Source organism: Gemmatimonadaceae bacterium, assembly GCA_020852815.1.
GTDB lineage: Bacteria > Gemmatimonadota > Gemmatimonadetes > Gemmatimonadales > Gemmatimonadaceae > SCN-70-22.
Window position 1 is genome coordinate 1 of sequence record JADZAN010000023.1, and the last position, 57,671, is coordinate 57,671.

General features: G+C 68.4%; 42 protein-coding genes (1 of these 42 running past the window's edge). 24 read left to right on the top strand and 18 right to left on the bottom strand.

The window, feature by feature from the left end; genetic code table 11:
- Nucleotides 1–355: 355 nt before the first annotated feature.
- From IT359_12805 to IT359_12820, 4 genes are all read right to left on the bottom strand, one after another.
- Nucleotides 356–613: a hypothetical protein gene (locus IT359_12805; protein MCC6929853.1), complete on the bottom strand. Its 258-nt coding sequence runs from the start codon at nt 611–613 to the stop codon at nt 356–358.
- A gap of 609 nt (nt 614–1,222) precedes the next feature.
- Nucleotides 1,223–1,828: a nuclear transport factor 2 family protein gene (locus IT359_12810; GenBank protein MCC6929854.1), complete on the bottom strand. Its 606-nt coding sequence runs from the start codon at nt 1,826–1,828 to the stop codon at nt 1,223–1,225.
- Nucleotides 1,825–2,421 carry a hypothetical protein gene (locus IT359_12815; protein MCC6929855.1) on the bottom strand — a complete coding sequence of 199 codons (597 nt, stop codon included), beginning with the start codon at nt 2,419–2,421 and terminating at the stop codon, nt 1,825–1,827. The genes IT359_12810 and IT359_12815 overlap by 4 nt, the downstream gene beginning before the upstream one ends.
- Nucleotides 2,418–3,236: an SIR2 family protein gene (locus IT359_12820; GenBank protein ID MCC6929856.1), complete on the bottom strand. Its 819-nt coding sequence runs from the start codon at nt 3,234–3,236 to the stop codon at nt 2,418–2,420. Before IT359_12820 ends, IT359_12815 begins: the two co-directional genes overlap by 4 nt.
- A 163-nt stretch (nt 3,237–3,399) precedes the next feature.
- Here IT359_12820 and IT359_12825 point away from each other — a divergent pair, with 163 nt between their 5' ends.
- From IT359_12825 to IT359_12840, 4 genes are read left to right on the top strand one after another with little or no spacing between them, the layout of a single operon-like run.
- Entirely contained in the window at nt 3,400–3,876 is a 477-nt protein-coding gene (locus tag IT359_12825) for an RNA polymerase sigma factor (GenBank protein ID MCC6929857.1), read from the top strand.
- Nucleotides 3,873–4,403, top strand: a complete 531-nt coding sequence (locus IT359_12830; protein ID MCC6929858.1) for a hypothetical protein — start codon at nt 3,873–3,875, stop codon at nt 4,401–4,403. Before IT359_12825 ends, IT359_12830 begins: the two co-directional genes overlap by 4 nt.
- A gap of 1 nt (nt 4,404) precedes the next feature.
- Nucleotides 4,405–4,902, top strand: coding sequence for a hypothetical protein (locus tag IT359_12835; protein ID MCC6929859.1), 498 nt, complete (start codon nt 4,405–4,407; stop codon nt 4,900–4,902).
- An 18-nt stretch (nt 4,903–4,920) separates the two neighbouring features.
- Complete coding sequence (locus IT359_12840; GenBank protein MCC6929860.1) at nt 4,921–6,009, top strand: hypothetical protein; 1,089 nt, start codon at nt 4,921–4,923, stop codon at nt 6,007–6,009.
- A 36-nt stretch (nt 6,010–6,045) separates the two neighbouring features.
- Here IT359_12840 and IT359_12845 read toward each other — a convergent pair whose 3' ends face one another.
- Nucleotides 6,046–8,046: a DUF2207 domain-containing protein gene (locus IT359_12845; GenBank protein MCC6929861.1), complete on the bottom strand. Its 2,001-nt coding sequence runs from the start codon at nt 8,044–8,046 to the stop codon at nt 6,046–6,048.
- 221 nt (nt 8,047–8,267) lie between these two features.
- On the opposite strand from IT359_12845, the gene IT359_12850 reads away from it, so the two are divergent.
- The 9 genes from IT359_12850 to IT359_12890 all read left to right on the top strand — a co-directional run bounded on the left by IT359_12850 (nt 8,268) and on the right by IT359_12890 (nt 19,087).
- A complete protein-coding gene (locus IT359_12850; protein ID MCC6929862.1) occupies nt 8,268–9,674 on the top strand; it encodes an aminopeptidase P family protein in 1,407 nt (468 codons plus the stop codon).
- Between the two features lie 162 nt (nt 9,675–9,836).
- Nucleotides 9,837–10,211, top strand: coding sequence for a helix-turn-helix transcriptional regulator (locus IT359_12855; GenBank protein ID MCC6929863.1), 375 nt, complete (start codon nt 9,837–9,839; stop codon nt 10,209–10,211).
- Nucleotides 10,208–12,946, top strand: a complete 2,739-nt coding sequence (locus IT359_12860) for an ABC transporter permease (GenBank protein MCC6929864.1) — start codon at nt 10,208–10,210, stop codon at nt 12,944–12,946. The genes IT359_12855 and IT359_12860 overlap by 4 nt, the downstream gene beginning before the upstream one ends.
- 165 nt (nt 12,947–13,111) lie before the next feature.
- Nucleotides 13,112–14,578 carry a 4-alpha-glucanotransferase gene (gene malQ, locus IT359_12865; protein MCC6929865.1) on the top strand — a complete coding sequence of 489 codons (1,467 nt, stop codon included), beginning with the start codon at nt 13,112–13,114 and terminating at the stop codon, nt 14,576–14,578.
- Between the two features lie 36 nt (nt 14,579–14,614).
- Complete coding sequence (locus tag IT359_12870) at nt 14,615–15,976, top strand: MFS transporter (protein ID MCC6929866.1); 1,362 nt, start codon at nt 14,615–14,617, stop codon at nt 15,974–15,976.
- 151 nt (nt 15,977–16,127) lie between these two features.
- Nucleotides 16,128–17,939: a cyclomaltodextrinase N-terminal domain-containing protein gene (locus IT359_12875; GenBank protein MCC6929867.1), complete on the top strand. Its 1,812-nt coding sequence runs from the start codon at nt 16,128–16,130 to the stop codon at nt 17,937–17,939.
- A 4-nt stretch (nt 17,940–17,943) separates the two neighbouring features.
- Nucleotides 17,944–18,330 (top strand): VOC family protein, encoded by a 387-nt coding sequence (locus tag IT359_12880; protein MCC6929868.1) that lies wholly within the window; start codon nt 17,944–17,946, stop codon nt 18,328–18,330.
- A gap of 139 nt (nt 18,331–18,469) precedes the next feature.
- Nucleotides 18,470–18,721, top strand: coding sequence for a hypothetical protein (locus tag IT359_12885; GenBank protein ID MCC6929869.1), 252 nt, complete (start codon nt 18,470–18,472; stop codon nt 18,719–18,721).
- A 30-nt stretch (nt 18,722–18,751) separates the two neighbouring features.
- Nucleotides 18,752–19,087, top strand: coding sequence for a hypothetical protein (locus IT359_12890; GenBank protein MCC6929870.1), 336 nt, complete (start codon nt 18,752–18,754; stop codon nt 19,085–19,087).
- Nucleotides 19,088–19,236: 149 nt separating this feature from the next.
- Here the strand turns inward: IT359_12890 and IT359_12895 are convergent, their stop codons facing one another.
- The gene (locus tag IT359_12895) at nt 19,237–20,466 is read right to left on the bottom strand and encodes a DUF3179 domain-containing protein (GenBank protein ID MCC6929871.1); all 1,230 of its coding nucleotides are present in this window, start codon (nt 20,464–20,466) and stop codon (nt 19,237–19,239) included.
- 44 nt (nt 20,467–20,510) lie between these two features.
- Here IT359_12895 and IT359_12900 point away from each other — a divergent pair, with 44 nt between their 5' ends.
- The 4 genes from IT359_12900 to IT359_12915 all read left to right on the top strand — a co-directional run bounded on the left by IT359_12900 (nt 20,511) and on the right by IT359_12915 (nt 24,785).
- Nucleotides 20,511–21,752, top strand: a complete 1,242-nt coding sequence (locus IT359_12900; GenBank protein ID MCC6929872.1) for a Gfo/Idh/MocA family oxidoreductase — start codon at nt 20,511–20,513, stop codon at nt 21,750–21,752.
- 91 nt (nt 21,753–21,843) lie between these two features.
- Nucleotides 21,844–22,851 carry a sugar phosphate isomerase/epimerase gene (locus IT359_12905; GenBank protein ID MCC6929873.1) on the top strand — a complete coding sequence of 336 codons (1,008 nt, stop codon included), beginning with the start codon at nt 21,844–21,846 and terminating at the stop codon, nt 22,849–22,851.
- A gap of 4 nt (nt 22,852–22,855) precedes the next feature.
- A complete protein-coding gene (locus IT359_12910) occupies nt 22,856–23,503 on the top strand; it encodes a hypothetical protein (protein ID MCC6929874.1) in 648 nt (215 codons plus the stop codon).
- Nucleotides 23,504–23,795: 292 nt separating this feature from the next.
- Entirely contained in the window at nt 23,796–24,785 is a 990-nt protein-coding gene (locus IT359_12915; protein MCC6929875.1) for an aldo/keto reductase, read from the top strand.
- Between the two features lie 34 nt (nt 24,786–24,819).
- On the opposite strand, the gene IT359_12920 is transcribed toward IT359_12915, so the two are convergent.
- Both IT359_12920 and IT359_12925 read right to left on the bottom strand, forming a co-directional pair.
- On the bottom strand, nt 24,820–25,104 hold the full coding sequence (locus tag IT359_12920; protein MCC6929876.1) for a TraR/DksA C4-type zinc finger protein: 285 nt from the start codon (nt 25,102–25,104) through the stop codon (nt 24,820–24,822).
- A complete protein-coding gene (locus IT359_12925; protein ID MCC6929877.1) occupies nt 25,101–25,541 on the bottom strand; it encodes a hypothetical protein in 441 nt (146 codons plus the stop codon). Before IT359_12925 ends, IT359_12920 begins: the two co-directional genes overlap by 4 nt.
- 720 nt (nt 25,542–26,261) lie before the next feature.
- On the opposite strand from IT359_12925, the gene IT359_12930 reads away from it, so the two are divergent.
- Nucleotides 26,262–27,596, top strand: coding sequence for an MFS transporter (locus IT359_12930; protein MCC6929878.1), 1,335 nt, complete (start codon nt 26,262–26,264; stop codon nt 27,594–27,596).
- On the opposite strand, the gene IT359_12935 is transcribed toward IT359_12930, so the two are convergent.
- Nucleotides 27,593–28,954, bottom strand: a complete 1,362-nt coding sequence (locus tag IT359_12935) for an MFS transporter (GenBank protein ID MCC6929879.1) — start codon at nt 28,952–28,954, stop codon at nt 27,593–27,595. The genes IT359_12930 and IT359_12935 overlap by 4 nt on opposite strands.
- 68 nt (nt 28,955–29,022) lie before the next feature.
- Here IT359_12935 and IT359_12940 point away from each other — a divergent pair, with 68 nt between their 5' ends.
- Both IT359_12940 and IT359_12945 read left to right on the top strand, forming a co-directional pair.
- On the top strand, nt 29,023–30,165 hold the full coding sequence (locus tag IT359_12940) for a hypothetical protein (GenBank protein MCC6929880.1): 1,143 nt from the start codon (nt 29,023–29,025) through the stop codon (nt 30,163–30,165).
- On the top strand, nt 30,162–30,815 hold the full coding sequence (locus tag IT359_12945; GenBank protein MCC6929881.1) for a hypothetical protein: 654 nt from the start codon (nt 30,162–30,164) through the stop codon (nt 30,813–30,815). The genes IT359_12940 and IT359_12945 overlap by 4 nt, the downstream gene beginning before the upstream one ends.
- Before the next feature lie 104 nt (nt 30,816–30,919).
- Here the strand turns inward: IT359_12945 and IT359_12950 are convergent, their stop codons facing one another.
- The 7 genes from IT359_12950 to IT359_12980 all read right to left on the bottom strand — a co-directional run bounded on the left by IT359_12950 (nt 30,920) and on the right by IT359_12980 (nt 46,286).
- The gene (locus IT359_12950) at nt 30,920–31,162 is read right to left on the bottom strand and encodes a hypothetical protein (GenBank protein ID MCC6929882.1); all 243 of its coding nucleotides are present in this window, start codon (nt 31,160–31,162) and stop codon (nt 30,920–30,922) included.
- Between the two features lie 19 nt (nt 31,163–31,181).
- The gene (locus tag IT359_12955) at nt 31,182–32,948 is read right to left on the bottom strand and encodes a sodium:solute symporter family protein (protein ID MCC6929883.1); all 1,767 of its coding nucleotides are present in this window, start codon (nt 32,946–32,948) and stop codon (nt 31,182–31,184) included.
- A 114-nt stretch (nt 32,949–33,062) separates the two neighbouring features.
- Nucleotides 33,063–36,449: a VCBS repeat-containing protein gene (locus tag IT359_12960; GenBank protein MCC6929884.1), complete on the bottom strand. Its 3,387-nt coding sequence runs from the start codon at nt 36,447–36,449 to the stop codon at nt 33,063–33,065.
- On the bottom strand, nt 36,446–37,858 hold the full coding sequence (locus tag IT359_12965; protein MCC6929885.1) for a vanadium-dependent haloperoxidase: 1,413 nt from the start codon (nt 37,856–37,858) through the stop codon (nt 36,446–36,448). The genes IT359_12960 and IT359_12965 overlap by 4 nt, the downstream gene beginning before the upstream one ends.
- Before the next feature lie 3 nt (nt 37,859–37,861).
- Nucleotides 37,862–41,413 carry a VCBS repeat-containing protein gene (locus IT359_12970; protein ID MCC6929886.1) on the bottom strand — a complete coding sequence of 1,184 codons (3,552 nt, stop codon included), beginning with the start codon at nt 41,411–41,413 and terminating at the stop codon, nt 37,862–37,864.
- Between the two features lie 129 nt (nt 41,414–41,542).
- On the bottom strand, nt 41,543–43,099 hold the full coding sequence (locus IT359_12975) for a RagB/SusD family nutrient uptake outer membrane protein (protein MCC6929887.1): 1,557 nt from the start codon (nt 43,097–43,099) through the stop codon (nt 41,543–41,545).
- 106 nt (nt 43,100–43,205) lie between these two features.
- Complete coding sequence (locus IT359_12980; GenBank protein MCC6929888.1) at nt 43,206–46,286, bottom strand: SusC/RagA family TonB-linked outer membrane protein; 3,081 nt, start codon at nt 46,284–46,286, stop codon at nt 43,206–43,208.
- A gap of 348 nt (nt 46,287–46,634) precedes the next feature.
- Here IT359_12980 and IT359_12985 point away from each other — a divergent pair, with 348 nt between their 5' ends.
- Nucleotides 46,635–49,058 carry a hypothetical protein gene (locus IT359_12985; GenBank protein MCC6929889.1) on the top strand — a complete coding sequence of 808 codons (2,424 nt, stop codon included), beginning with the start codon at nt 46,635–46,637 and terminating at the stop codon, nt 49,056–49,058.
- A gap of 36 nt (nt 49,059–49,094) precedes the next feature.
- Here IT359_12985 and IT359_12990 read toward each other — a convergent pair whose 3' ends face one another.
- On the bottom strand, nt 49,095–49,892 hold the full coding sequence (locus IT359_12990) for a glutaminyl-peptide cyclotransferase (protein ID MCC6929890.1): 798 nt from the start codon (nt 49,890–49,892) through the stop codon (nt 49,095–49,097).
- A 186-nt stretch (nt 49,893–50,078) separates the two neighbouring features.
- Here IT359_12990 and IT359_12995 point away from each other — a divergent pair, with 186 nt between their 5' ends.
- Entirely contained in the window at nt 50,079–50,975 is an 897-nt protein-coding gene (locus tag IT359_12995; GenBank protein ID MCC6929891.1) for an ROK family protein, read from the top strand.
- A 5-nt stretch (nt 50,976–50,980) separates the two neighbouring features.
- On the opposite strand, the gene IT359_13000 is transcribed toward IT359_12995, so the two are convergent.
- Entirely contained in the window at nt 50,981–53,086 is a 2,106-nt protein-coding gene (locus IT359_13000) for an acylase (GenBank protein MCC6929892.1), read from the bottom strand.
- 208 nt (nt 53,087–53,294) lie between these two features.
- Here IT359_13000 and IT359_13005 point away from each other — a divergent pair, with 208 nt between their 5' ends.
- Both IT359_13005 and IT359_13010 read left to right on the top strand, forming a co-directional pair.
- Nucleotides 53,295–54,887, top strand: coding sequence for a beta-lactamase family protein (locus tag IT359_13005; GenBank protein MCC6929893.1), 1,593 nt, complete (start codon nt 53,295–53,297; stop codon nt 54,885–54,887).
- Nucleotides 54,888–55,039: 152 nt separating this feature from the next.
- Nucleotides 55,040–57,671: the 5' portion of a diguanylate cyclase gene (locus IT359_13010; protein ID MCC6929894.1), read on the top strand. 2,084 nt of this gene lie beyond the right edge of the window; the window shows 2,632 of its 4,716 coding nt (coding positions 1–2,632); the start codon lies at nt 55,040–55,042; its stop codon lies off the right edge, out of view.

Here is a 57,671-nt window from a genome sequence, read left to right on the forward strand (position 1 = left end):
GCTGGGATCCATTTGTCCGTGCACCGCGCGCCGAGCGGTCGTGGTGGCGCGCGGGCGCGCGGGCGCGGGGAACATCGCGCTCACGCGAAGCCGCGAAGACAGAGTGGCGACATGCTTTCGTGCTATCAGCGCGAATTCGCTCCGCGCCCCCGTCCACCTTCCCAGCGAACGCTGGGATCCGTTTGTCCGTGCACCGCGCGCCGAGCGGTCGTGGTGGCGCGCGGGCGATCTGACTCACGCGAGCTCGCGAAAGCGGCGTGCAGGGCGTGGCGGCTCCGGGGGTCTCGATCGCGCAGTTCTCGAGGAAATCGACGTTGCCCTCGGGCACCCCACGGGTTCGTCGAGATGTTGAGCGTCATAATGAACACCCAACCGTCATCGTGGAACCGCCAGTGGTGAGCTGCACCCCATTGGCAATGACGTGGCAGGCGCCGAACGCCAGGTACTTGCTGCAGGTGAACGCTGCAGAGGAAGTGTAGTCCGTCTGGTATATCCAGTTCCCATTCGGCAGCTGCACCCACCCCACCGCACGCGCGGTCGACGGTGTCGCGACTGATGTTCCCGCGAAGACAAGCGCGACCACGAGCGCTCGCCGAACCCAGTTCCTCCCCATGTCGTCTCCTCCTGGACTGATCGTCACTCCGCGGACCGATCGCGGGAGGATCGCGTGGACACGGATGGTAACAACTCCCGCTGACACCAACTCTGCGTTGCCCCGTCCCCAGATTCGGCGGCTCCGCGAGCGCCGATCTACTTCGCGCCGACGCGACCGCCCAGCGCGCGGTGCACGGAGAAATGGATCCCAGCTTTCGCTGGGAAGGGGGGTGGGGGCGCCGGGTGTTGCGCGCATAGCGTGCAATCACCTCGCCACGCCGCCTTCGCCGCCTTCGCCGCCTTCGCCGATTCGCAGCTTCGCGGCTTCGCCGATTCGCAGCTTCGCGGCCTAGCGGCTTCGCGGCCTAGCGGCTTCGCGGCGTCTCGGCTTCGTGCCTTCGTGTCTTCGTGTGAGCCCGATCATTCCCGCGCCCCCACGACCGCCCAGCGCGCGGTGCACCGACAAATGGGTCCCAGCTTTCGCTGGGAAAATGGGCGGGGGCGCCGGGCGTGGCGCGCGCAGCGTGCAATCACCTCGCCACAACGCCTTCGTGCCTTCGTGCCTTCGTGCCTTCGTGTCTTCGCGTCAGCCTCACAATCCCGTCCCCCGTCCCCCGTCCTCCCCGCCCTACGGCGCCACCGCGCAGTACTTCCCCCCACGACAATACTCGGGCACGAACGTCTCGCTCTCCACGAACCACGTCCCGTCGATCCGTCGCCATTTGGCGTAGTAGCTGCCGCCGATCGCAATCGCGCCGTCGCTGTCGCGCCACGAACCGGTCCACGTCCCCGACTCGGCGGCCATTTCCCATGGGGCAAAGACGCGGATGTCGCGCGGCGAGCGGCGGTAGGTAACGTCGGGGCGCGAGGCGAACTGCTCCGCGAAGCGGTCGAGCATGGCCTGTCGACCGATGCTCTGCGACGAGTTGGAGGAGACGACGACCAGGTGAGGCGCGAGGATGGCGCCGATGCCGGCGGTGTCGTGCCGGGCGATCGCCTCGTTGGAGCGCGCGCGCGCAGCGCGGATCTCGGCGGCCGCGCGCGCCGCTGCCTTCGGCGTTGCCGCTGGGTGGGGCGCGGTGCCTTGCGCCTGTGCCCCAACTGCGAGCAGCAGCGGCGCTACGAAGAGGAGGACCGCAGCAACGCCGCCCGCACGGCCCGTCGCTCGCGCCGGTAGCGGGACGCGTGAGGCGACTCCGGCGGGTTCGCGCGCGCAGTCACGCCCAGACCTCATGTCTCGCGCCCGCGGTCCCGCGCGGTGGCGGCGTCCAACTCGGTCAGGAACAACTCCCACGCCTTGATGAGCGGCGATGTGGAGCGCTTCTCGGCCATTCCCATCTCTCCGTAGGTTGTCGTGCTCCCGCGCGGAATGAAGATGGGATCCCAGCTGTTGCGGTTGTATTCGCCGCGCGCGGCCTGGGCTACCTCGCCGGTAGTCTCGCCGCGGAAGATGTGGATGCGGCGTCCATCGCAGTATCCCAGATAGGCGCGGGCAACCGCCTGGCGCGAGTCGCCGTCCCGCAGGAAGGCGGTCATGCGGTCCTGTAGCGACCGCCATACGATGCGCCCGAAAACGCCGGGAAAGTCCTTGGCGTGATCGAAGAAGAGCCCGCCATGCTCCACGACGCACGGATGGTGCACGAGCCGGTAGGCCTCGTACGCCTTGAGGCGCACGACGTCCTCGAGGGCGGGCGAGAGGATCTCCTGCACGTTCTCGCGCACGGGCATCAGCTCGATGTCCAGCGGGGCCTTGGCGGCCCGCAGCTGCAACATGTCCGTGATCTCCTCGATCTTGGATTCGTTGCGGCTGACAAAGTAGAGCTTCATGTCAACGCCTCCAGGAACTGGGCGGTGCTCCCCGACTTGTCCACGGTGTCGAGCTCGATGACGGCCACGCCCCACTGCGCGAGGATGGTGCGCTGGATCTCCCCGGTGCCGAACGTCGTCAGGAACGCGGCCGGGACATCGCGCCGCCCGGTGCGCCGAGCCGCACGCCGTAGTTTGTTCAGCTTGTACATCAGGTAGCGGATGTTGATGTCGCTGAACGAGTAGCCGAGGAAGAGGAGCGACCCGCGCAACGTGTCGCCGCGCAGCTTGATGTCCAGCGCGGACTCGAACTCCAGGCGCTCGAAGTAGGACGACTCCGTCAGCACCAACGACGCGTCGTCGCTGAAGGTCCCGTGGAACTTGACGACGTGCGTCGCGTCGGCGGGGGCGCGGGCGATGTCGTCGATCCCGGCAATGGCATGGCAGCGCGACCCGTGCAATCCAAAGGCGCGCTCGATGATCTCGTCGTAGTTGGTCGTATAGATGAGCGGGAGCTTCATGTCGACGAGCGCCCGGTGCGAGCGCGAATCCCGGATGGTGTCGTCGGCCGGGTTGAAGGCGCGGTCCATGAGGCTGCGCAACGGCCCGATGCTCCCCTTCGAGGCTACGTAGTACTCCGCCAACTGCAAGTCGGTGCCGTTCAACTTGAAGACGTCGGGATCGTAGCCGAGCTGTTCGCCCACGAGCCCGATCAGGTTTCCCCAGTCGGGAAGGCCGAGCGGCCTGGACAGCCCCGAGCCCACGAAGGGAATCAGCCTGCCCGCGGCGCGCAGGTCGCGCAGCACATCGAGATGTTCTTCCGGTACGTGACTCATGAGGGTGCAGGGAGACATGAGGGGCGCGACGCGCCAACTTGGCACCTTGCCGAACAGTCGGCAACGCTGTCCTATGGCGCGCCCGTCCCGATCCACACACTGTCGAAGCCGTTCACGCCCACTGCGGAGCACGCCACTGTCCACGACCGACCTGCGAGAGGCGTTGGCCCAGGCGCACCCCACGGCCCATGCCTGGGCGCTGCGCTGCTGCCAGGGGAATCGCGGCGACGCAGAGGATGTGCTGCACACGACATACTGCAAGGTGCTGGACGGCAAGGCACGATTTGAGGGGAGGTCGAGCTTCAACACCTGGTTGTTTGGGGTGATTCGGCGCACGGCGCAGGAACAAGCACGCTGGCAATGGCTGAGCATGGCTCGCCTGGAGCGTTGGTGGCGCGACGCCCAGGGAGACGACGGCGCGGACATGTCGCCGGCGGAGGACCAGCGTATCGCCGGGTTGCAGGCGGCACTGGTCCGACTGTCCCGTCGGCAGCAGGAGGTGCTGCACCTGGTCTTCTACCAGGGGCTCACGATCCAGGAATCGGCCGACGTGATGGGGCTCCCGGTGGGGACGGCGCGCACGCACTACGAACGAGGGAAGGCGCGGTTGCGCCTCCTGTTGCAGAGAGAGGATGCATGACGCACGAGAAGAACCACCACGACCGCCAGGGACAGCAGCCGCGCGCTGCCGACGAGTTGCACCTGCGGGAGACGTTCGCCGCGATGCGCGAGCGGGATGCCGCCCGGGCGCCAGCGTTCCAGCGCGTCCTTCGCGGCGAAGTGCGGCGCGGTACCAACACGCCCCGACGCATCACCAGCCGCTGGATCCCGGCGTTGGCGTTAGGCGCGGCGGCCGTAGTCGCGGTGGCGATGGCGCTCTCGACCTGGCGCGGCACCAATGCCACCGCGACCATCGCAACGGCCGAGGCGCCCACCGTTATGCCCTCGCTCGCCTTCGTGCCCGGCTCGATGCGCGTCCCCACCGACTACTTCCTCGACCTCATCGTGGCGTCCGCGACCGACGAGATTCCCTCGATCGGCGAAATCGACTGGTACCCGCTGGTGCCGGCAGACGGCGGCAGCAGCGCCGAGCAACTAGATGGCAAGGCGCCCACCGCGCACGACTCGATGACCCACGGGGTCCCCAACGCTCGCAGGAGGAACTGACATGCCCCGCCGTGTGCCCACGCGTCTCATGCTCGCCGCCAGCATGGCGTTGCTCCTGGCGGCGGTGCTCGCCACGTCCGCGAGCGCGCAAGCCAAGTCCGACGACGCCTTCGCCAAGGCCTTCTTCGACCCGCAACTCGTGCTCAAGCACGCCAACGCGATCGGGCTCACTGCGCAGCAGCGCAAGGCGATCCTGGACGAGATGAAGGCGACGCAGGTTGCGCTCGTCCCGCTGCAGGTCGACATGGCCGATCCCGCGCTCGAACTGCAGGGGATCATCGAGGCGACGCGCGTCGACGAGGCCAAGGCGCTGGCCAGGATCGACCAGGTGCTCAAGATCGAGAACGAGGTCAAGAAGCGTCAGGCCATGTTCGTGATCCGGGTGAAGAACCTCCTCACGCCGGAGCAGCAGGCCCGGCTGCGCGCCATCCGCGAGGGTGGCGGCGAGGAAGACAACGATGGCGGCGACACCTTGCGCGCCCCGCTCCCCAACGACTGACAGCCAACGGAGACGACCATGTCCATGTCATCACGCCGCCGGCATGCGGCGCTCGCGACCGCGGCGCTCCTCCTCACCGCGTGCCAGGATGCAACGTCACCCGCCAACGGCGCCTTCGATGCCCCGCGACTGGTCGCCGGCGTCACCGCGGTCGAGAAGGTCGCCGCCTCGAGCGCCATCGGCTCGCTGACGCAGCTCGCGCGCTACGGCGGCGGCTCCGCGGTGGGTGCCTCCGTCGCCGCGGCGCGCGTTGCGTCTGGCGGTGACGCCCGATGGAGCGTCGGGCTCGCCGACGCCGTGTCGCGCCTGGCGACGCGCGCGCTCGATGCAGGGAGCGCCCTCATCCCCGTCATGCGCAGCAACGCGCTGGGCAAGGTCTACGTCTACGATGCCACTCTCGGGCGCTACGTGGCCTCGGCGCGCAGCGGGGCGCCGTCCAACGGGGCGCGCTTCATCCTCTACGCCGAATCGTCGAGCGGCGTGCCGATCACCGGACAGGAAACCGGCTACGCCGACCTCACCGACGAGAAGCGCGCGAGCGCCGGCGTTGCGGGGGTGAAGCTGGTCGTGGTCCTGGGCGGCGTGACCCGCGTGTCGTACGCCTTCGACCTGGCGATCGCCGGCGGGACGCCAAACTTCTCGCTGCAGGGGTTCCTCGTGGACGGCGCCGACCGTCTCGACTTCACGGTGGACGCCACCAGCGCACTGCTGGGGAACGGGACGGCCACCGTGAAGGCGCGGCTCGCGGCGCCGCAGCAGGGGTTCACCGTCAACGCCACGATCAAGGGGCGCCCGGATAGCCGGGACGGCGAGATCGACCTCACGATCGCCTCTGCCTCGGACGAGGTCGTCGTCGATGCCGCTACCGTCAACAATACCCTCGTCGCGACGTTCACGGTGAACGGGACGCTCCTGGCCAATGCCAAGGGGAACCCCGAGTCGCCGGAGATCACCGGCGCGAACGGTCGCACACTCAACGCCGACGAGCTGCGCGCGCTGCAGAAGATCGTCGAGATGGCGGGTGCGGTCTTCGACCTCGTGCAGAAGCTGGTCGAGCCAGCGGGGGCGATCCTCCTCGTCGCCCTCGGGCTGGGGCTGGGCGCCTAGCGAGATCGTTAGGCGAGGGGCGGTGCCTTCTTCGTTCTACCACCCACCGCCCCCGCCCCCGCCAGAACTCCCGCCGCCGCCGGAACTCCCGCCTCCCGAGCTGCTCGACGCCTTCGAGACCCCCGCGGCGACCGAGGAGGCGGCCGCGACCCACATCCCGCTCGACCCGCCGCCGGCGAAGCCGCCACCCCCGCCAAAGCCCGACCACGACGAGCCGCCTGACGAGCCCGTGCCTGACGAGCCGTCGCTCGACGTCCACGACGAGCCTGACGTTGCTCGACTCATCGAGCTCGAGTTCGCGGCGCCAAACGCCTTGAACCAGCCGTCCATCTGCGAGGCCAGCCCGAGCCCGATGAGCCACGGGAACCAGTCGTCGTCGAGGCGCGGCTCCGGCTTCCGCAACTCAGCGGCGAGGTAGCGCCGCGCGCGCGTCATCTCGCGGCGCAGGCGCATCCAGCGCGTCCCGCGACGCCACATCGCCATGCGCAACGTCCCGTACGTGACGGCGATCCCGAGGAGTGCCAGCGCCACGAGCACCACGATCCCTACACGATTGAAGCCGGAGAGCGTGATGAAGAGGAAGGCCGTCGAGAGCACCGCGAGCGGGACGAGGAACGAGGCGGCACCGCGCCCGGCCCCATCCACGCGACTTCGCCATGCATACGCCACCGGGAGTAGGATGGGGAGGAAGAGAACAAACGACACGAAGAGCCCCGGGATGCCCACCACCACGTCGTAGCTGCCATCGGCGGCGTTGGCGATGATGGCCACCGCACTAACGATGAACAGCACAAGTATCGGCCACCACGGCGGGACCGGCGTCGGCTCGTCGTCGGGGATGAGCGCCTGCACCATCTCCTTGAGTCGCGGCTCGATCTTCCCCGCCGGGTTGAAGCCGGAATTGTTGTAGTGCTTTCGGATGTCGTCCGACGTGACCTCCTTGCGCCCGCCAAAGAAGAGACCGTTCACGAGATCGCGCTCGTAGTCGCGCAGGTCGTTGCGGTCGGCGAGGAGCTCCATGTGCAGCGTGTTGCTGCTGAAGATCCAGAACTTCGTCGTCTCCACGCGACTCTTGATCTTCCTCTCCGACTCGAGCCGCGCCAGCACCGCTGTCACCTCGGCGGCGCCGGTGTTCTCGTCCCACGCGGCCCCCACCACCTCGGGGGCGTGTTGGAAGATCACGCGATCGAGCCACGCCTCGTCGATCGCTGTCCCGTCATCGAGTGAGGCGAAGCGCCCCAGCCTCGACTCGCGACGAAAGAACCAGGTGAGGAGGAGGAGAATCGCCGCCACATAGGCGCCGGCGAGCGCGTAGCGTTGTGACGCCGGCGCGCCGGTGACGACGCCTGAGGGGCGGCCCTCGCCGGTGAACGTGAGGGGGATGTTGACGACATAGCCGATCCAGGCGTCGAGCGGGAGCGGGCCAAACTCTCCCGTGAAACCGTCAGGCGCTTTCCACACCGGGTCGAGCGTCAGCTTGAGCGTGAACTCCTGGATGGGTCCCTGATGCTCGGTGAAGGCGAAGTCGTGATCGAGGCGGAACGCCTTCCCCGATTCTCCTTCCTCCAACAGGATGTGGCTGTAGCGAAAGTCGAGGCGGTATGTACGCTCATCGGCGTTGAACGGCGGATCGCCCTCCAGGCGCGCTCGCCAGCGAAGGGCGCCTGACCCAGCGAAGTCGTAGCCGTCCACGACGTCGGTGTTCCCTTCCTCCATTGGGAGTTCGCGGCCGGTCAACGTGTCGAGGCGCACCATCCGTTCGAAGGTGAAGCGCTGCGGCACCGAGTGTGTGAAGCTGCGCTCGCCGCCGTTCCAATCGCCGGTGAAGACGATCGTCTGCGTCTCCTTGACGTGCAGTACCGCGGCGCTGTCGAGATGCGCCTCGACGTGCATGCGCCGCCAGTGCAGCTCGCGACTCTGCGAGCGAAGCGGCGACGCGACGAAGACGAGCGACAACGACAGCGACACGGCGATGCCGGCCAGCCACCGCTGGCGGTCCACCCATCGCCCCAACCAGCCATCGTTTCGAACGCCCATGGTCGCCAAGAGTGAGGGAAGTTCCGCCGTACGCGCCTCGCGCGCCGAAGCTACCACCCCCCACTGCGCCCGCCACCCCCGCCGGTGTCGCCGCACGCCCTCCCACACCCCAGATTCCCCCCACGATCCCACCGTCTCTTCCCTTCCCTCCAAACACCAAAGCCTCCAACTCTCGCCGCTCCCTTCGCGCCTTCGCGCCCACCATATCCCCGCCCTCCGCCATGACCACCCGCCGCACCTTTGTCACCCAACTCGGCGCCTCCCTCGCCGCCGCGAGTGCCGCCGCCCAGTCCCTTGCCGCCGAGCCTAGCGACGGACAGCCGCGCGGCTCCGAACGCCTCCTGGTGGAGAATCCGCTGCATCCCACGCCCGCCCCCGTTGGCGTCGACCGGCTCCCGTTGGAATGGTACCAGGCACAGTCGCGCCGCCTGCGCGAGCGCGCGCGCGAGCGCGGCGTCGACGCGATCCTCCTGCAGAGCGACACCAACCTGGTCTACTTCACCGGCTGCTTTCGCGGGAGCGGCGAGCGTACCACGTGGGCGCTGCTGCCGACCAACGAAGCGGACACCGTCTACTGGTACTCCCCCGCCATCGACCGCGACCTCATCACGTCGTGGTGGTGCACCGAGAACGACTACTACTTCTGCTATCCGCACGCCGAGGGTGGTTTCCCACACCGCGGGGAGCTCTCGCGCGGCAAGCGAGTCGACCTGTGGGCGTGGGTGCTGGAGAAGCTTGCCGCTCGCGGGCTGGGGGAGAAGGTGATCGGGCTCGACCGCGAGCTCACGCCGTCGGCGCAGCGCACCTTTAGTCGCGTGCTCCCCAAGGCGCGCAACGTGGAGATCGACGACATCTGCCTCGACATGCAGGTCATCAAGACGCCGGCGGAGATTGCGCTCACGCAGCGAGCGTATCGCTACTTCGACCGCATCCACGCCTTTGCGCGCGACTACATCCTCGAGCACGGGACGAGCACGACCGACTACCAGATTGGCCAGGCGCTGGCGTCGTACGGGATCAACCTGATGATGCGCGACGTGAAGCGCGACGGGAAACCGCACAGCGCCGTGGGGATGGACGTGACCGGCAACTACGTGCGCACCGGCGTCGCCACCGCGTACCCGCACCCCAACCAGTTCTTCCACGCGCAGGTGCAACGCGCTCAGCCGCTCTACGTCAACTGCGACATCCTGCTGGGCGGCTACGGCGGCGAGGGGTATCGCAACTACATCCTCCTCCCCTCCACGCCGCAGCACGACCGCATGTGGAACGTGGTGCGCGACACCGTGCAGATGATCGTGGAGGAAACCAAGCCGGGCGCCGTCTGCTCGGAGATCGCCTACAAGGTGCACCAGTACCAGGTGAAGTCGGGGATGCAGGACTTCATCTATCACCGCCCGGGGCACGGACAGGGGCAGAACTTCGTGGGGCACCAGCCGCCGTTCCTCGCGTTAGGCGACGACACCGTGGTGCGCGCGGGAATGACGTTCTCGGTCGAGCCCGGGCTCTACGACGAGAAGAGCGGGATCGGGATCAACCCCAGCGATCGCCTGGTGGTGCTGGAGGATCGTGCCGTGCTGATGTCGCGAATACCCTTCTCGCGGGAGTGGAGCTATCTCGACGTCTGATACTGAGAGGACGAGAGGACGAGAGGACGAGAGGACGAGAAGCCTGTCCCAGCGAAGGCTGGGAACGAGAGGTTGACCGGGCGAGCGGGGGGAACGAGGGCGTGCAGGGGGATGGTACCTTGATGACCTGAAACATATGTGCGCGGCGCACGTAGTCGGGGCATGACGCCTGAATCGCCGACACACGGACAACCCGGCGCGCTCCCACTGCGACCGGTCGAGTTCGAGATCCTGCTCGCCCTCGCACTGGGAGAACGGCACGGCTACGCCATCATCCGCGAGGTGGAGCGGCGGAGCGAGGGGGGCGTTCGACTGGAGACGGGGACGCTGTATCGGGCGCTCCAGCGGCTGGTGCAGGGAGGAATGGTCACTCCCGTCGAGCGCCGGACCACCGAGCCGTCGGAAGACGAGCGGCGGCGCTACTACGCACTGACGCCGCACGGGCGCGGAGTCGCGGCTGCGGAGGCGGCACGCATGGCTCGCCTCGTAGCCGCGGCGCAGGCGGCGCAGCTCATCCCGGGTGCGGGGCTGCCGTGAGCACCGCCGGCGACAATCCCAATGACCGCCCGCTGGGTCGGGGTGCCCCGGACCGCATCGAGCGCACGGCCCGCGCCTTCCACCGCGCGCTGTTGCGTGCCTATCCGCGCGACTTCCGCGAGGAGTTCGGGCTCGACATGGACGAGACGTTCGCCGATCGCTGGCGCGACGCACGGTCACGGGGCGAATGGGCAATCGCGCGACTCCTCATCGGCTCCACGGTCGACGCGGCGCGCACCGCCGTCGCGACGCATCTCCGCGCCATCTCCCCCCCTCGTGACATGCTGCACCTCCAGGACCTTCGTCATGCCGTCCGCCTGCTGCGGCGCACCCCCGCCTTTACGCTGCTCACGCTCTTCGTGCTCGCCGGCGGGATGGGGGTGAGCATCTTCACCTTCTCCTTCCTTTATACAGCGATCGTGCGCCCCATTCCGCTCAGCGACGGCGCTCGAATGGTGCGCGTGCAGCAACGCGTGGGTGGTTCGGTGCGGGGGATCGACGCCGTGGACCTCGCCACGATCCGTCCACAGCTCACGATGCTGTCGGCAGTTGGGGGTTGGATGGCGCGCGACGCGATCCTCGGCGATGACAACGGCACGAGCGCGCGCCGCGTGATCGAGGCGACGGCGGTGGAGTGGAGCACCTTCGATCTCACGCGAACGCCCCCCGCCATGGGGCGCGCCTTCCGCGCCGACGACGAGCGGCCCGGCGCCGCGCCGGTGATCGTGCTGGGGCATCGGCTGTGGCAGGTGGCGTTTGGCGGCGACCGCGGCATCATCGGGCGTCGCATCGTGCTGGACGGCACCGCGACGGAGGTGATTGGGGTGATGCCGAGCGGCTTTGCCTTCCCGGTGGCCGCCGAGTCGTGGGTCCCGTTAGGCGCCGCCGTTCGCACCGTGACGGAACGGGGACACTACACTGTGAATGTCTTCGCTCGCCTGGCCAGCGGGGCAACGCGTGCCGACGCGGAGCGGGAAGTGGAGGTGCTCCTGCAGCGTGCATGGCGCGACCGCCCCGTTTCTGCCGACTCCGCCGAGACATCGGCCGGCGGTGCGCCGCGCGCGCTGGTGCGCACCTTCCCCATGGCGCAGATGGGGGATGAAGGGCCGGTCGTCTTCACGCTGCTCAACCTGATGGCGGCGCTCATCCTGCTGCTGGCGTGCGTGAACGTGGCCAACCTGCTGTTGGCGCGCGCCAACGAGCGTGCGCGCGAGATGGCGGTGCGGCTGGCGTTAGGCGCGTCGCGCGCCCGGCTGGCGGTGCAGGCGCTGTGGGAGCCCGTCATCCTCGTCGCGGTGGGTGGAACGATGGCGACGGCGCTGGCCGCCTGGGGGCTGGACGTCGTGAACGCCTGGGCGCAGCACCACCTGGAGGGGAACCTCGCCTTCTGGTGGGTCTGGCGGATGGACGGGACGACGCTGCTTGCGGCTGGCGGCTTCATGACGGCCACGCTCGCCGCGCTGGGAGGGGTGATGGCCGTGCGGGCGACGGGGACGCGATACACGGCGGTGTTACGCGATGGCGCACGCTCGGGCCTCCGCGGCGCCGGGCGCGCGGCGCGCCTCCTCGTCGCCACACAAGTCGCCACCGTCACCGTGCTGATGTTCTTCGGCGTGCTCTCGGCGGTCGCGGCACGGACGCTCGAGCGCATGAACCCCGGCTACGACACCCGCAACCTGCTCGCCAGCGGCATCGACAGCGACGCCGATCGACAGGGCACACCAGCGCAGCGGCGCGCCCTGTGGTCGCGCCTCTACGACGGGCTGGGGGCGCGACCGGAGATCGAGGACCGCGTGCTGCGCGCGCGAATCGGCGCGCTCGATTCCGAGAGCGGCGCGCTGGAGTTCGGCGACGGGCGAACGCATGGCGCCGATGCCCGTCCGCGCGCGTGGGTATATGCCTCGCTCGGAGCGCTCGACGCGTTAGGCATCGCCACCGTCGAGGGACGGCAGCTGCTGGACAGCGACCGCGACGGGCAGCCGCTCGTGGCCCTCGTGAGCCGCTCGCTGGCACGAAGCGCCTGGCCCGGTCGATCTGCGATTGGCGAGCGGTTGCGGCTCCCGGGGACCGGGGAGCGCGCCGAGGATGCATGGCGCACCGTGGTGGGCGTGGCGGAGGACGTGCAATACGGCGAGGAGTTCTCCCGAAACCGCGGCGCGGAGGCGGTGTACGTCCCGCTCGCCCAGCACGACGCACCCGCGGTCTCGATCGCCTTTCGCCACCGCGGCGACGCGACCGCCGCGCAGGCCGCGCTGCACGCCACCTTCGCCGCCATCGACCCGCGCCTCGCCCCCTCGCGCGTGACGACGTATGACGAGGTGCTGGAGAAGTCAGCGCTCATCGCGAACTCTGTCACGCGCCTCTTCGCGCTCTGCTTCGGCTTCGCCTTGCTGCTGGCGGTGAGCGGGACGTACGGCGTCATGTCGCGCGCGATGGCGCTCCGTGTGCGCGAGATCGGCATCCGCCGCGCGCTCGGTGCGCCGGACGCCAGCATCCGGCGCCTCCTCCTGGGCCAGGGCGCTCGCCAGCTCGGCGTCGGCGCGATCGTCGCCCTCCCCCTCATGCTCATGGTGGGGCTCGCCTTCTCCCGCTTCTTCCCGCTCTCCCCGTGGATCGCGTCGGCGAGCGGCTTTGCCGTGTCGTCAGCCATCGTCGCCGTGGTCCTGGCCGCCAGCTGGATTCCGGCGCGACGGGCCCTGGGTGTGCCCCCGCAGGCGGCGCTGGCGAGCGAGTAGGCGGGGGGCGACCGGGTATAGCCACCGGCGTTCGCTTCCGGTAGAATCCCGCCAGCTTTCACGGCGCAAAAACGTTTCCACTGCGCCGTCTGGGCGGATCGCCCTGATCTGTCAGCTTGGCGAGCGCGCACGCCCGTTCTCCTCTCGATCACGCCGCATCGCACCATGACGTTTCCGCGAAACGCCGGCCTGCTCCTTCACCCGACGTCGCTTCCCGGCCCGCACGGCATTGGCGACCTGGGCCCCGAGGCCCATCGCTTTCTCGACTTCCTGTCGCAGGCCGGGCTCAAGATCTGGCAGGTCCTCCCCCTTGGCCCCACCGGCTACGGCGACTCGCCGTATCAGTGCTTCTCGGCGTTCGCCGGCAATCCGGCGCTCATCCACGCGCCCGGTGAGGGGGGCGACTTTCCGCTCCACACGGTCGACTTTGCGCGCGTGGTCCCGCACAAGCAAGCGCTCCTGCGCGCGGCGATCGATCGCTTCACGCCGGACGCCGCTTATATCGCCTTCGTGGCGCGCGAGATCGACTGGCTGGACGACTTCTCGCTCTTCATGGCGCTCAAGCAGGCGCATGGCGGGGTTGCCTGGACCGACTGGGAGCCGGGCGCAGCGCAGCGCGACGCGGCGGCGCTGGCCGAGTGGCGCGTGACGCTCGCCGACTCCATCGAGCGTATCCGCCGCGAGCAGTACTTCTTCTTCGCGCAATTTCTGGCGCTCAAGGCGGCGGCGGCCGCGCGCGGCATCCAGCTCATGGGCGACCTTCCCATCTACGTTGCCCACGACTCGGCAGACGTGTGGGCCAATCGCGAGCTGTTCAAGCTCAAACCCGACGGGCGGTTGCTCACGCAGGCCGGCGTCCCGCCCGATTACTTCAGCGCCACCGGCCAGTTGTGGGGGAACCCGATCTACGACTGGGATGCCTTGGCCAAGACGGGGTATGCCTGGTGGATCCGTCGCATGCGCGCCGCCTTTCAGCTGTTCGACCTGGTGCGCATCGACCATTTCCGCGGCTTCGAGGCGTACTGGGAGGTGCCGGGCGACGAGGTGACGGCGATCAACGGGTCGTGGACGCCGGGGCCCGGCGCCGCGCTGTTCGAGGCGATCGAGGGGGCGTTAGGCAAGCTCCCCATCGTGGCCGAGAACCTGGGGCTCATCACGCCGGCCGTGGAGGCGCTGCGCGAGCGCTTCGGCTTCCCGGGAATGAGCATTCTGCAGTTCGCCTTTGGGGGAGACGGGCAGGCGAGCGAGTTCAAGCCGCACAACTTCCCGCGCGACCGCGTGGTGTACACGGGGACGCACGACAACGACACGACGATGGGGTGGTGGAACTCGACCGGCGCCGGCGACTCGACGCGTTCGGCGGAAGACGTGGCGCGCGAGAAGTCGTACGCGATGCGCTACCTCAATACCGACGGGCGCGAGATGCACTGGGTGCTGATGCGCGCCGCGCTGGCCTCGGTGGCGAACACCGTGCTCGTCCCCATGCAGGATGTGCTGGGGCTGGGGAGCGAGGCGCGGATGAACCTCCCGGGGCGCCAGGGGGGCAACTGGGGGTTCCGCTACTCGTGGGACCAGGTGACGCCGGAGATTGCCGCTCGCCTGCGCGAGCTGGTGACGCTGTATGACCGTTAGGCAGCGCGTGACTTCCTGCAGCGAGGCACAGGAGCGATGAGCGACGCAACGCACGCCGGCGGCGCGGCGGCCGCGGCTGGTCCCACCAGCGCGCCGGCGCGGACGCCGTTCGCGAGCATCTGGAACATGTCGTTCGGCTTCCTCGGCATCCAGTTCGGCTGGGGGCTGCAGATGGCGAACATGAGCGCCATCTACGAGTACCTGGGCGCCAGGCCCGACGAGATCCCGATGTTGTGGCTGGCGGCGCCGCTCACGGGGCTCATCGTGCAACCCATCATCGGGCACTTGAGCGACCACACCTGGCATCCGGTGCTGGGGCGTCGGCGCCCGTTCTTCCTGGTGGGGGCGATTCTCAGTTCGTGCGCGCTCATCCTGATGCCGCAGTCGAGTGCGCTCTGGATGGCGGCCGGGCTGCTGTGGATCCTCGACGCGAGCATCAACATCTCGATGGAGCCGTTCCGCGCCTTTGTGGCCGACCTCCTCCCGCAGCATGAGCGGACGCGCGGCTTTGCCATGCAGTCGTTCTTCATTGGCGTGGGGGCGGTGCTCGCCTCGGCGATGCCGTGGATGCTGACCAACTGGCTCGGCGTGGGGGCGTCGGCGCCCGGGACCATCCCGACGACGGTGCGGCTGTCGTTCTACATCGGGTCGGCGGCGTTCTTCGGCGCGGTGCTGTATACCATTGTCACGACCAGGGAGCACCCGCCGGCCGACATGGAGGCGTTCCGTCGCGCCAAGTCACAGAGTGCGGGGGTCGCGGCGACGGTGCGTGAGGTGGTGGCCGCGTTCAGGGCGATGCCGGTGACGATGAAGCAGCTGGCGCCGGTGCAGCTGTGCACCTGGCTCGGGCTGTTCTGCATGTGGCTGTACTTCCCGGTGGCGGTGGCGCGCAACGTTTTTGGCGCGCCCGACACCAACTCGCCGCTGTATCAGGCGGGGCAGGAATGGGCCGGCGTCTGCTTCGGTGCGTACTCGGCGGTCTGCTTCCTCTTCGCCTTCTGGCTCCCCGTGCTGGCGCGGAAGGTGGGGCGCAAGGCGACGCACGGGATCTGCCTGATGTGCGGGGCGGCGGGTTTGGCGTCGGTGGCGGTGATCCACGAGCCCAGACTGCTCCTGCTGTCGATGGTTGGAGTGGGGATTGCCTGGGCGAGCACGCTGTCGATGCCGTACGCGATGCTGGCCGGCGCGCTTCCGCCGGCCAGGACGGGCGTATACATGGGGATCTTCAACTTCTTCATCGTGATCCCCGAGATCGTGGCGTCGTTGGGGTTCGGGTGGGTGATGAACCACGTGCTCGACAACAACCGTCTGGCGGCGGTGGTGCTGGGCGGGGTGTTCATGGCGCTGGCGGCGCTGCTGGTGATGCGGGTGGACGATCGGGGGGAGGCGGCGGCGTAGCGGTTTCGGGGGCCTCCGGGAGAGGCGCGGCACGCTCGATACGGAGCGGCGCGACAAGCGCGACACGGAGGTTCACGGAGGGGGCACGGAGGTACACGGAGGAGGTTACATGAGAGTTCGTGAGTCGATGCGGGGTTCTATCCGCCGCTCTGTGTTTGTTGTGGGTGCGTTGCTGCTGACGGTTGGCGCGGGTGCGCAGGCGCCGACGGTTTCGAAGGTGGAGCCGCCCAACTGGTGGGCGAATTCGTCGGTGAATCCGGTGCGCGTCCTGGTGCGGGGGACCAACCTCGGAGGGGCGCGCCTCGAGTGCGGACGCCTGGCGTGCGACAACGTGACGGTGAGCGCGCGCGGCACGTATGCCTTCGTGGACGTCGTGATCCCGCGCGATGCAGCGCCGGGGAGCTATCCACTCACGTTGCGCACGAATGGCGGCTCCGTCGCGGTGCCGTTCAGCGTCGCGCCGAGGCTGGGGGGGCACGGGCGCTTCCAGGGCTTCGGGACGGAGGACGTGGTATACCTCCTCATGCCGGATCGCTTCGCCAACGGCGACGCGTCCAACGACGATCCGGCCGTATCGCGCGGGCTCCTCGATCGCGCCAAGGGGCGCTACTACCACGGCGGTGACCTGGCGGGGGTGCGGCAGAAGCTCCCCTATCTCAGGTCGTTAGGCGTGACCGCCATCTGGATGAACCCGCTGTACGACAACAACAACGGGCTCAATCGCAAGGAGACGTACGACAACCTCCCCATCACCGACTACCACGGCTACGGCGCCACCGACTTCTACGCGGTCGACGAGCACCTGGGCGACGTTGCCACCTTCCGGCAGCTGGTGGACGATGCGCACGCGCAGGGCATCCGCATCATCCTCGACATGGTGGCCAACCATACGGGGCCGTACCACCCGTGGGTGCAGGACTCGCCGACGCCCACCTGGTTCCACGGGACCGAGGCCAGCCACCCCAACAACACCTGGCAGACGTGGACGCTGGCCGACCCGTACTCCAACGCGGGAATGCGCAAGGCGACGCTCGACGGCTGGTTCATCAACATCCTCCCCGACCTCAACCAGGACGATCCCGAGGTGGCGCGCTACATCATCCAGAACACGCTGTGGTGGATTGGCGTGAGCGGGATGGACGGGATTCGCCAGGATACGTGGCCCTATGTGCCGCGCTGGTTCTGGCGTGACTGGATGACGGCAATCAAGCGCGAGTATCCCGCGGTGCGCGTGGTGGGCGAGGTGTTCGACGGCGACCCGTCGATGATTGCGTTCTTCGAGGGGGGGCGGCAGCAGTGGGACGGCGTCGACGACAAGGTCGACGTCCTCTTCGACTTCCCGCTCTTCTACGCCATTCGAGGGGCCTTTGCGCGCGGCGAACCGGTGCGGCAGGTGGCGCAGATGCTGTCGCGCGACCACGTCTATCGCGACCCGCAGAACTTGATGACGTTCCTGGGGCTGCACGACGTGCAGCGCTTCATGCACGAGCCTGGGGCCACGCCCGACGGGCTCAAGCTCGCCTTCACCTTTCTCCTCACGGCGCGCGGGACGCCGCTCGTGTACTACGGCGACGAGGTCGCGCTCCCCGGCGGGAACGATCCCGACAACCGGCGCGACTTTCCCGGTGGGTGGGCGAGCGACGCACACAACGCGTTCGAGGCGAGCGGGCGCACGGCGACCGAGCAGGACGTATGGCGTCACGTGCAACGCGTGGCGCAGCTGCGCGCCCAACGACAGGAGTTGCGTGGCGGGGCCACGGAGCATCTCGTCGTCACCGACCAGGTATACGTCTACCGGCGCGGAGCGACGGTCGTGGCGATCAACAACGGAAAGGAGGCGGTGGAGGTGGCGATCCCGGTGGCGTCGCTCCCGGCCGACGCGTTAGGCGCCTGCCCGGCGGGCAGCTCGGCCAACGGCACGACGACGGTGCGCCTTCCGGCGCGCGGCAGCTGCATCTTCTAGGGCGATGAAGATCGAACACGTGGCGCTGTGGACGCACGACCTCGAGCAGTCGCGCGCCTTCTACCAGACGTTGTTCGGTGCGGTCGCCAACGAGCGGTACGAATCGGCGCGCGTGCGAGGCTTCGCGTCGTACTTCCTGACTATTCCAGGCGGCGAGACTCGGCTCGAGCTCATGCAACTGCCGCAGCTCTCGCCCATGGCGTTGCCGCCGGCACTCGGCTACGCGCACCTCGCCATCTCGGTGGGGTCGCGCGAGAAGGTCGATGCGCTCGTCGAGCTGGCGCGCTCGGCGGGGGTGCCGATTCGCTCGGAGGCGCGGGTGACGGGGGATGGGTATTACGAGGCGGTGTTGGAGGATCCGGATGGGAATCCGGTGGAGGTGACGGCGTAGCGTGGCCGGCGGCCGCGGGGGCGCAAGGGAGTTCGTTTCACACGAAGACACGGAGACACGAAGGGAGCGCGCGGTGGTTGGGGGGCTTCGCGGCTTCTCTTGATGGAACTGACGGTCAAACGGTACAAGAGGGACTCGTATGCATCCGATGTACTTGCAGGAGGTTGAGCGGGGGGCGGGGGCGGGGACGTATGCGGATCGGATTGCGCTCATGCGCGCGCAGGGGAAGCCGATGCCGCAGATCTGGCACCTGTTCGCCTACAAGCCCGATCGCACCGACTTCCTGGCGCACTTCACGCAAGGGGTGATGCGTGGGGCGTCGCCGTTGTCGGCGGGGCTGCGCGAGTTGATCGCGGCGCTCACCTCCAGGCGCAACGACTGCGACTTCTGAACGGGGTCGCACGCCGCGGTCGCGGCGACGTTGCTGGGGAACCGGGCGCTGGTGGACGCGGTGCTGGCCGACTATCGCACGGCGCCGATCGACGAGTCATGGAAGGTGCTTTTCGCCTTTCTCGACACGGTGAACGCCCGCTGCGCCGAGTTGGGGCCTGCGGACATCGAGACGTGCAAGGCGGCGGGGTGGAGCGAGGAGGCGATCTATGACGCCATCACGGTCTGCGCGCTCTTCAACTTCTACAACCGCTGGATCGACGCCACGGGTGTCAGCGACCTGGGCGAGGCGATGTACGCGCAGTCAGGGGAGCGGATGAAGGCGCACGGCTACGCGCCGCCGGGGCGCATCGTCCTCGAGAAGTAGCGAGCGCTGGCGCCGGGCACGCGCGGAGACATAGCTGTTGAAAGAGCTTTCACCACGGAGGCACGGAGGACACGGAGTAGTACGCCCTCCGGGTTCTCCGTGCCTCCGTCTTGAAAATCGTTGATCTTCGTTAGGCGCGGGTGTCGGCCTCAGTACCGCGACGTCCCCGGCTGGAACGTCCGCCATGAGTGCCAGAATTCCTGGCTGGCCGGAATGCGCGGCGGGCGCAACGCGCTGCCACCGCCATTCACCGGGAAGGAGAAGCGTGCCGACACCAGCGTGTCCCCGCGAATGGTGAAGGTCAGCGCGCTATCCGGCCGGATGTAGGCGTAATAGGAGGCGGTATCGGTGGCGAGCGCGAGGACGATGGGGACGCGCCCCACTACCGCGTTGATCACGCGCTCGCGCTTGAGACGGTTCCAGTCGAAGGCGACGGCGTGCGAGTCCATGAGGATCCCCACCACCCATGACTTCTCGCCCCACGACGTCGTATCGGTCCCCGTCAGCGCCTTGCGGCTGGTTCCCTTCTCGAACGCATAGTCCTTGGCGTACTCCTTCGTGAAGTCGGGATCGCCCTGCATGACGAGGCTCGTCGGGTGCAACGCGAGCCACTCGGCCAGCGTCACCTGCAGCGACGTGACTTCCGTGAGCGTATACCCCTTGAGCGCCCCGGCCACCGCCTCGCCATTGGCCTGCCGCCACCAGCTCTTCGTCGTCGCATCCTCCAGCATGGCGTTCCAGTGGTCCATTCCCACCAGGCGGAACGACTCGGCGCGCCCATTCACCATGGGAGAGAAGACGCGCCCCGTGCGGCAGACGGTGCAATAGGTGACGAGCACCGGCTCGCCACCCACCATGTCGGGGACCTGATGGTGATAGCCGATGAACATCAGCGGGTAGGCGCGCGCCTCGCCCCGCACCTCGATCCCCACCACGAGCCGATCGAGCGGGACCAGGTTCTCCGCCACGCCGCGCATCGAGAGCACGGTGGGGACCTTGAACATCGCGTCGGCCGCCATCACGAAGTTTGTCACGTAGGCAGTGGCACCAGCAGCGGCGAGGCCGGCAGCCGCAGCGAGACGGCGACGACCGGGTCGCCGCAGTTCGTGGTAGGCGCCGGTGAAGACGATTGCCCACAGCAGCGTGCGCAGGCGCCAGCGTTGGCGGTGGAACACGTAGGCCCACTCGAGCGACGCCATGCGCTGGCTCCCCGGGAGCGGCATGATCAGCCAGACGAGCGCGAGCTCGAAGGCGATCGCCAGGGCGAGGAAGAGCCAGAAGAGCCAGCTGGGCGGTTCGGTCGCCGCCGATCGCTGGGGAACGAAGCGCAGGCCGAACCGTCGCGGCGAGTCGGAATCCATGGCGAACATGAGCAGCATTCTACCGCTTGCTCACGACACGACGCCACCTAGAATTGCGAGGCATGGCGCCGGTCGCAGGAGGGGCGCCGTCCTTCACCTTCAGCGCACACGGGACGCGGATGCCGCTCAATCGCAAGCTTCGCTACGGGATGGTTGGCGGAGGCCCCGGGGCCTTCATCGGCGCGGTGCATCGGCGCGCCGCCGAACTGGACGGGTTGGCCGAGATCGTGGCCGGCGCCTTTTCCAGCGATCCCGCGAAGTCGAAGGCCCAGGGCGAGGCGCTGCACCTGGAAGCCTCGCGCGTCTATGGCTCCTATGAGGAGATGGCGACCGCCGAGGCATCGCGTCCCCCTGGCGACCGCATCGACGTCGCGGTGATCGTGACACCGAACCACGTGCACTTTCCGGCGGCGAAGGCGTTCGTCGAGCGCGGCTTCCATGTCATCTGCGACAAGCCGATGACGACCACGCTGGACGACGCCGAGGCGCTGTGCCACCTGGTGAAGGCGCAGGGAGTGGTGTTCGCGCTGACGCACAACTACTCCGGTTACCCGCTCATCAAGCAGGCGCGGGCCATGGTGGCCAGTGGCGCGTTAGGCGACCTGCGGAAGGTGGTGGTGGAGTATTCGCAAGGGTGGCTCGGGTCGCTTCTGGAGGCGAGCGGGCAGAAGCAGGCCGACTGGCGCACCGACCCGGCGCGCGCCGGTGCCGGCGCGTTAGGCGACATCGGCTCGCACGCCGAGCAACTGGCGCGCTACGTCACCGGCCGCCGCATCGAGCGGCTGCTGGCCGACGTGGGGACGGTAGTCCCCGGCCGCAAGATCGACGACGACGCCAACCTCCTACTGCGCTACGAGGGCGGCTCGCGCGGGATCCTGCACTGCTCGCAGATCGCGACGGGGGAAGAGAACCGCCTCACATTGCGCGTGTACGGGAGCAAGGCATCGTTGGAGTGGGCGCAGGAGGAGCCAAACTTCCTCACCGTGCGCCACGCCGACGGGCCTGCGCAGCTGCTCAAGCCGGGGAACGCGTACCTGGCGCCGGCCGCGCAACGCGCCGGCCGACTCCCCTCGGGGCACCCGGAGGCGTTCTTCGAGGCCTTCGCCAATGTGTACGCCAACGCGCTGCGCACGATCGCGGCACGTGTGGCGGGCGAGTCGCCCGATCCCGCCGACCTCGACTTTCCCACCGTGCAGGACGGGGCCACCGGCGTGCACTTCATCGAGACGGCCCTTCGCAGCGCCCGCGAAGGGGCGCAGGGCGCCGGTCACTGGGTCGACGCGACCTACACCCCGCCGTCGTGAGCGTCCGCCAGTAGCAACAACCAACCGAACGGCGATCCCCAGCATCGGCCGGGGTGCTCGCTTCCCTCGCATCTACACGTCCTACTCCATCATGCCGCGTCCCGTCACCCTGTTCACCGGCCAGTGGGCCGACCTCCCGCTCGAGACCCTGGCCGCCAAGGCGCATAGCTGGGGCTTCGACGGCCTGGAACTCGCCTGCTGGGGCGATCACTTCGACGTGGAGCGCGCCGTCAACGACGACGGCTACTGCGCCAGGCAGCGCGACATCCTCGCGCGGCACGGGCTCTCGGTCTACGCGATCAGCAATCACCTTGTAGGGCAGGCGGTATGCGATCGCATCGATGAGCGCCACCGGGCCATCCTCCCGCCGCGGGTATGGGGCGACGGGAAGCCGGACGGCGTGCAGGCGCGCGCCGCCGAGGAGATGAAGCTCACCGCGCGCGCCGCGGCGCGACTCGGCGTGGGCGTGGTGCCCGGCTTCACGGGATCGAGCATCTGGCCCCTGCTCTACTCGTTCCCGCCGGTGCCGTCCGAGTGGATCGACGCCGGCTTTCGCGATTTTGCCGACCGCTGGAACCCCATCCTGGACACATTCGACGAGGTCGGGGTCAGGTTCGCGCTCGAGGTGCACCCGACGGAGATCGCCTTCGACATCTCATCGGCGCAGCGCGCACTCGAGGCGATCCGTTTCCGTCCCGCCTTCGGGTTCAACTTCGATCCATCGCACTTTGCCTACCAGGGCGTCGACTACGTCGCCTTCATCGAGACGTTCGGGCACCGCATCTACCACGTGCACCTGAAGGATGTGTGGTGGAGCGAGCGCCCGACACGCGCCGGTGTGTTTGGCGGTCATACCGAGTTCGGGAGTCGCGATCGCTACTGGGACTTCCGATCGATCGGGCGTGGGCGTGTGCAGTTCGAGGAGATCATTCGCGGGCTCAACCGCATCGGCTACAAGGGGCCGCTCTCGATCGAGTGGGAGGACATCGGGATGGATCGCGAGTTCGGCGCACGCGAGGCGTGTGCGACGGTGAAGGCGATGAACTTCAGGCCGAGCACGGTGCGGTTCGACGCGGCCTTCGAGCGCGACGGAGGGTAGCACGATGCACTCTCGCCAGATGCAACGCGCGCGGCGCGCGGGCGTGTCGCTCGCCATGTCGCTCGCCGCGTCGATCGCCGTGGCGCTTCTGGCGATGTCCGCGCCGGCGCTCGCGCAGCAACCCACGCGCGCCACGCGCTGGCTGTACGCCGCCGAGTTGGGGGTGCTCCATTCGAATCATCCGTACGATGACGGCATTCCCGCATACGGGCTCTCGTTCGGTGTGGAGCGCGGCTGGACGGAACGACTGGCCGTGCGCACGGTGCTGGCGTGGGCGGAAAGCCTGGATGCGGGCGACGACGTCTCCATCTGCCATCCCACGAGCACGGGCGCGTGCTATCCCGCGGCGTTGTTTCCGCTACGCACCTGGACGCTCGAACTGGACGGCGTGTACACGCCCGACGGCAGCGTTCCGCTCAAGCTGGTGGCGGGCGGCGGGTTGGCCTATCCCATCGGCATCCGCCAGAAGACAAGCGTGAGCGACCATCAGGAACACGACCGCACACTCAAGGGGCTGGCCCGCGTTGGCGCGTCGCTGGGACTCGGCACGAGCGTGCGCGCGCCGCGGCTGCAATACACGCGCGGCTGGCTGTCCGGTGCCTACGAGTCATTCGATCGGATCGACCAGCTGTCGTTTGTTGTCGTCTTCTGACTCGCAGTTGGTGGTGCCCGAAGCGGTCGATGTGGGCGTGGACGCTGTGAAGGGCAAGTTCTTTCACCGCGGAGAACGCAGGGTCTCGCAGAGGATCGAAGTGCGCGATCAAGGTCCATCGCGATCGTCACTCCACTCCTAGAAACCCCGTGTTCCCTGTGGTAGAAGATCTTGCCCTTCGTTCATCGCGCGCTCCACCCACCCGAGCCGGTGCGCAGCGTCCGCCCCCTCCCATGCGTACCTTTGTGCCTTCCTTGTCCGTCCCCGACAACTGGACCCCCGGAGCGCCCCGATGCTCAACCGTCGCGCATGGCTTCGAACCGCCGCAGGCAGCGGCGCCGCACTCGCCTTGAGCCCGACTCTCGCCAAGGCGCTCGAATCGCTCCACGCCGGCCTCGGGGTTCAGGGCTCGATTCTCAAGAAGGCGATCCCAGCCACCGGCGAACTTCTTCCCGTCATCGGGCTCGGCAGTTCGGCAACCTTTGCCACCGTCGCCCGCAGCGAGGAGGTCTCCGCGCTCAAGGAGGTCTTCCAGGCGATGGCAGATCGCGGGGCGACGCTCTTCGACACGGCGCCGAGCTATGGCGCATCTGAGCAGGTCGCGGGGCAGATCGTCAACGAACTCGGGATTGCCGGGAAGATGTTCTGGGCCACGAAGCTCAACGCCGCGGGGCGCGGCGGGGGAACCACCGACCCGGCCGCCGCGCGCGCCCAGGTGGAGCAGTCGTTCGAGCGCCTCAAGCGCCCCAGGATCGACCTGATCCAGGTGCACAACATGTCCGACGTCCCCACCCAGCTCGGCGTCCTCAAGGACTACAAGAAGGAGGGGCGCGTGCGCTACATCGGCGTCACCACGACGTTCGAACCGCAGTATCCCGGGCTGGTCGAGGTGATGAAGAACGAGCCGCTCGACTTCATCGGGATCGACTACGCGGCCGACAACCGCCAGGTGGAAGAGGCGATCCTCCCGCTGGCGCAGGAACGCAAGATCGCGGTGCTGGCGTACGCGCCGTTCGGCCGCACCTCGCTCTTTCGCCGCATCGGCGACCGTCCGCTCCCCGACTGGGCCCGCGAGGTCGACGCGACAACCTGGGCGCAGCTCCTCCTCAAGTGGGTGGTCTCGCACCCGGCCATCACCGCGGTCACGCCGGCCACGTCGCAAGCCAAGCACATGCTCGACAACATCGGCGGGGGCGTTGGCCGGTTGCCGACGCCGGCGCAGCGGCAGCGCCTCATCGAGTTCGTGGACGCGCTGCCGCCGGCCCCCCCGCGCGGGCGTTAGGCACGGCGACGCCGTGCGCCGATCGGGTGCCCAGTCACGGGCACCCGACGCAGTGGGTGGTCTCGGGCATGACGAGGAGCCGCCCGAGGGGAATAGGAGCCCCGCACCGGGTGCACCAGCCATACCGGTCGTCCCGCATGCGAGCCAGCGCGCCGAGGGTCTCGTCCATCTCGCGATCGACGTCGATCCCCGCGGCGCGCGCGCGCTCCAGGCGGCGCTGCGCGCGCAGGAGCTGCTCGTGCAGGTCGCGACGCTGTTCGGCGGTGAGCGCGCCGCCCTGCTCCGGCAACGCGTCGCGCCGGAAGGCGCGCGCCGTCATGCGGCCCCCTGCGGTGTCCCGTCGGCCAGTGCCGTGGGTCGCCACTCCATGGTCGCGCCATGCGCCTTCTGCGCGACTTCGAGCATCACCGACAGCCACATGTCGTTAGGCACGGCGATCTCGAAGGCAAACCCCTCCACCGCGAACCGGGCCGCGTCACGCGGCGAAACGAGACGCGCGACGACCCGGTCGTCCAGGCGCACGCGCTCGTCGGCCGACACCGGGTGCGGAAAGGGAACGGGGACGAGCTGCTCGCGCCCCGCCGACCAGGTCACGAGGAGCGAGGCCGCGGCGTCGGCGGCAAAGTAGGAGTCCACCCGCGTGGGGAAACCACCGATGCCGACAATCCCCGGCCGAATCCAGCCGATCGTTGCCGAACCTTCCGTCACGACGTAGCCCACGCCAGGGCGTCGCACCAGCTGCAGTTGCGTTTGCACGAGAGTGTCCCTCCGAGCGAAGTAGTGATTCGCGAGTCTCCGTGACGGCGACCCGCCAAGTCGCGGGGCCCGCCGCGGGCGCCCGCCAATGCACGACGCCCCACCGGCGGCATGTGCGCAGGTGGGGCGGACGGTCGGCGACGAGCGTCACCGACGAGGCCGAAGTCGAGTTGGGCTAGCCGCCTTCGCGCGCGCTCGCCGAACCCACCCTGCAATGCCAGCTGGGGAGGCCCCCGGCCGCGCCGCGCTCCGATGCGGAGCGGCGCGCGACGCGGGGGTGGGAGGAGCGCATCTCCGATACGCGCGTCTTGCGCGCGCCAGCGGTCGCGAATCGCGACAGTGGGGTCTCGGTCACCCCGAGCATCGCCGAACGCCCGGTCCACGCGCACACCATGGACTCGACCACGCATGTGACGGCGCGTGTCGAGAGCGAAGGCGTTTGGCGATGAAGCGGCGACGTTGCGAGCATCGGCGAGGGCAAATGCGTACGGAATCCGGTGGGTGCTGGAACTCGTACGAAAGCTAGGCTGCGGGCGCGGGAACGCCAATCGGGGGAATCCTCCTCGCGCGGCACCTCCTCCGCCCGCTACAGCCGAGCGCTACTTTCGCGCTCGTCGCGTTGCGGCGGTTTGTTCGCCGTTCATTCGCCGGTTGTTCGCCGTTCGTTCGCCGGTTGTTCGCCGGTTGTTCGCCCCTTACCCCGAGAAGACGGGACCATTCATGACCAGTTCCAATGGGCTGTCGGCCCGGCTACGCGCGGCGGTCGGTGCGCGGGAAGGTGAAGGCGCCGTTCTCCTCTGGTCCACCGCGTACTACTTCCTGGTCCTGTGCGCCTACTACGTCATCCGCCCCATCCGCGATGACATCGGCGCGGCGAGCGGGGCGGAGAAGCTGGCGTGGCTCTTCACCGGGACGCTGGCCGGGATGCTCGCCGTCCACCCGCTCTACACCAGCATCGTCACCCGCCTAACGCGGCGGCGTTTCGTGTCCTGGGCGTATCGCTTCTTCGCGCTCAATCTGGTCGCCTTCTACCTCTATTTCCGGAATGCCGACCCGGCGCAGGCGGTCTGGGCGGGGCGCGTCTTCTTCATCTGGACGAGCGTCTTCAACCTCTTCGTCGTCTCGGTCTTCTGGTCGCTCACCACCGACCTCTTCAGGCCGGGACAGGGAAAGCGCCTCTTCGGCTTCGTCGCCGTGGGGGGAACGTTAGGCGCGATGCTCGGCGCCACGATCACGTCGACACTCGTGGGCGTGGTGGGGAGCGTGGGACTGATGCTCGTCTCGGCGGTGATCCTCGAACTCGCGGTGCAGGCGGCACTGGTCATCGACCGGCACGAAGGACGGATGCGGGAGGCGGCGGTGGCCGAGGGCGAGCCGGCGTCCGAGGCCACGCGCGACGCCTCGAAGGAGGTGATCGGCGGCGGGATCCTCGACGGGATCAAGCACACCTTCTCGTCGCCATACCTCTTTGGCATCGCCACGCTGATCCTCTTCTACACCATCTCGTCGACCTTCCTGTACTTCCAGCAGGCCGACATCGTGAAGGTCGCCTTCGGCGACGACCGCGAGGCACGCACGCGTGTGTTTGCCAACATGGACCTCGTCACCAACGGGCTGACCCTCATCGCGCAGCTCTTCCTCACGGGGCGCGTGATGAAGTGGCTCGGCGTCGGCGCGGCGCTCGCCTTTCTCCCGGTCCTGACGATGGTCGGCTTCGGGATCCTCGGAATTGCCCCGGTGCTCTCGGTGCTCATCGTCTTCCAGGTGCTGCGCCGCGCCGGCAACTTCGCCATCCAGCGCCCCGGGCGCGAGGCGCTGTTCACCGTCCTCGCGCGCACCGACAAGTACAAGGCGAAGAACTTCAGCGACACCTTCGTCTACCGGCTGGGTGACCAGGTGGGTGCCTGGTCGTACACGTGGATGGCGGTCTTCGGCCTTGGCGCCTCGGGGCTGGCCTTCACCATGGTTCCCTTCTCGGCGCTGTGGTTGCTGCTGACAGTTTGGCTCGGTCGGCAGTATGCACAGCGGGAGGCGGCGCGCACGGCCGGGCGCTAGCCGACGCCCTCCGTGCGCGGTGCCAGCTTCACGAACAGCACCGCCACCGCCGCGCAGATCAGCAACGCTCCCGCCAGCCGGATCACGTTCTCCGGGTTGCCGCCTAACAGCGACCGGTAGAACAGCGGGAGCGTGAAGATCTGGATCATCATCGGGATCACGATGAACATGTTGAAGATCCCCATGTAGACGCCCACGCGCTCCTGCGGGATGCTCCCGGCGAGCATCACGTACGGGTTCCCCATGATGCTCGCCCAGGCCAGCCCCACTCCAATCATGGGGAGAAAGAGCAGTGCCCGGTCGTGGATGGCGGGAATGGACAGCATCGCGATCCCGGCCAGCGTCAGGCAGATGGCGTGCACCACCCTGGGGCCAAAGCGCCTGGTGAACGGCACCATCGCGAACGCGGCGACAAAGGCGATGAAGTTGTAGAAGCCGCCAATGCGCCCGTTGATGAGCCCCGCCTCGCGAAAGCCGTGCGTGTTGGCGTCCGACGAGCCAAACAATGTCACGGCGAGCGACAGGACGATGTACTGCCAGTAGCAGAACATCGCGTACCACTGGAAGAGCTTCATCACCGCCAGCTGCTTCATGGCCGTCGGCATCTCGCGGAACGCCTCTGCCACCTCGGACAGCGCGGCACCGAAGCCGCGCGGGAGCTGTTCGATGCGACGCCGCTCCTCGTCGGAGAGCGGAAGCTCCGGCGTGGTGCGCACGGTGACGAGGATCGACGAGATCGAGAAGACGGCGCCGATGAGGAAGGCCCAGACGGTGATCCACGGAATGCCGCGACCGTTCACCGCATCGCCGTTCATCCCCACGGCCACGAGGAGCGACGGCGTGAGATAGGAGAGCGTCTGCCCCAGCCCGGTAAAGGCGCTCTGCGTCAGGAAGCCGATGGAATGCTGCGAGGCGTCGAGGCGATCGCTCACGAAGGCGCGGTACGGCTCCATCGTGATGTTGTTGGCCGCGTCGAGCACCCACAGGAGACCGGCCGCCATCCACAGCGTGCGCGAGAACGGCATGGCAAAGAGCGCCAGGGAGCAGAGCACCGCCCCCACGAGGAAGTACGGCGTGCGCCGCCCGCGCGGCGAGAGCGTGCGGTCGCTCATGGCCCCCACGATGGGCTGCACGAGGAGCCCAGTCATGGGCCCCGCCAGCCACAGGAGTGGGAGCGACGCCTCGTCGGCGCCCAGGTACTTGTAGATCGGGCTCATGTTCCCCTGCTGCAGCCCGAAGCTGTACTGGATGCCGAAGAAGCCGACGTTCATGTTCACGATCTGCCAGAACGAGAGCCTCGGCCTGGCCACACCGCCGCTTGCGGGAACGTCGCCGATGCTCGATGCTGCTCCTGCCACTGGTGTATCCTCCTACCGCCTGTGGTCCTTTCCGTGGTTGGTCCCGCCCTGATACCGTCGACACCCTCGTGACATCGCTCCCCTCACTGGAGGCCGAGTCGCTGGCGCTGCTGCGCGACTTGTGTGGCCCGCACGGCATTCTCGCGTCGCGCGCCGCGACCGCCAACTACCGTGCCGTCTTTGCCCGCGACGCCGTGATGGCGGGCGTGGCCGGCCTCCTGCTGCGTGACCCGGTGGTGACCGCTGGGCTCGTGCGCACGCTCGAGCATCTCCGCCAGCTGCAGGGTGCCGAGGGGCAGGTGCCGTCCAACTACGAGATGCGGGATGCGGGGGCGCACGTCTCGTTCGGCACGCTGGCGCCCCGCCTCGATGCGGCCACCTGGTACCTCATGGGCATCGCGCTCGCCGCACGCGCCGGCGCCATAAACGCCGCCGCCTGGCGCGAGAGCGCCGAGCGGGCGGTGCACTGCCTGCAGGCCATCGAGTACAACGGGCGGCACCTGATGTACGTCCCCACCGGCGGCAACTGGGCCGACGAGTACATCTTCGAGGGATACATCCTGTACGACCAGGTGCTGCGCGCCTGGGCGTTGCGGCTGCTGGCGGCGACCTATGACGTCCCGGCCTGGCGCGCCAAGGCGGGACACATTGCCGACACCATCTCCGAACGCTTCTTCGCCAGCGAGAAGGCTGGTGCGCAGCAACCCATTGCCGCCTTCACGCCGGTGCGCCGCTTCGAGATGTTCGACCTCGCGGCGTGCGCGCTCCTCGCCGCGTCGGGCATTGCCCCGCAGCGCGCGCAACAGGCGCTGGCCTGGATCGACGAGGCCTTCCTGGCGCAGGGAAAGCTCCCACCGGCCTTCGACCCGGTCATCGAGGAGGGGGACGCCGAGTGGCCGGCGCTGAGGCGCTACCACCTGCACGGCTTCCGCAACCGCCCGTACGAGTACCACAATGGCGGCATCTGGCCCATCTGGCTGGGGTGGCTCGCGCTGGGGCAGGTGCAAGGCGGGCATCACGACGCGCTCGCCCGCCTGCGCCAGACCGCCCATCGCGCGTTAGGCTCGGCGAACGGCTTTGCCTTCGAGGAGTACCTGCATGGGCGCACCGGCGTCGCGCTCGGCACCCCGCACATGGCGTACACCGCCACCGGGATCCTCTTCCTCCACCTCGCGGGCTCCAGCGCCCAGCGCGAACTCCTTGGCACATGACCAACGCCGATCGCTACAACCTGTCTCCCGACTCGCTCCAGCGCGCCACACGCATCATCGGGATACTGCGCGCCGACTTCGCGCTCGCCCCAGGGCGGAAGCTCGTCATTGGCGTGGCCGGCGAATCGGGGAGCGGCAAGTCGGTCGCTGCCTCGTCGCTGGCGCAAGCGCTGGGGGAGGCGGGGTTCCGCGCCGCAGTGCTGTACCAGGATGACTACTTCGTGCGCCCGCCCCGCACCAACCACGACTTCCGGCTCCTCGACATCCACGCCAACGTGGGGCCGCAGGAGGTGCAACTCGACCTCATCGCCCAGCACATCGCCGCCTTTCGGGATGGGCGCGACGTTGTCGGGCCGCTCGTCGACTATGCGGGCAACCGATTCGTGACGCAGCCGCTCGCATTGTCCAACGCCGGCGTGCTGGTGGTGGAGGGGACCTACGTGCTTGGCCTGCGCGACCTCGACGTGCGCCTGTTCTGCTCCGCCACGCACGCCGAGACGCGCGAGCGGCGCAAGGCACGGGCGCGCGACGCCGACGACCCGATCATCGAGCGCATCCTCGATATCGAACACCGCCTCATTGCCCCGCAGGGCGACACGGCCGACCTGGTCATCGACGCCCGGTTCGAGCTGCACCGGCGCGAGCAGTAGCGCCGCACGCGCGCGCGTTGCGACTGACGGCACGGCGCGTGGCGCCTAGCGCTCCAGCCCCAGCCGCCGCTCCCGCTCTTCCGTCTCGCGCCCCTCGCGGTCGCTCATCGCCGGGCGCGACGTCCCCGCCCCCCTGTCCGCCCCGACCACCACGCCAGCGCGACGAACAGGAGCCCGAACACCAGCATCACCACTCCCCACAGGAGGTTGATGTTCAGGTTCCCCGCCGGGGCATACAGGTTCGTGTTTCCCCTCGTCGCCAGGCCGAAGCCCGCCAGCAGCACCCCCAGCACGGTGAACAACTCGCCAATGGGATACCTGAGGTCCAACGATGCGGAACCGCTCATGATGGCGCTCCGGTAAGGGTCAGAAGAAGACGATGTTGAGGAGCACCGTCATGGCCAGCACGCCGATCGCGAAGGTGGCCGGACGCTGGATCCACGTCAGGTGCTCCTCCGTTGGCTTGGGGGTGAGCGAGTACACCAACCCCTTGAGCTCCGCATCGGGGCGAGGGCGCGTCATCAGCGACACGATGATCGTCACCACGAAGCAGGTCGAGAAGGCGACGATGGCGGTCCAGAACGTCTGCGCCATCTCGCTGGGGTAGGTGAGGATGGTCCCGAAGTACCCCCCCTTGATGCCGGGAACGGCGCCACGCGCCAGCGAGATGCCGTGATGCACCGCGGCGCCCAAGGTCCCCATCACCAGCCCGAGGAAGGCGCCGTGCCCCGTGCTGCGCTTCCAGAACATGCCTAACGCAAATGTCGCGAAAAGCGGGGCGTTCACGAAGGCAAAGACGAGTTGCAGGAACTCCATGATGTTGTTGAAGGCACTCGCCGCGTAGGCCGCCGCCACCGACAGCATGATCCCGCCCACCGTCGCCGCACGCCCCATCCACAGGTAGTGCTCGTCGCTTGCCCCCCGGCGGATGTGCGCCTGGTAGATGTCGTAGGTCCAGACGGTGTTGAACGCCGTTACGTTGCCGGCCATCCCCGACATGAACGACGCCATCAACGCCGTGAGCCCCAGTCCCAGCATCCCCGTGGGGAAGAGCGTCACCAGCATCATCGGCGTTGCGAGGTCGTAGTCGAGCACGGTGCGTCCGGTCGCATCGACCATCGCGGCCCCATTGGCCGCCAGCTTGGCCGGGATGATCCCCTGCCCGATCCCGCCCACCGCGGTCGCCCCTTCACCACCGCCCAGCACCAGCGCAATCATCCCCGGCAGGATCACCAGGAAGGGGAAGAGCATCTTGGGTACGGCCGCAATCAGCGGCGTGCGCCGCGCCGCCGTCATGGAATCGGCCGCCATGGCGCGCTGCACCACGAGAAAGTCGGTGCACCAGTAGCCGAACGAGAGGACGAAGCCGAGCCCCATCAGGAGCCCGAACGATTCCACGCCAATCGAGTTGGTCGCCGCATCGCCCATCCCCTTCCAGGCATGCGTGTAGGCGGTGGGCGTCATCTGCGCGTTGATGGCCGCCTGCGTCAGCCGCTCCTGCAGAAGGTTCCACCCGCCCACGGCGCGCAGCCCGAGAAAGACAAGCGGGGCAAAGCCGAAGACGATCATGAAGAACTGCAGCACCTCGTTGTAGATCGCGCTCGTCAGCCCGCCAAAGAGCACGTAGGCCAGGACGATCGCCGCCGAGACGATGACGCTGACGTCGAAATCCCACCCCAGCAGGAGGTTGAGGAGCTTCCCCATTGCATACATCGACACGCCTGACGAGAAGATCGTCATGAAGGCGAACGACACCGCGTTCAGCGTGCGTGTCTTCTCGTCGAAGCGAAGCTTGAGGTACTCGGGGACCGAGCGCGCGCGCGAACCGTAGTAGAACGGCATCATGAAGAGCCCGACGAAGACCATCGCCGGGATGGCGCCCACCCAGTAGAAGTGCGAGGTGGCAATGCCGTACTTCGCCCCCGACGCCCCCATCCCGATCACCTCCTGCGCCCCGAGGTTGGCCGAGAGAAAGGCGAGCCCCGTGACCCACGGCGGAAGCGAGCGCCCGGAGAGGAAGAAGTCGGTGGACGTGCGCATCATCCGTCGCAGCGCCCAGCCAATGCCGAGCACCACCGCGAAGTAGATGGCCATCACCACATAGTCGAGCGTGGTCAGCGTCGTGACGTGCATCGAGACCTCAGGCGAGGGGCGGTGGATCGGACAGGACGGGACGTGAAGCCGAACGAGTCAGGCAGCGTACGACGAGCGACAGCAGAACCGCAGGACAGCAGCGTGCCTAACGTGTCATCGGGACTGGACGGCACGGGGCGCCCTTGCAGCCGCCGCCACGGCGGCCTCCTTCGAGCGCAGGAGGAGCACGGTGTCGTTGTTGCGCGCCACCGCGACCGAGCTTCGCCCCCCGGGGCCTCGCACCAGCTTGAGGTCTCGCACCTCACCGTCGATCGCCACGCCGCTCTGCGCCATGTCGACCGGGGTGAACGTGCCGCCGCCATCGCCGCGCAGGAAGAGCCCGTAACCGGCGTCGTAGCGCCCGTACACCGGCGTCACGCCGTTGAAGTTTCCCCCCAGCAGGAGGTCGACCGTCCCGTCGCCGTCAAAGTCGCGCGCCACGGCGCCGTACACGGGGAAGAACTGCGCCTCGGCCGGAAGCGTCGTCACCGCAAATCCCTTCCCATTGGCGATGGCCACCGCCGAGGCCAGCATGCGCGCCTCGAGCACCGTCGCCTTCGACAGTTCGGCCGGGGGAAAGATCTGCTCGATCGTTGCAGCTCCGAACGACGTGAACGACGGGTACTTCTGCCGCAGCGCCGGCATCAGCTTCACCAGGTCGTCGCGCCCGGCCACGGGGTAGCTCGTCCCGTGCTTGTAGAAGGTGAGGAGCTGCTTGAGCGACCCGGTGTTGAAGAAGTCGCCCACGTAGAGTCGCGCCGGTTCGCTGGGCGACGCATGCACGTAGGAGTTGAGCCCAAGGTTGCCTAACACGAGGTCCGGTCGCGCGTCGCCGTTGAGGTCGGCGACTGTCACGCTGTTCCACCACCCTTCCGTCGACGCCAGCCCCGCCTCGGTGCTGCGCTCCACGAAGTGCCCCCCTTCCTGGCGAAAGAGGCGCACCGCCATCCACTCGCCGGCCACGACGAGATCGAGCTTCCCGTCGCCATCGTAGTCGAGCCAGGCGCCTGACGAGACCATCCCCGCGTGCACGAGCGCCGGGGCCAGCGTTGCCGTGACGTCGGCAAAGCGCCCGCTGCCGTCGTTCTGCAGCAGGTGACTGGTGGGGATGCGACCGTACTCGCGCGACACCACGCGCGCACCGAGAAACAAGTCGGGATCGCCATCGCCGTCGAAGTCGCCAACCAGGACGCACCCGCCGTTCTCGCGAATCGAGGGGAGTGCATTCACGTCGCGCGTGAACGTTCCCTTCCCGTCGTTGCGATACAGCCGGCTCTCCAGCGCCTCGGCGTCGCCCCAGAACTCGTTGCCGCCGCTCACCACCACCAGGTCCTGGTCGCCATCGCCGTCGGCGTCGAGGAAGGCCGCGTCCACGTCCTCGTCGAGCGAGTCGGCGGCAATCGCCGGTTGGGGACGCGCGCGGAAGCTCCCGTCGGGGCGCTGCACCAGGAGCGTCCCCGCCTGCCACTTGGCTCCGCCCACGTACACATCATCGAGCCCGTCGCCATCGACGTCGGCAACCGCGAGCGCCGGCCCCTCGGTCGAGAGGCGGTGCGGCATCAACGGTTCGCGGTTGTAGTCGAGGAAGTCGTTCTCCACATGGCGCACCGGTGGCCCGAGTTCGCTCGAGACGTCGGCAAAGAGCGGCGACGACGGCGGCGCGGCCGGCGCCCAGCGAAGCGTGGCATCCCGCTGGTGGAGCGTGAGGTGGCGGTCGAGCGGGAGCGGCTTCACCACTTGCATCCGGCGGTCGGGCCAGATCACGACCAGCGAGTCGCCCTGTTCCGTGTCACCAAAGCCGAAGTGCAGGCGCGGGTCCATCGAGGAAAGCCAGCCGCGCGTGGGCACCTGCTCCACGAGCTGCGTGGTTCCGCCGGCGGTGGCAAGGACCTTGGCGCCGACACCCGCCGTGTTCTTCCCCTCGCCGTGCAACGTGACCGCGAGCCAGTGGTGCTTCGTCAGCTCTCGCGCGCGGTTGCGGTAGATCGACGCCGGGGCGGCGATGTTGTTCACCACCAGGTCGAGCGCCCCGTCGTTGTCCAGGTCGACGTAGGCGGCCCCGTTCGAGAAGCCGGGCTGCGACAGTCCCCAGCGGTCGGCCACATCGGTGAAGCGATATCGCCCTTCGTTGCGGAAGAGGTAGTTCGAGAGCGCAATGCGCGGCATGCTGTCCAGAAGGGCGAGGTTCTCCTTGGAGATCCCGCGCGCCAGCGACGCCTGCATGGCCTGGTTGCCGACGTAGTTGATGTAGTCCAGGTCGTTCGGGCGACGGTAGATCCCGTTGGTGATGAACAGGTCCTTGCGCCCGTCGTCATCGAAGTCGGCGAGGAGGGCAGACCAGCTCCAGTCGGTGGCCTGCACGCCGGCCAGATAGCCGATCTCGGAAAAGCGCCCACCGCCGCGGTTCAGCTGCAACGTGTTGCGCGCGTACTGCGGCCAGTAGCCGGCGCGCACGCGCAGGTCGAAGAGATTGAACCCTTCGCTCGACGCCGACGTCTTGAGCACGTCCTCGCGCTCGGGGAGCATGTCGAGCACGGCGAGGTCGGGGCGCGCGTCGTTGTCGATGTCGCCCGCATCGACCCCCATCGAGAATCGCGACGTGTGCCTGGTGGCGCGCGCGATGGACTCGGTGAAGGTCCCGTTGCAGTTGTTGAGGTAGAGGTAGTCGTTCTCCTGGAAGTCGTTGGCGATATACAGGTCGGGACATCCGTCCATGTTCACGTCGCTCGCGACAACGCCCAGCCCGAACCCTTCCACCCCCTGGTAGATCCCCGCCTTGGCGCTCACATCGGTGAAGCGCCCGCCATCGTTGCGAAACAACCGGTCGCCGGCGGTGGGGTGCGGGATGGTGCGCAACGCGGGCGACCCGACCGCGCGCTCGGTCTGCGTGGAGTGGTTGAGGAGGTACAGGTCCAGGTCACCGTCCATGTCGTAGTCCAGGAAGGCGGCCTGCGTGGAGTATCCCTCATGCCCTACCCCAAACTCTGCCGTGCGGTCGGTGAAGTGCCCAGCGCCGTCGTTGATGTACAGGATGTTGCGCCCCGCCATCGACAGGTAGCGGACGGCGGAGACGTAGAGGTCCAGGTCCCCGTCACCATCCACATCGGCCATCGCCACCCCCGTCTTCCACCCCGGCGGCCCCGACACGCCAGCCGACTCGGTGGCATCCTCGAAACGGAAGCTCCCCTTGTTGAGGTAGAGCCGGTTGGGCTCGAGGTTGGATGAGAAGTAGAGATCGGGGAGCGAGTCGCCGTTCACGTCGCCGACCGCGACGCCGCCCCCGTTGTAGTAGTACAGGTAGTTCAGGATGTTGAAGTCCGGCGACTCGGGGAGCGTGTTCTGGAACGAGACGCCGGTGGCCGCAGGTGCAAGGAGTTCGAAGAGCGGTGGTTGGGACGGTGCCGCATCCGCCGGCGAGCGGCCGCACCCCACGGCACTGGCGAGCGCACCCGTCAGCAGCAATGCGCGCGCAAACCGGCCGGGAGTGCCTCGCCCCTTCACGGCGTGCTGCCCGACGCGGCCGAAGTCGCAGGCGTCACCGTGCGCGTACGCACCTTCGACACGACGTACTGCCCGACCTTCTGCCCCTGCAGCATCCCCTGCTCGATGGCGCGGCGGTAATGAATCCCGCCATACAGGCGCGAGATCGCCGCCTCCGCGGCCGCCTGGCGGAACGAGGTGAACGAGCGAATCGGGAGGCCGAACTCCAGCTCGGTCGAATCGGTGAAGGCGAAGTTGTCGCCGAACACGTCGGTCAGGACCTCGGCCGCCGACCCCGATGCCACGCTGTGCCCGCTCGTGTACTCCGGGAACGGGGGCGTCTGCAGCATCGGCGTCCACTGCTCGTCGATGTAGCGATTGATGACCGTCTCGGGGCGAATGAGGTTGCTGCGGTACTTCTCATCCCACGATGAAACGAAGGCATCGGCCAACCCGATCGCTGTGCGCGCGTAGGCATCGGCGGCACGCAGCGGGTCGGCGCCGGCCTTCCGCGCTGCCCCACCCACGATCCCCATCCAGTGCCCCCCGGGGGTGATCTTCTTCGTGGCGAACATCGTGTGACCCTGCACGTTCATCACGTACGGGTTGCAGTCCCAGAAGGCGAGGATCTCCTTCTGGTCGTCGGTGAGCCTGGCCTTGGTCTCGTAGACCTCCATCGCCTCCTTCATGAACGGCGAACCCTTGGCCGAGTCGAAGGGGAGCGGCGGGAGCGGCTTGAACTGCGACCCCGTGTCGAGCACGAAGGGGCGGAGTGCACCCCAGTGCGGCTCCACGGCGTCCATGTAGGCCGGCGGCGTCGGGACCCAGCGCCCGCGCGCCTTGGTCACCGAGTACTTGGGCCAGCCGCGCGACTGCTTGTAGCGATCGCCCCCCGCCCAGGCGAGGATGTGCCCGGCCACCGTGTCGCCGAAGGCAATCGAGGCGCGGTACACGTCAGCCGCAACGCTCGCTTCGTAGCGCTTGTCCATCGCCGTGCGCAGCGAATCGATGCGCTCGCGCGAGAACGTCAGCGCCTGTGCCACCGTCATGAAGGCGTGCACCCCGGCCAGCGGATAGTCCACCGCTCCCCCCGCCGGCGGCGCGGGCACCGCAGTCAACCCCGTCAGCTGCCCGGCAAGCGAATGGTAGGTCGTGTCGCCCGGGCGCATGGCCTCGTAGGCGGCAATGCTCGCGTAGGCGTACGTCCGGCTCGCCTGTGGCGGCGAGAAGATGTCGTACACCATGACCATCGAGAGCGCATGCATGGCGTCGTGCAGCGGCATCGCATCCGACGCCGTCACCGCGCGCGTTGCGGCTGAAGCGCCCCCGCCCGTCGCGTCGCTGCTCGTGCACGCGGAGACCAGAGCGACGATGGTCAGCATCGCCGCCAATGCGGCGCCTCGAAGGCGATTGGACAAGTCGTGATGCATGAGTCAGTTCCTCGAACCGCCAGCCGTGGGGCCAGTGAGTGCCGCGGGCATGTCGCGCTGTGCCACGCGACGCGGCGCCGGCCGGAAGACCAGTGGCGTGTCATTGTTGCGTGCGACGGCGATCACCTCGCCGCCCCTGGTGCGGATGCGCGCAATGTCGCGCGACTCGCCAGGAACAAGGAAGCCGCTCGCCCACGGCGCCAGCGCGGTGAACGCACCCCGTCCATCGCCGCGCAGCACCAGGCCGCGGCTCTCCGCGGCGCGCCCGATCTCCGGCTTGAAGCCGTCCAGGTTCCCCGCCAGCAGCACGTCCAGCGCGCCATCACCATCCACGTCGCGCGCAAGGATGCCATACACGGGGGCCAGCTGCGCCTCGGCAGGAAGCGGGACGACGGTGAAGCTCCCGTTGCCATCGTTGCGCACCATGACGGTCGCGAAGGTCTGTGCGATGCGCTCGATTGCCCCCTCCCGGTCCCTGGGCGGGAAGATGTCGGCCATCGTCGCCGTCGCGTAGTCGATGTAGTTGAGGTAGCGCGCCTTGAGCGGGGGGATCGCCTTGATGAGGTCATCGCGCAGCACGAGCGGGTAGCTCTTCCCCTGTCCGTAGCACGCCACCACCTGCTCGGCGAAGCCGTTCCCGTCGAAGTCCTTCACCAGCATCGTCGTCGGCTCGCTGGGCGAGGCCCTGAGGCGCGTGTTGAGCCCCAGGTTGCCAACGATGAAGTCCATGCGCCCATCGCCATTGAAGTCGCCGGCCACGATGCGATTCCACCACCCGCTGCTCTGCTCCAGCCCCTTGGCCGCCATCGGCGCCAGGCGTCCACCTCCCGCGTTGCCGAAGACGGTGATCGGCATCCAGTCGCCCACCACGATCAGGTCGGGGCGCTTGTCGCCATCGACATCCTGCCAGACGGCGTCGGTGACCATCCCCACGCGTTGCAGCTGGGGGGCGAGCTGCGCCGTCACGTCGGTAAAGCGCCCGCGACCGTCGTTGCGCAAGAGCGTGCTCTGCGGCGTCTCGCCGTACTTCCACGGGATCGACCGCCCACCCACGAAGAGGTCGATGTCGCCATCGCCGTCGTAGTCGATGGCCGCGGGGCGCGACCCCGAAATGAACTCGGGTGGGATGGCGTCGGCGCTGCGGGTGAACTTCCCGCGCCCATCGTTGAGGTACAGGCGATCCTGCAGCGCCGGCGCCAGGTCAGAGTACTCGTTGCCACCGCTGACGACGTACAGGTCCTTGTCGCCATCGCCATCGGCGTCGAAGAAGGTCGCCCCCACGTCCTCGGAGATCGCGTCGGCGGCAAAGGTGGCCGCGCTCGCCGAGTTGAATCGCCCGTCGCCTTGCTGGATGAAGAGCGAGCCCGCCTGTTCCTTGGAGCCGCCTACGTAGACGTCGTCGAGCCCATCGCCATTCACGTCGCCCACCGCCATTGCCGGCCCCTCGGTGGAGAGCATGCGCGGAATGAGGCGCTCACGGTCGAAGTCGATGAAGTCGCTTTCCTTGTGCGTGAACGGGATGGCGTCGATCGCCGCCACCCGCGCCATGAGCGCCGGGGTGGCCGCCGCGCCGCCGTCAGGCGCAATGTCCGGAGCCGGCGCTGCGGCGGCGGTTGCCTGGCGCACCACGACCTGCTGCCCGGCCGCCGTTGCCCCCAGCGCGCTCTCGCGGGCGTCGGGCCACTGCACCCGCACCGCGCTCGCACTGTCGTGCGCGCCAAGGCCGAAGGTGAGCACGTAGTCCACCGACGACTGGAAGCCACGCGCCGGGTTCAGCTCCTGCACCAGCGTGTCGCCGCCTGCCACCACCGTCACCCGCGCCCCGATCGCGAACCGGTTCTTCCCCTCCCCCTCCAGGCGCAGCTGCAGCCAACGGTTTGCCTTGCCCACCGTGTGCGCGTTGTTGCGGTACACGAACGACTCGGCGTTCACGTTGTTCACCACCAGGTCCGGCGCCCCGTCGCCATCCAGGTCGCCGTAGGCGGCGCCGCTGGAGAACGACGGCGAGTCCAGCCCCCATGCCTTGGCCTCGTTCACGAACGAGAGCGACCCGAGGTTGCGGAACGCATAGTCGGGAATCGGCGTCGACTTCATCGCGTTGATCAGCTTCATGAAGTCGACCTGGCCGTCCTTCTTCATCGCCCCTTCCATCGTCTCCTCATTGGCGAGGAAGGCGATGTAGTCCTGCGACGTCACGTCCTTCACCAGCCCGTTGGTGACGTAGATGTCCTTGCGGCCATCCAGGTCGAGGTCGGCGATGAGCGCGCTCCAGCTCCAGTCGGTTCGCGACACGTTCGCCATCTGCCCCACGTCGGTGAACGTCCCGTCGCGGTTGTTGCGCTGCAGCATGTTGCGCATGAACTGGTGCCCGTACCCGTTGGACACCTTGGTCATGTACACGTCCCACCCCTCGAACGACGCCATGGTGCGCAGGCGATACTCGTCCTCGGGGAGCATGTCGGTGGTGTAGATGTCGGGCCACCCGTCGTTGTCGACGTCGCCCATGTCCATCCCCATCGAGAAGTACGAGTCGGCCGTCAGCTGCTTCTCCAGCACCTCGGCAAAGGTCCCGTTGCGCTGGTTGATGTACAGGTAGTCGCGCTCGAAGAAGTCGTTCGAGATGTACACGTCGGGCCAGCCGTCGCGATTCACGTCGGCCACACCGAGGCCGAGCCCAAAACCGATCTCGCTTCCGTAGAAGCCAACCTTCTCGCTCACGTCGACGAAGTGCCCGTCGTCATTGCGGTAGAACTTGTGCCCGCCATACGGGTCGCGCTCGCGGCGCGTGTTCCGCTGCCCGAACGACGACACGGGGCGCGGCGAGTTGTTGATGAGCGCGAGATCGAGGTCGCCGTCGCGATCATAGTCGAGGAAGGCCGCGTGCGTGGTATAGCCCTCGTCGGCCACGCCGTACGCCTCGCCTTCCTCCTTGAACGTGGGAACGCTGTCCGCTCCCGCCCCCTGGTTGATCCAGAGCGTGTTGCGGCGCTTGGACGGCTCCACCTGTCCGGCATGCGACAGGTAGATGTCGAGCTTTCCGTCCCCGTTCACGTCGGCAATCGTGACGCCGGTGGTCCAGGCGCGCTTGGGCTCGAGCCCCGCGCGTGCCGTCACGTCGCGAAAGCGGAACTTCCCCTCGTTGAGGTAGAGGTGCGCCCCGCCCTGGTTGGAGGTGAGGACGAGTTCCGGCAGTCCATCGCCCGTGAGGTCGCCGATCCCCACGCCGCCGCCGTTGTAGAAGTTGCGGTACGTGAAAACGTTGACGTCGCTGCTCTCCTTGAGGTCGTTGGAGAAGCGGACGCCGGTGTACGACGAGGGGAGGAGGGTAAAGAGCTTCCCGTCACTCGCGGGCGGCGCCGCCCCCCGATCGTAGCCGGCGGTGGCCTCGGGCGCCGTCTTCGCGCAGGCGGCCGCGAGCAGCGTCGCGGCCAGGGCCACCGTTGCGGCGCCCCCCCGTGCAATCGAGCGATGGTGCGCGCAACCCCAGCGCATCCCCTGCATTGTGTCGTCCAGTCGTGAGGTGTTGGTGGCGCGCGTGGGTGGGACCGCGAACAAACCTGCGTGCACCTGCGACGATTCGCGCGCTCCAGGGCTCCCGGTAGCGCCATAGCCTGCCCCCGGATCTGGGAGCAGGCTATGGCGGTCGTTCGGAAGCGTACTGCGATTCCTTCCTGCTACAAAATCCTAGTAGCCTGCGTTCTGCGTGAGGAGCGGGTTGTTCTGGATTTGCGTGATCGGGATCGGCATCAGCACGCGATAGCCGGCCGACGCCGCCTTGAACTGGCGGGCATCGAGGTAGCCACCAAGGCGGATGAGGTCCTGGCGACGCTTGGCCTCACCGGCAAACTCGAACAGCCGCTCGTCGCGCACCACATCCAGCGCCGCCGCCTGTGACAGCGTCGTCGAGCGCGGCTTGGCCGGGTTGAAGACGCGCGCGCGCAGCTGGTTGATGATCGCCATGCCGCCCGCCACGTTCCCCTGCTGGATCAGCGCCTCGGCCTTGATCATGTACATCTCGGTGAGGCGGAAGTACGGGAACTTGTGCGGGTGCGAGTCGCCGTTAGGCGCGGTCACCAGGGGCGGGAACTTGTTGATACGCGGTCCCTCACCCTCGGTGGCGGCCGTGATGTCGTTGATCGTCTCGGTGAAGACGAGCGGGTTCCCCGAGCGATCGTTGACGTTCTGACCAGTCACGAAGCTCTTCTGCTGCCCGGCGAGCCACACCGCCCGGCGCTGGTCGGCCGGATCGTACTTGCGATACGTCTCGGCGATCGTGGCAAAGCCGTTCCACGGCCCGCCCTGCACGCCATGCTGCGCATAGTGCAGTGAACGCTGCGGGAACGAGTTGCCGATGCCGGGCGGGTTGCTCGTGTTGTTGATGACGAAAATCAGCTCCGGCGAGCTGGCGTTGTCGGTGTCGAAGTTCGACTGCCAGTTCGACGCGAGGCTGTACACGCCCGAGTTGATGACCGCGTCGGCGTACTGGATCGCCTCGGCGTAGCGCGCCGCGGCGCGCGTGATGCCGGCCGACGTGACCGTGCCCTGGAAGACCGGGGCGTTGAGGTACATGTTGGCCAGGATCGCGTTGGCCACATGCTTGTTCACGCGACCGAACGAGAGCGGGCGCTCCGGAAGGTTGGGCAGCGCGGCCTTGAGCTCGGTCTCGATGAACTTGAAGACCTCGTCGCGCGTGTTCTTCGCCGCTGGCTTCACTTCCGTGGTGGTCACGATCGGCACGCCGCCGAACATGTCCATCAGCACGTAGTAGAACCAGGCGCGAAGCACCTGCAGCTCGGCCTTGTTTGCCGCCTTGGTCGGGCTCGAGCTCTTGTCGACCACGTCGATCATCAGGTTCGCCTTGGCCACGCCGGCGAACATGTTGTTCCACAGGCCGTTCATGTCGTCCAGCGCGGAGCCCGAGTTGGCCGTCCAGGTCTGCTTGTAGATCTCGATCCAGCGGCCGTTGTCGAACCAGTCGTTGCCACGCGTCGGGACGATCTGCTCGTCCGTCGTGATCTCCGACAGGTTGTAGTACGCCCACTGCGTCTGGCGCAGCTGGGCATATACCGAGGCGGCACCGGCGAGGATTTCCGCGTCGTTCTTGAACGCGTTCGCCGGCGTGAGCGCATCGAGCGGGGTCTCGGTGAGATCCGTGCATCCCGCCAGCGCACTCAGCGCACCCGCCAGCGCCACGGCACTGAAGCCGGTGCGGCGGATGGAGAGCGAAGAGAAGATGTGCATATGAGTCCGAGGGTACCTGATCAGGTGAGTCGTCCGTGAGTCGCTTCGAGTCGCTGCGGCGCGGGCGAGGCGAGGGCCGCCATCGCCGCGCCGCAACTGTCCGTCGTTAGAACTGGATCCGCAGCCCGGTCGTGAACGTGCGGGCGCGCGGGTAGATCAGGTAATCGATGCCGCGGTCGACACCGTTGCCGGTGAAGACCTCGGGGTCGTAGCCGGAGTACGGCGTGAACAGCAGGAGGTTGTCGCCCGACACGTACAGTCGGGTGTCGCGGTTGGACAGCGCCGGAATGCGGAAGGTGTAGCCCACGGTCGCGTTCTGCAGGCGCACGAACGACCCGTCCTCGATCCAGCGCGACGAGTAGATCGACGGCTGCCCGATGGCATCCTTCGCCTTGAGCGCCGAGCGCATGAAGTTGCGCGCCTGGTTCACGTTGGACGTGCTGCTGTAGATGAGCGCCGTGTTGTTGAACACGTCGCGCCCCATCTCGGCGCGCCACAACCAGCTGAAGTCGAAGCGGTTCCACGTGCCGTTGCTGCGAATGCCCAGGCTGAACGCCGGGTTCGCGTTGCCGATGATGACTTCGTCGTCACCGCCCGGCGACGTCGTCGTCCCGTCCTCGACACGCGAGGTTTCACGGCCGGCCGCATCACGCGTGACCTTGTACTTCACGAAGAGCTGCTCACCCGCGCTGTTGTAGCCGGCGAACCGCGCGCCCCAGAAGGTGCCAATCGGCTGGCCCGGGATCAGGCGCTGCGAGTTCTTCCCCGACTGCCCCTGCCCGTTCACCGCACCAGCGGTGATGAACTGGCGGTTGAGCCCCAGTTCGTCCACCTGGTTGCGCTCGACGGAAAGGACGAGCCCCGACGTGAGCGACAGGCGCGAGTTGCTGATGAGTTGCGCGTCGAGCGAGGCCTCGAGCCCCTTGGTGCTCAGGCTCCCGACGTTTTCCAGGCGCGTCGACACGACCGCGGGCTGCGCAACCGGCACGTCGAAGAGGAGGTCCTTGGTCTTCTTCTGGTAGAACTCGATGGTGCCGGTGAACGTGTTGTCCTTGAACCCGTAGTCGATGCCGATGTTGGTCTGCGTCGACGTCTCCCACTTGAGGTCGGGGTTGGCGACCTGCGAAGCGGCGAAGCCGGTGATGACCGTGCTGCCGAAGGGGTACTTGGCGCTGTTGTCGGTGCGGAGAAGGAGCTGCGTGCCGTACGGACGCACCGACTGGTTCCCCTGCAGGCCGTACCCGACGCGAAGATTCAGGTTGGAGAAGAAGCCATCCTTCAGGAACGACTCCTCGCTCAGGCGCCACGAGGCCGACACGGCCGGGAAGATCGCCCACTTGTTCCCCGGCGCCAGGCGCGACGATCCGTCGTTCCGCAGCACGCCGGTGATGAAGTACTTGTTCTTGAAGCCGTAATTGGCCCGCGCGAAGAACGAGGCCAGCTTCGACTGCTCGATGTACGAGAGCGGCGTCGGCGATCCTTCGGGGTTACCGGCACCCAGGTTGTTCCAGGTAAAGGCGTCGGTGAGGAAGCCACGCATTTCCGACTCGAAGCCACGGTTGTCGAAGCGCGTGAACTCGTAGCCGCCGAGCACTTCCAGCTCCTGGTCGTCACCAAACCTCGGCGCCCAGGTGAGCAGCGACTGGAAGTTGAGGTTGGAGAGCGAGCGCTCGGCCTGACGGGCACGCCCGCTGGTCTCGGCGCCCACGGGGCTGGTGCGCGGGTAGTACGTCTGGCGGACCGAGTTGGCGATATCGGCGCCAACCGTCGTGCGGAACGTCAGGTTCGGGAGGAGTCCGTACGAGGCGGAGAAGTTCCCCAGCGTGCGATTCTCCGGCGCCTGGTCGATGAGCTGGCGCGACATGGCGACCGGGTTGCGCAGCGACTGCGCGCCGGCGCCAATCTCGTAGAAGGTGCCATCGGCGTTGCGCACCGGCTGTGTGGGGTCGAACGACACCATGTTCGTGAACACACCCCCGGAGAAGCCGGCGGTGTTGTCGAACGGCAGGTAGTCGTTGTTCACGCGCGACACGGTGATGTTCAGCGAGCTTTGGAGCTTGTCCTTGAACGCCGAGTTGTTGGCGTTCACGCGCCCCTGATACCGCTGCAGCCCGTTGGAGATGATGATCCCCTGCTGCTCGAAGTAGTTGAGGGTGGCGCGATAGCGCGTGCTCTGCGTCCCGCCGGAGAGCGAGATGTTGTGGTTCTGCGTGTACGCCACGCGCTCGATTTCCTTCTCCCAATCCGTATTGGCCGTGCCGAGCGTGTTGGCGCGCGAGGCCGGGAGCTTCCCCTTCGCGATCTGGTCCTTCACGAAGGTGGTATACTCGCTCCCCGTGAGCATGTCGTAGCTGTTGGCCGCGCTGGACGCTGCCACGTAGCCGTCGTACTCGAAGAGCGACTGCCCGGCCGAACCGCGCTTGGTCTCGATGAGGACCACGCCATTGGCGCCGCGCGACCCGTAGATGGCCGTTGCCGACGCATCCTTGAGAACGGTGATCGAGGCGACATCCGACGGGTTGAGCGTGTTGAGCGGCGAGCGGCTGATGGGCGACGACGCGACGCCCAGGCCGGCGGCGACGGCGTTGTCGTTCTGCAGCGGCACGCCGTCGATCACGTAGAGCGGCTCGTTGGACGCCGAGATCGACGTTCCGCCGCGCACGCGAATCTGCGCGTTGGCGCCAGGCTCGCCGTTGTTCGAGACCAGGTTGACGCCGGTCACGCGTGCGGTGAGCAACTGGTTCGCGTTGCTCACGACGCCGACGTTGGCGTCGCTGGCATCGATGGTGGCCACGGCGCCGGTAATTGCCTCACGGCGCTGCGAGCCGTACCCCGTCACGACGACGGCCTGCAGCGAGATGGCCGAGGCGCCGAGCGCGAAGTCGGCGGTGACGGTCTGGCCGTCGCTCACCGTCACGTTCTGCGTCTGCGGGTTGTAGCCGATGCGCGCCGCACGCACGGTGTGCGCGCCGGCGGGAACACCGGGAATGGTGTAGCCACCATCCGCACGTGTCAGCGCGCCGCGCGTCGTGCCGACCACCTGAATCTGGATATTCGCGAGCGGTTGGGTACTCGTCGAGTCCACAACCTTGCCCGAGATCGTGCCGCCGGTGCCCTGCGCGGGGAGTTGAGACACCGTCAGCAGGCCGCCCACCAATGCGGCCAACAGACAACGTGTGACTGCCATTCGTTTGCTCTCCAAGTGTTGGCGTGGCGGGATAACGCGATCGTGCAACGTGCGGGACTTCAGCGAGCATTCACTGCGAACACGAACATTGAAAACGATACCGCTCTTGCGCCGGGAAACGTTTCCTCCCGGGAATTGACCGCATAACATACGGGCGTCCAGAATCGGGTCAAGATCATGTAAATCGGCTCGGCCCTTCCCGTGGGCGGGTCGAAGGCCTTCTCGCCTCACCGACGATACCGGACATTCGGTTCGCCTAATTCAAATGGCGCAAATCCCGATACCGTTTCCATCTATAGTTGCTGGTCCGTTTCTGGTCGCTGCCTCACCCGTCGCAACGCCCCTCCAATGCTGCTGAGCTCGTTCCTGCTGGCCGCCCAACTCGCCGCGCCCGCCCGCGCCGTTGCCCCCGTCCTTGCCTTTCCCGAGCCCGGGCTCGACGACAGCGCCGCTTACCAGGGCTACCAGACCCGGATCTTCCGCGACGCAACGGGGAACACGCTGCAGGTCTATCTCGACCAGCGGCAAGGGCGCGTGGTGCACCTCCTGGCCGACGCCGAGAATGCCAGCGTCGGGTTGAGCGCGCGCAACGCGGATGGCTCACCCGCCGCGCTGCACTGGGGGGGCGAACGCGCCCAGGTCTCGCGGCGCGCGCGCCAGCGCGTCTTCTCCCACGACGTCACGACCAGCAGCGCCTCGCTCACGCTTGGCTGGTTCGTGCTGGGGACGATGCGCGTCGAGCGCGACTTCCAGTACGAAGGGCGCCATCGCGCGCCGTTCGGGAATGCACCGTTCGTCGTCCCCGAAACCCAGCGCTTGGTCGATGCCCTCGCCTCGCTACCTGACTCCGTGCAGCGTCAGCACCTGGCGGCGCTGCGGGCTTCGTCGGTGGACGTTGTGCGCGGTCGGCTGCGCCCCAGCATGCAGCAAAGGCGTTGGGCGAACGGATGGGAAGTGCGCGTGACGCAGCCCTCGCTGGATGGGCGCGACACGATGGCGGTGGCGCTTCGTGGCGACGCGCGTAGCACGCGGGGGGAGATACGGGGCGACTCCGTGATCGTCGCCGCCACCGGGGGAGGGGGCGTGCGCCTCACGCTCGAGGTGGTGACGACCGGAGCCTCGCTCACGCCGCTGGCGCGCACCGAGATCTTCACGGCGGGGTTCCTGGCGTTTGTGGATTCGGTGCGGCAGACGGGCGAGCGCGACGCGGGGGCGCGCACGCAGGCGCGCTGGATGGAGCGGCAGGTGCGCGGCGTGGAGCTGCTGTCGTCGCGGGAGAAGCTCATGGCGGGGCTTCCGACGTACGCGACCTACTTCGGGCGCGATATGCTGGTCACGGCGCTGATGATGCGCGACATCTGGCGCAGCGACATGTCGGCGTTCGCGGTGGCGGCGGCGCTGCGCAAGCTGTCGCCGCGCGGCGAGGTGTCGCACGAGGAGGCGCTAGGCGGCCAGGCGGTGCGCGAGGCAGCGGGCGAGTACGCCGCGCTGGTGCAGGCGCAGCGTGCCGCGCGCGCGCGGGGGGAGGGGCGCGTGGCCGACTCGCTCCTGGCGCGCGCGCTCGTGGTGCTGCGCGCTCACCGGCGCGTGCGCGAGAACTACCACATGATCGACGACGAGTTGCACCTCCCCATCCTGCTGGCGCGGTGGCTGGGTGACCCGTCGGTATCCGCCAGCCGCAAGCGGGCCTTCCTGCGCGAGGGGAGCGATGGCCCCGGGTCGGAGTCGCGGCTGGCGCGCGTGCTGCGGGAGCTGGCGCTCGTGGCCCGGATGACGGCGCCGTACGCGGCGGCCCCCTCGGCGGCGACGCTCATCTCGTTCGCGCGCCGAGACGATGGCGGCTGGGCCGCGACGAGCTGGCGCGACAGCGGCGTGGGGTACGCCGGCGGGCGCTACGCCATGGACGTGAACGCCATCTGGGCCCCGCACGCCCTGCAGGCCATGCGCACCATCCTTGCCTCGCTCCGGGCGCTGGGCTTCCCTACAGATTCGCTGCAGCGCGCGCTGCCGCAGGCGCTGGGCGACACGCCGCTGGGGGCCTGGGTGCGCGACAGCGCACAGCTCGCTCGAGCCATCGACACCTGGCTGGGGGCGGGGCGGCACTTCATGGTGCGCCTGTCGCCCAACGAGGTGCAGCAGCACGTGACCGCGCGCCTGGCCGCCCTCCCGGCCGTGGAGCGTGGTTACTGGGAAGGGGTGCTCGCGCAGAGCGGCGCCGACCGCGACTCGCTGACCTTCCTTGCCCTCTCGCTCGACAGCGCCGGCGCCCCCATCGGCGTGGTCAACTCCGACGTGGCCACGCGCCTCTTCCTCGGCGACCCCCTGCGGCGGGCGATGGATCACGCGGTGGTCCGCCGCGACACTCGGCAGTTTGTCAGGGAGTTCCCGGTGGGGCTCTTCATCGCCGGCGTGGGGCCCGTGGTGGCAAACGACGCGTATGCGACGCCAAAGGTCTGGAGCGATTTCGAGCGCGACCGGTATCATGCGCCGCGCGTGGCGTGGGGGCGTGAAGTGAACCTCTTCCTGTTGGGGGTTGCCTACCAGGCGCGCATGGGCGGTGCGGGCGACGCCGGTTACGACCGTGAGCTGCACGACGCGGCCACCAAGGTACTCGCGGCCGTGGAAGCGTCGGGCTTCAAGAGCGAGCTGTGGAGCTACGACTTCGTGAACGGCGTTCCGCGCGCCGTGCGATACGGCTCCGGCGGCGACGTGCAGCTGTGGAGCACGACCGACCTCGCCGTGCAGTACGCGCTGGCGCGCTGGCGGCGCTAGAGCCGCGGCGCCCGGTCATGTGCGCGCTGCGGGGGCTTAGCGCTTCGCCTTGAGCCTCACGGAGTACATCCGCGGCCAGAGCTTCCCCGTCAGGAGCAACTGGCCGGGGGCCGGCGCCCGCGCCACGCCGTTCATGACATCCGCACCGTACGGACGCTGCGCGCGCGGCCAGAGCGTGGCAAAGTCGAGCATCTCCTTGACCACACCGGTCTGCGGGTCGATGCGCGCCACCCAGTCCGACTCGTACACGTTGGCAAACAGCTCCCCGTCGATGAACTCGAGTTCATTGAGCTTGGTGAGCGGAGAGTCCTGGTAGCGCACCTTGAGCACACGCGTCGTGGCGAATGTCCCAGGCGCGAGGTAGCGCAGCGAATCGGAACCGTCGCTCATGATGAGCGACGTGCCATCGGTGGCCAGCCCCCACCCCTCACCAGCGTAGGTGAACGAGTCCACGCGCGCGAGCGACTTCGCGTCGTATACGTATCCGACCTTGGACTCCCACGTGAGTTGGTAGAGCCTTCCCGCCAACAGGGCGAGCCCCTCGCCGAATCGATCCTCCGACAGCCGAGTCGAGGCGAGAACGGCGCCCGACTCGAGGTCCACGCGTCGCACCTCGGAGTCGCCGTATCGCCCCGTGCTTTCGTACAAGGTGCTGTCCTGCCAGAGGAGCCCCTGCGTGTACGCGCCGGTGTCGTGCGGGAACTCGGCGACAACCTCGAAGGGCGCGTCCTCGTCCACGGGCGCGCTCTGCGCGCGATCGCACGACGAGAGCGGCGCCACGGCGGCCAGAAGGGCGATGCCGAGCGGGGCGAGACGGGCGAGGGATGTCAACATGGGAGTCTGGCGCACGCCGTGATCGAGATGGACTCAAGGTAGCGCGGCGCAGCACGGTCGCGCCCCCGCTGGGGGTGAACTACGCGTGAAGGCGCACTCGCTCGGTGGCGTGCTGCTGCGCGTCTCGCCACGTTGTACCAGCCAGCAGGCAGTCGTACTGCCGCGTCCAAGGTATCCGTTCACCCCATGCGCATCGGCATCGACCTCGGCGGGACCAAGATCGAAGGGATCGCACTTTCCAACGCCGGCGAGGTGCTCGTCAGGCAGCGCGTGTCGACGCCGCGCGCCTACCGGGCGACGATCGACGCGGTGGTGACGCTGGTACGCGCGATCGAGGAGGAGACCGGCGAGCGGGGGACGGTGGGGATGGGGATTCCCGGGACCATTGTCCCTGCAACGGGGCTGGTGAAGAACGCGAACTCCACCTGGCTGATTGGCGAGGCGCTGGGTCGGGACCTGTCGGAGGCGTTGGCGCGCGAGGTTCGGATCATGAACGACGCCAACTGTTTTGCGCTGTCGGAGGCGACCGACGGTGCGGGGGCCGGCGCCGATGTGGTCTTTGGGGTGATCCTCGGCACCGGGGTGGGTGGTGGAATCGTGATTCGTGGCGAGTGCCTGATTGGCGCCAACCTCATTGCCGGCGAGTGGGGGCACAACGCGCTGCCGCGCGTTGCGGCTGACGAGGTGCCCGGGCCGGCGTGTTACTGCGGGCGCAACGGCTGCATCGAGACCTGGGTGTCGGGGCCGGGCTTTGCGCGGGATCACGCGCGGGCGACGGGGCAATCGCTTACCGGCCCCGAGATCGCGCACCGTGCGGCGCTGGGCGACGAGGGGGCGCAGGGCTCGCTGGCGCGCTACCACGATCGCCTGGCGCGCGCGCTGGGGTCGGTGGTGAACGTGCTCGACCCCGACGTCATCGTGCTGGGCGGGGGGATGTCGAACCTGCCAGGGCTGGTGGAGGCGGTCACCGCACAGTTGCCGCAGCACGTCTTTTCCGACAGCTGCAACACGCGCGTCGCCCGCCACATGCACGGCGACTCGAGCGGGGTGCGCGGCGCCGCCTGGCTCTGGCCGGCGCCCTGACCCGGTCAGCGCAGCGCCACCTTCGATTCCAGGTGCGCCTCCACCTCGGCGCGCGTGCGCCAGGCGTCGCGCATCTGCTGCTTGGCAAAGAGCTCGAGCTGGTCACCCATGTGCTTGGACCCCGGCTGCGTGGCGTTGCCGTACGCGGTGAGCACCTTGGCCTTCACGGGGTTCGCGAACTCGACGACCTGGTAGTAGGTGTCGCCGGCGACGATCGACGCGGTGCCGTCCTTGTCGGGGCTGTAGTACGCCACGCGGAAGATCCCGAACGGGTCGCCGGCGCCGCCGTTCCCCGGGAGGTCCTTGCCGCCGTAGCGCAGGCGGTTCACGTCGCCGTAGGGGACGTCGAGCGCGCCATGCTCCTTGACCGTGGCGCGCGCCGCCGTGCCTAACGCGCGCGCCGCCACCCTGGCGTTGGCGAGCCCGTTGGGGGTGGAGAGCGCCGAGTCCAGGCGCCAGTGGTGGGCGAAGGGCGCGCCCCTGGAGTCCTTGTACCACTGCGAGACCCACGCGGCGAAGAGGACGGCACCGCGCGAGTCGGCGTTGGTGGAGCGGTCCCACGCCTCGAGCACGTCGGCCGCCTTGCGCGCATCGGCGTCGCCATTGGCGCGCGCCGTCGCGACCAGGTCGGGGAGGACGCGATCGGCGAGCGCCATGCGCGTCGAGTGCTTGTACTCCACCAGCTCGTCGAAGGTGATGCTGGAATCCGCCAGCTGCATCAACGCCGAGCGTTGTGGCCGGAACTGCATCTCGCGCGGCGCGACGTAGGGAGCAAACGAGTCGGGGCTGAAGGTGAGAGGCCACGTCACCGTCCACGGGGGGTCATTCGCGTTCTGCAGCCACCCGCTGGCCGGGTCCATCACGTGCGGGAGTTCGTCGTACTTGAGGTAGTCGTTCCAGATGAGCGCCGAGCTGTCGCCGGGAACGGGGGCGGTCCACGCCTCGAAGTCGCCGCGGGCGCGGCGCGGCGTCTTGCCGCCAAAGAAGTAGTAGGTGTGCCCATCGCCGCTGGCGGCGATGATGTTGAAGAACGGGATGTGCACCTGCTTCACGATCGCCTCGAAGTCGGCCATGGTCCGGGCGCCCCCCATCTGCCACCACTGCTCCATGGAGTTAGGGTCCTCGAGGCCGGCCACGCGCACGGCATAGGTCCCCGTGCTGTCATCGCGAAAGACCGGGCCGTGCGCCGACTCTCGAATCACCAGCGTGTCGACGCGCGCGCCGCTGCCCCCCTTCACCGTCACCAGCTCGGTGCGCGTCACATACGCCTTCTCCTCGCCGTCGAGCAGGTAGCCGCTCCCGCGGGGGACGAGCTTGTACACGTCGGCACCGTCCTGCGTGTTCACCGTGTGCGACCATCCCACGTGGTCGTTGAAGCCGATGGCCGGCGTGGGCATGCCGACCAGCGTGACGCCGTAGAAGTTGCGGTCGGGCGTGACGACGTTGGCCTCGTAGAAGAGATAGAGGTCGCCCCACATGAGGTGCGGGTTCCCCAGCAGCATCGGCTTCCCCGACGCCGATCGCTGCGCCGAGACCGCCCACATGTTGGAGCCCGGGCGCACGTCGTTGCTCATCGTCTGCGGGAGTTGCACCTGGCCGAAGAACATGAAGAGGAAGTTGATGATCTTCTGCCCGTGCGCGAGGACGTCCTGCGGCGTCACGGGGAGGACCACTTCCATCGAGTCGGTGATCGCCTCGGGGTGCTCCTTCGCATAGCGATTCACGCCATCGGCGAAGGCATCGAGGTTGGCGCGCATGGCAGGCGACAGCGCCTTGTACCACGCCTCGGCGCGCGCCGGAATCCCCATGGTGCGCACGAAGCGATCGGTGCGCAGGTGCGACTCGCCCCAGTACTCGGCCGAGCGCCCGCGCGCCTCGCCATACAGCTTGAGGACGAGGTCCCCGTGCGAGGCCATCTGCGCATAGCCAAAGCCGCGAAAGGCTTCGGCATCGCTGGCGGCGTAGATGTGCGGCACCCCCCACGTGTCCCAGAGGATCTCCGAGCCCTTGGACGGAATGGACGACGCAGCGGTGCAGCTGGCGAGGAGTGCGGCGAGCGCGGGAGCAAGCGCGAGCGCGGGAGCAAGCGCGAGGCGAGTGATGGGGCGCATGGCGGGATATGGGGTGATGCGGCGGCCATGACACTATGGAAGACGGCGCGTCGCCGACAGGGGGAGCGACCGCAGCATCGACCTGTCGCGCATCGACGCGACCCGTTGCGCATTGACGCGACCCGTCGCGCATTGACGCGGCCCGATACGCGGCGGATCGTTGGCGCGTCGCGCGTTCCGCTCACGTTGCCTCCCCACCCTCCCAGGCATGTCCCGCCTCCCGCTTCGCCTCTTCCCGCTCGCCGCCGTGCTGGCGCTCACCCCGACCACCGCGGTGGCGCAGGGGCGCGACGACGCCAAGGCGCCGCCCCCCGCCTTCACCGACCCGCAGCGCGCCGCCAAGCTCGCCGCCGCGTTCCCCGCCATCGACCGACTGATGCGCGACTTCGCCGAGCGATCGCACGTGCCCGGCATCGCCTACGGCGTGGTGATCGACGGGCGCGTGGCGCATGTGGGCGTCTCCGGGCTGCGTGACGTGGTGGCCAACGCCCCGGTGGACACAGCGTCGGTCTTCCGCATCGCGTCGATGACGAAGAGCTTCACCGCGGCCGCCATACTCCAACTGCGCGATGCAGGACGCCTGGCGCTGGACGACCCCGCCGAGCGCTACATCCCCGAGCTGCGCGGGCTGCGCTACCCCAGCAGCGACGCCCCCCGCGTCACCATCCGCCACCTGCTGTCGCACTCCGAGGGCTTTCCCGAGGACAACCCTTGGGGCGACCAGCAGCTCTCGGCCACCGACGCGGCGATGTCGCGCATGATGAAGGAGGGAATCCCCTTCTCCACCGCCCCCGGGACGGCGTACGAATACTCCAACTTCGGCTTCGCCATCCTGGGGCGCATCGTCACCCGCGTCTCGGGCATCCCCTACACACGCTATGTGCGCGAGCGAATCCTCCTCCCGCTGGGGATGACGGTGACCACGCTCGAGGCGCGCAACGTCCCCGCCTCGCGGCTGGCGCACGGCTATCGGCGCCAGGATGAGCGCTGGCTGGAGGAGGCGCAACTCCCCGATGGCTCGTTCGGCTCGATGGGCGGGATGCTGACTTCGGTGGCCGACCTGTCGCGCTGGGTTGCCTTTCTCCTCGATGCCTGGCCGCCGCGCGATGGCGACGAGGGGCGCGTCCTGTCGCGCGCGTCGCGCCGCGAGATGCAGCAGGTGTGGCGCTACAACGGGGCCAGCGCCGCGCGCGACCCGTCGGGGCGCACGACGCTCAGCGCCGGCGGCTACGGCTACGGGCTGGGGGTGCGCACCACCTGCCGCTTCCGGATCTCGGTGGCGCACTCCGGCGGACTCCCGGGCTTTGGGTCGCAGATGCGCTGGCTCCCCGAGCACGGGGTGGGGATCGTGGCGATGGGGAACCTGACGTACACGGGGTGGGGCGGGGTCATCGAGCAGGCGTTCGACGCATTGGCCGAGAGCGGGGGGATGGAACCCCGTCAGCCGCAACCGGCCCCCGTCCTGGCCAGGCTGCGCGACGACGTCACACGGCTCGTGGTGTCGTGGAATGACGCCCTGGCCGACAGCGTGGCGGCGATGAACCTCTACCGCGACGAATCCAAGGAGCGGCGGCGCGCCCAGATCGAACGGGTTCGGCTCGCGGCCGGCGACCGTTGCGCCGCGCAGGGGGCGTTTGTCGCCGAGAACGCGCTGCGGGGGAGGTGGCGGCTGCGCTGCGCCAGCGGCGACCTGCGCGTGGACATCACGCTCGCCCCAACCACGCCGGCGCGCGTGCAGTTCCTGCAGGTTGCCCCGCTGGCGCGCGACGAAAGCCTGGAGGCGCCGGCGGCGTGCCGGTGACGGGGGAGCGGGGATGAGAGAGTGACGGAATGAGGGGGTGACGTCGCGTCCACGGCGGGGCCCGCGCAGCTGTGGCGCGGGCTCCGTTTGGATCGTCCCTGACATGTCGCTCCCTCCTCGCGGGATCCCCTCGCGCCCGTACCCGCCCCCCGGTGTCTTCGACGTCGGCCGACGCCCCCGAAACCGCCTCCACCGAAACGCTCCGCGCGCTGATCGATCGCGCGCACGCGTCGGAGCGCCAGTCGCGACGCGACGAGGCGCGAGCGTTGTACGAGTCGGTACTGCAGCGCATGCGGCAGCCGCTGCCGGGCTTGAGCCTCACGGCGGTGGTGCGCTGGATTGCGCGCACCTACCTCGCCGACGCGATGTACGAGGAGGCACGAGACACGCTCGAGCTGTCGTTGGCGCTGGCCGAGCTGGCGGGCGACGTGGCCGGGATCGGGCACTCGATCAACCAGATGGCCGTCCTCCAGTGGCAGCTGGGCGACCTGGACTCGGCCAGGCGCATGTACCTGACGGCGCGCGAGTACGCCGTGCGCTCGGACGAGGCGTCGCTGGTTGCGATGACGTCGACCAACCTGGGGGTGATTGCGTCGGTGCGCGGCGACACGGAGCGGGCGCTGCGCTACTTCGAGAGTTCGCTGCGTGAGTACCGGATGCTGGGGATGACGCGCGACGTGTGCATCGCGCTCAACAACGTCGGGTTGGTGCACACCCGGCTCAAGGCATGGGCAGAGGCCGAGGGGGCGTTCCGGCAGGCGCTGGACGTGGCCCAGACGCTCAAGGACGTCGAGATCGCCACGCAGCTGGAGATCAACCTGGCGCAAGTGGCGCTGCACCGCGGCGACCACGACACGGCGCGCCGCCTGGTGGACCGGGCGCTGCTCACCGCGCAGGCGCACCGGCTGGGCGACTCGTTAGGTAGCGCCTACAAGCTGGCGGCGGAGATTGCGCGAACGCAGGGCGAACTGGACTCGGCGCTCGCCTCGCTGGGGCGCGCCGCCGACGTGGCCAACCAGCGCGGCAACATGCTCCTGCTGGCCGAGGTCGAGCGCAAGCGATCGCGGGTGCACCGGCAGCTGGGGCGCAACCGCGACGCCCTGCAGAGCCTGAACATCTCGCATCGCCTGTTCACCCGGTTGCAGGCGCGGCAGGACGCGGCGGCCATCGCGCAGGAGACGCGCGCGCTGGAGGGCGACTTCCTCGAGCTGGCGCGCCGGTGGGGGGAATCGACGGAATCGAAGGATCGCTACACGCAGGGCCATTGCGAGCGCGTGGCCGACCTGTCGTGTCGCATTGCCGCGGCGGCAGGACTCGACGAGAAGGAGCTGCTCTGGTTCCGCATCGGCGCGCTCCTCCACGACGTGGGAAAGCTCATCGTCCCGTCGGAGGTGCTGAACAAGCCAGGGCGCCTGACGAAGGAGGAGTGGGAGCTGATGAAGCGGCACCCGATTGCCGGTGTCGAGCTCCTGTCGCAGGTGGAGTTCCCGTGGGACATCCTCCCGATCGTGCGGTCGCACCACGAATGCTGGGATGGCACGGGCTATCCCGACGGGCTGGTGGGTGAGGAGACGCCGCTGGTGGCGCGCATCGTGTGCCTGGCCGACGTCTACGACGCGCTCACCACGGAGCGGAGCTACAAGCGGGCGCTGTCGCATAACGACGCGTTGGACGTGATGAAGCGCGACGCGGGGCGCCAGTTCGACCCGGCGCTCTTTGCCTTGTTCGAGCGGCTGGTGCGCGACCCATCGAGCGCCGCCTCGGCCGAGTCGCCGACGGGAGACGCTGGGCGCGAGCGGCGCGGGCGCCCGGCGCTGGACGAGCTGACGGGGCTTCCCACCCGCCGGACGTTCGTCGATGCGGCCCGCGTGCAGCTGGCGGCAGCGACCGAGGGCGCACCGCTGGCGCTCGCCGTCATCGACGTCGACCACTTCAAGGGGGTCAACGACTCCTTCGGGCACCTCACCGGCGACAACGTCCTAGAAGTCGTGGCGCAGGTGCTGGGCGAGGTGGTCCGCGCGCGTGACGTGGCCGGTCGCTACGCGGGCGACGAGTTCGTGATCCTCCTCCCCGACACCGATGCGCTCGAGGCGCAGCGCGTCGGCGAGCGCCTGCGCGAGGCGGTGGCGGCGCGCCGCATTCCGGTGCGCGGCGCCGAGGAGCGATGGGTCTCCGTTTCGCTGTCGATCGGGATTGCCGTCGCACCGCGCCACGGCGCCGCGTTCGAGGAGCTCTTTGCCTCGGCCGACCATGCGCTGTACGAGGCCAAGCGGCGCGGGCGCAACGCGGTCGCCGTCGCCTCGCACGAGGGCGACCAGGGCAAGCCGCGCCTCAACATCCAGCACTTCGTGGGGCGCCAGCAGGAAACGGCGCGCCTGCGCTCGCACATCGAGGGGTGCGTGCGCGGTGCGCCGGCGCTGGTCGCCGTCATCGGCGAGGCGGGGGTCGGGAAGACGACGCTGGTGCAGCGCCTCTCGTCCGAGATCCGGCGGCGCACGGGGACGATCCTCACGGCGCGTGCCCTCGAACCCGACGTGCGCCCGCCGTTCGGCGTGTGGGTCGACCTCGTCACGCAGTTGCACCAGCTGCACTTCGTTCCCGAGCGCGCGTGGCCGCGGCTGGCGCGCCTGGTCCCGGCGCTGGCGGGCGGCGGCGCCCACCCCGACGACGACGAAGGTGTGGGATCGTCCAAGTACGCGTTGCTGGACGAACTCGTGGCCTACATACGCGCAGCGGCCACGACACGCCCGCTGATGCTCGTGCTGGACGACGTGCAGTGGGCCG

Excerpts from the sequence above, each read along its gene's own strand:
- IT359_12870 (MCC6929866.1), top strand. The coding sequence starts at position 14,615 with ATGAGCGACGCAACGCACGCCGGCGGCGCGGCGGCCGCGGCTGGTCCC.
- IT359_12990 (MCC6929890.1), bottom strand. The coding sequence starts at position 49,892 with ATGTTGACATCCCTCGCCCGTCTCGCCCCGCTCGGCATCGCCCTTCTG.
- IT359_13000 (MCC6929892.1), bottom strand. The coding sequence starts at position 53,086 with ATGCGCCCCATCACTCGCCTCGCGCTTGCTCCCGCGCTCGCGCTTGCT.
- IT359_12995 (MCC6929891.1), top strand. The coding sequence starts at position 50,079 with ATGCGCATCGGCATCGACCTCGGCGGGACCAAGATCGAAGGGATCGCA.
- IT359_12855 (MCC6929863.1), top strand. The coding sequence starts at position 9,837 with ATGACGCCTGAATCGCCGACACACGGACAACCCGGCGCGCTCCCACTG.
- IT359_12815 (MCC6929855.1), bottom strand. The coding sequence starts at position 2,421 with ATGAAGCTCTACTTTGTCAGCCGCAACGAATCCAAGATCGAGGAGATC.
- IT359_12955 (MCC6929883.1), bottom strand. The coding sequence starts at position 32,948 with ATGCACGTCACGACGCTGACCACGCTCGACTATGTGGTGATGGCCATC.
- IT359_12820 (MCC6929856.1), bottom strand. The coding sequence starts at position 3,236 with ATGAGTCACGTACCGGAAGAACATCTCGATGTGCTGCGCGACCTGCGC.
- IT359_12835 (MCC6929859.1), top strand. The coding sequence starts at position 4,405 with ATGCCCCGCCGTGTGCCCACGCGTCTCATGCTCGCCGCCAGCATGGCG.
- IT359_12810 (MCC6929854.1), bottom strand. The coding sequence starts at position 1,828 with ATGAGGTCTGGGCGTGACTGCGCGCGCGAACCCGCCGGAGTCGCCTCA.
- IT359_12885 (MCC6929869.1), top strand. The coding sequence starts at position 18,470 with ATGCATCCGATGTACTTGCAGGAGGTTGAGCGGGGGGCGGGGGCGGGG.
- IT359_12920 (MCC6929876.1), bottom strand. The coding sequence starts at position 25,104 with ATGACGGCGCGCGCCTTCCGGCGCGACGCGTTGCCGGAGCAGGGCGGC.
- IT359_12950 (MCC6929882.1), bottom strand. The coding sequence starts at position 31,162 with ATGAGCGGTTCCGCATCGTTGGACCTCAGGTATCCCATTGGCGAGTTG.
- IT359_12975 (MCC6929887.1), bottom strand. The coding sequence starts at position 43,099 with ATGCACATCTTCTCTTCGCTCTCCATCCGCCGCACCGGCTTCAGTGCC.
- IT359_12880 (MCC6929868.1), top strand. The coding sequence starts at position 17,944 with ATGAAGATCGAACACGTGGCGCTGTGGACGCACGACCTCGAGCAGTCG.
- IT359_12910 (MCC6929874.1), top strand. The coding sequence starts at position 22,856 with ATGCACTCTCGCCAGATGCAACGCGCGCGGCGCGCGGGCGTGTCGCTC.
- IT359_12900 (MCC6929872.1), top strand. The coding sequence starts at position 20,511 with ATGGCGCCGGTCGCAGGAGGGGCGCCGTCCTTCACCTTCAGCGCACAC.
- IT359_12980 (MCC6929888.1), bottom strand. The coding sequence starts at position 46,286 with ATGGCAGTCACACGTTGTCTGTTGGCCGCATTGGTGGGCGGCCTGCTG.
- IT359_12915 (MCC6929875.1), top strand. The coding sequence starts at position 23,796 with ATGCTCAACCGTCGCGCATGGCTTCGAACCGCCGCAGGCAGCGGCGCC.
- IT359_12945 (MCC6929881.1), top strand. The coding sequence starts at position 30,162 with ATGACCAACGCCGATCGCTACAACCTGTCTCCCGACTCGCTCCAGCGC.
- IT359_12845 (MCC6929861.1), bottom strand. The coding sequence starts at position 8,046 with ATGGGCGTTCGAAACGATGGCTGGTTGGGGCGATGGGTGGACCGCCAG.
- IT359_13005 (MCC6929893.1), top strand. The coding sequence starts at position 53,295 with ATGTCCCGCCTCCCGCTTCGCCTCTTCCCGCTCGCCGCCGTGCTGGCG.
- IT359_12895 (MCC6929871.1), bottom strand. The coding sequence starts at position 20,466 with ATGCTGCTCATGTTCGCCATGGATTCCGACTCGCCGCGACGGTTCGGC.
- IT359_12830 (MCC6929858.1), top strand. The coding sequence starts at position 3,873 with ATGACGCACGAGAAGAACCACCACGACCGCCAGGGACAGCAGCCGCGC.
- IT359_12850 (MCC6929862.1), top strand. The coding sequence starts at position 8,268 with ATGACCACCCGCCGCACCTTTGTCACCCAACTCGGCGCCTCCCTCGCC.
- malQ (MCC6929865.1), top strand. The coding sequence starts at position 13,112 with ATGACGTTTCCGCGAAACGCCGGCCTGCTCCTTCACCCGACGTCGCTT.
- IT359_12905 (MCC6929873.1), top strand. The coding sequence starts at position 21,844 with ATGCCGCGTCCCGTCACCCTGTTCACCGGCCAGTGGGCCGACCTCCCG.
- IT359_12985 (MCC6929889.1), top strand. The coding sequence starts at position 46,635 with ATGCTGCTGAGCTCGTTCCTGCTGGCCGCCCAACTCGCCGCGCCCGCC.
- IT359_12965 (MCC6929885.1), bottom strand. The coding sequence starts at position 37,858 with ATGCATCACGACTTGTCCAATCGCCTTCGAGGCGCCGCATTGGCGGCG.
- IT359_12805 (MCC6929853.1), bottom strand. The coding sequence starts at position 613 with ATGGGGAGGAACTGGGTTCGGCGAGCGCTCGTGGTCGCGCTTGTCTTC.
- IT359_12840 (MCC6929860.1), top strand. The coding sequence starts at position 4,921 with ATGTCCATGTCATCACGCCGCCGGCATGCGGCGCTCGCGACCGCGGCG.
- IT359_12930 (MCC6929878.1), top strand. The coding sequence starts at position 26,262 with ATGACCAGTTCCAATGGGCTGTCGGCCCGGCTACGCGCGGCGGTCGGT.